This window comes from Porphyromonas uenonis 60-3 (assembly GCF_000174775.1).
GTDB lineage: Bacteria > Bacteroidota > Bacteroidia > Bacteroidales > Porphyromonadaceae > Porphyromonas > Porphyromonas uenonis_A.
Genome location: NZ_ACLR01000059.1, coordinates 1 through 57671, shown reverse-complemented (window position 1 = coordinate 57671; position 57671 = coordinate 1). Strand labels below are relative to the sequence as shown.

At 54.5% G+C, this 57671-nt stretch carries 49 protein-coding genes (1 of these 49 running past the window's edge); 6 read left to right on the top strand and 43 right to left on the bottom strand.

Annotated features, from left to right (window positions below; translation table 11 throughout):
* From rfbA to folB, 3 genes are all read left to right on the top strand, one after another.
* On the top strand, positions 1 to 92 hold the 3' portion of the coding sequence (gene rfbA, locus PORUE0001_RS01825) for a glucose-1-phosphate thymidylyltransferase RfbA (protein ID WP_007364757.1). It extends 781 nt beyond the left edge of the window; 92 of the gene's 873 nt are visible here — the last part of the coding sequence; the start codon falls outside the window, past its left edge; it ends in the stop codon at positions 90 to 92.
* A 611-nt stretch (positions 93 to 703) separates the two neighbouring features.
* Complete coding sequence (locus PORUE0001_RS01820; protein WP_039865297.1) at positions 704 to 1939, top strand: L-serine ammonia-lyase; 1236 nt, start codon at positions 704 to 706, stop codon at positions 1937 to 1939.
* Positions 1940 to 1964: 25 nt separating this feature from the next.
* Positions 1965 to 2339: a dihydroneopterin aldolase gene (gene folB, locus PORUE0001_RS01815; protein WP_007364716.1), complete on the top strand. Its 375-nt coding sequence runs from the start codon at positions 1965 to 1967 to the stop codon at positions 2337 to 2339.
* A 4-nt stretch (positions 2340 to 2343) separates the two neighbouring features.
* On the opposite strand, the gene uvrB is transcribed toward folB, so the two are convergent.
* From uvrB to PORUE0001_RS01660, 32 genes are all read right to left on the bottom strand, one after another.
* The gene (gene uvrB, locus PORUE0001_RS01810; protein ID WP_007364729.1) at positions 2344 to 4377 is read right to left on the bottom strand and encodes an excinuclease ABC subunit UvrB; all 2034 of its coding nucleotides are present in this window, start codon (positions 4375 to 4377) and stop codon (positions 2344 to 2346) included.
* 16 nt (positions 4378 to 4393) lie between these two features.
* Positions 4394 to 5143: a hypothetical protein gene (locus PORUE0001_RS01805; RefSeq protein ID WP_007364721.1), complete on the bottom strand. Its 750-nt coding sequence runs from the start codon at positions 5141 to 5143 to the stop codon at positions 4394 to 4396.
* 744 nt (positions 5144 to 5887) lie between these two features.
* Positions 5888 to 7099, bottom strand: coding sequence for a 4-phosphoerythronate dehydrogenase (locus PORUE0001_RS01800; RefSeq protein ID WP_007364767.1), 1212 nt, complete (start codon positions 7097 to 7099; stop codon positions 5888 to 5890).
* 143 nt (positions 7100 to 7242) lie between these two features.
* A complete protein-coding gene (kbl, locus tag PORUE0001_RS01795; RefSeq protein WP_007364764.1) occupies positions 7243 to 8433 on the bottom strand; it encodes a glycine C-acetyltransferase in 1191 nt (396 codons plus the stop codon).
* 62 nt (positions 8434 to 8495) lie between these two features.
* Positions 8496 to 8933 carry a DUF5606 domain-containing protein gene (locus PORUE0001_RS01790; RefSeq protein ID WP_007364730.1) on the bottom strand — a complete coding sequence of 146 codons (438 nt, stop codon included), beginning with the start codon at positions 8931 to 8933 and terminating at the stop codon, positions 8496 to 8498.
* Between the two features lie 474 nt (positions 8934 to 9407).
* Positions 9408 to 10442, bottom strand: coding sequence for a DUF4857 domain-containing protein (locus tag PORUE0001_RS01785; protein WP_007364722.1), 1035 nt, complete (start codon positions 10440 to 10442; stop codon positions 9408 to 9410).
* A gap of 6 nt (positions 10443 to 10448) precedes the next feature.
* Entirely contained in the window at positions 10449 to 11120 is a 672-nt protein-coding gene (locus PORUE0001_RS01780) for a hypothetical protein (RefSeq protein WP_007364768.1), read from the bottom strand.
* Positions 11121 to 11130: 10 nt separating this feature from the next.
* Positions 11131 to 12015: an ABC transporter ATP-binding protein gene (locus tag PORUE0001_RS01775; RefSeq protein WP_007364755.1), complete on the bottom strand. Its 885-nt coding sequence runs from the start codon at positions 12013 to 12015 to the stop codon at positions 11131 to 11133.
* Positions 12016 to 12051: 36 nt separating this feature from the next.
* A complete protein-coding gene (locus tag PORUE0001_RS01770) occupies positions 12052 to 12633 on the bottom strand; it encodes a PepSY-associated TM helix domain-containing protein (protein WP_007364719.1) in 582 nt (193 codons plus the stop codon).
* A gap of 26 nt (positions 12634 to 12659) precedes the next feature.
* Positions 12660 to 13253 (bottom strand): hypothetical protein, encoded by a 594-nt coding sequence (locus PORUE0001_RS01765; RefSeq protein WP_007364723.1) that lies wholly within the window; start codon positions 13251 to 13253, stop codon positions 12660 to 12662.
* Between the two features lie 121 nt (positions 13254 to 13374).
* The gene (locus PORUE0001_RS01760) at positions 13375 to 15816 is read right to left on the bottom strand and encodes a hypothetical protein (RefSeq protein ID WP_007364754.1); all 2442 of its coding nucleotides are present in this window, start codon (positions 15814 to 15816) and stop codon (positions 13375 to 13377) included.
* Between the two features lie 40 nt (positions 15817 to 15856).
* Positions 15857 to 17458: a DUF6850 family outer membrane beta-barrel protein gene (locus PORUE0001_RS01755; RefSeq protein ID WP_232501390.1), complete on the bottom strand. Its 1602-nt coding sequence runs from the start codon at positions 17456 to 17458 to the stop codon at positions 15857 to 15859.
* A 16-nt stretch (positions 17459 to 17474) separates the two neighbouring features.
* The gene (locus PORUE0001_RS01750) at positions 17475 to 18791 is read right to left on the bottom strand and encodes a DUF4876 domain-containing protein (RefSeq protein ID WP_007364751.1); all 1317 of its coding nucleotides are present in this window, start codon (positions 18789 to 18791) and stop codon (positions 17475 to 17477) included.
* Between the two features lie 290 nt (positions 18792 to 19081).
* The gene (locus tag PORUE0001_RS01745; RefSeq protein WP_007364739.1) at positions 19082 to 20392 is read right to left on the bottom strand and encodes a DUF4876 domain-containing protein; all 1311 of its coding nucleotides are present in this window, start codon (positions 20390 to 20392) and stop codon (positions 19082 to 19084) included.
* Positions 20393 to 20413: 21 nt separating this feature from the next.
* Positions 20414 to 23221, bottom strand: a complete 2808-nt coding sequence (locus tag PORUE0001_RS01740; protein ID WP_007364745.1) for a TonB-dependent receptor — start codon at positions 23219 to 23221, stop codon at positions 20414 to 20416.
* A 247-nt stretch (positions 23222 to 23468) separates the two neighbouring features.
* On the bottom strand, positions 23469 to 25025 hold the full coding sequence (locus PORUE0001_RS01735) for a ComEC/Rec2 family competence protein (protein ID WP_232501389.1): 1557 nt from the start codon (positions 25023 to 25025) through the stop codon (positions 23469 to 23471).
* Between the two features lie 6 nt (positions 25026 to 25031).
* Positions 25032 to 25679 carry a ribulose-phosphate 3-epimerase gene (gene rpe, locus PORUE0001_RS01730; protein ID WP_007364738.1) on the bottom strand — a complete coding sequence of 216 codons (648 nt, stop codon included), beginning with the start codon at positions 25677 to 25679 and terminating at the stop codon, positions 25032 to 25034.
* 36 nt (positions 25680 to 25715) lie between these two features.
* Positions 25716 to 26273 carry a hypothetical protein gene (locus PORUE0001_RS01725; protein WP_007364765.1) on the bottom strand — a complete coding sequence of 186 codons (558 nt, stop codon included), beginning with the start codon at positions 26271 to 26273 and terminating at the stop codon, positions 25716 to 25718.
* A complete protein-coding gene (gene rfbB, locus PORUE0001_RS01720) occupies positions 26270 to 27415 on the bottom strand; it encodes a dTDP-glucose 4,6-dehydratase (protein WP_039865293.1) in 1146 nt (381 codons plus the stop codon). Before rfbB ends, PORUE0001_RS01725 begins: the two co-directional genes overlap by 4 nt.
* An 11-nt stretch (positions 27416 to 27426) precedes the next feature.
* The gene (gene rfbC / locus PORUE0001_RS01715; protein WP_007364758.1) at positions 27427 to 27993 is read right to left on the bottom strand and encodes a dTDP-4-dehydrorhamnose 3,5-epimerase; all 567 of its coding nucleotides are present in this window, start codon (positions 27991 to 27993) and stop codon (positions 27427 to 27429) included.
* A gap of 20 nt (positions 27994 to 28013) precedes the next feature.
* Entirely contained in the window at positions 28014 to 28505 is a 492-nt protein-coding gene (locus PORUE0001_RS10820; RefSeq protein WP_232501391.1) for an OmpA family protein, read from the bottom strand.
* 943 nt (positions 28506 to 29448) lie between these two features.
* Entirely contained in the window at positions 29449 to 30012 is a 564-nt protein-coding gene (locus tag PORUE0001_RS10815) for a tetratricopeptide repeat protein (protein ID WP_232501388.1), read from the bottom strand.
* 14 nt (positions 30013 to 30026) lie between these two features.
* Positions 30027 to 30632, bottom strand: coding sequence for a 7-carboxy-7-deazaguanine synthase QueE (locus PORUE0001_RS01705; RefSeq protein WP_007364749.1), 606 nt, complete (start codon positions 30630 to 30632; stop codon positions 30027 to 30029).
* Between the two features lies 1 nt (position 30633).
* Positions 30634 to 31059, bottom strand: coding sequence for a 6-pyruvoyl trahydropterin synthase family protein (locus PORUE0001_RS01700; protein ID WP_007364760.1), 426 nt, complete (start codon positions 31057 to 31059; stop codon positions 30634 to 30636).
* Positions 31060 to 31429: 370 nt separating this feature from the next.
* Positions 31430 to 31819 carry a GntR family transcriptional regulator gene (locus PORUE0001_RS01695; RefSeq protein ID WP_007364728.1) on the bottom strand — a complete coding sequence of 130 codons (390 nt, stop codon included), beginning with the start codon at positions 31817 to 31819 and terminating at the stop codon, positions 31430 to 31432.
* Between the two features lie 19 nt (positions 31820 to 31838).
* Entirely contained in the window at positions 31839 to 32714 is an 876-nt protein-coding gene (locus PORUE0001_RS01690) for a hypothetical protein (RefSeq protein ID WP_007364740.1), read from the bottom strand.
* The gene (locus PORUE0001_RS01685) at positions 32711 to 33628 is read right to left on the bottom strand and encodes an ABC transporter ATP-binding protein (protein WP_007364752.1); all 918 of its coding nucleotides are present in this window, start codon (positions 33626 to 33628) and stop codon (positions 32711 to 32713) included. The genes PORUE0001_RS01690 and PORUE0001_RS01685 overlap by 4 nt, the downstream gene beginning before the upstream one ends.
* 172 nt (positions 33629 to 33800) lie before the next feature.
* Complete coding sequence (locus tag PORUE0001_RS01680; protein ID WP_007364756.1) at positions 33801 to 35153, bottom strand: TolC family protein; 1353 nt, start codon at positions 35151 to 35153, stop codon at positions 33801 to 33803.
* Between the two features lie 25 nt (positions 35154 to 35178).
* Positions 35179 to 36291, bottom strand: coding sequence for an efflux RND transporter periplasmic adaptor subunit (locus PORUE0001_RS01675; RefSeq protein ID WP_007364736.1), 1113 nt, complete (start codon positions 36289 to 36291; stop codon positions 35179 to 35181).
* A 45-nt stretch (positions 36292 to 36336) separates the two neighbouring features.
* Positions 36337 to 37596, bottom strand: a complete 1260-nt coding sequence (locus PORUE0001_RS01670; RefSeq protein ID WP_007364710.1) for an ABC transporter permease — start codon at positions 37594 to 37596, stop codon at positions 36337 to 36339.
* Between the two features lie 28 nt (positions 37597 to 37624).
* A complete protein-coding gene (locus PORUE0001_RS01665; protein ID WP_007364747.1) occupies positions 37625 to 38905 on the bottom strand; it encodes an ABC transporter permease in 1281 nt (426 codons plus the stop codon).
* A gap of 15 nt (positions 38906 to 38920) precedes the next feature.
* Positions 38921 to 39640 carry an ABC transporter ATP-binding protein gene (locus PORUE0001_RS01660; RefSeq protein ID WP_007364733.1) on the bottom strand — a complete coding sequence of 240 codons (720 nt, stop codon included), beginning with the start codon at positions 39638 to 39640 and terminating at the stop codon, positions 38921 to 38923.
* A gap of 631 nt (positions 39641 to 40271) precedes the next feature.
* Between PORUE0001_RS01660 and PORUE0001_RS01655 the strand changes: the two genes are divergently transcribed.
* The 3 genes from PORUE0001_RS01655 to PORUE0001_RS01645 all read left to right on the top strand — a co-directional run bounded on the left by PORUE0001_RS01655 (position 40272) and on the right by PORUE0001_RS01645 (position 44117).
* A complete protein-coding gene (locus PORUE0001_RS01655; RefSeq protein WP_007364743.1) occupies positions 40272 to 41369 on the top strand; it encodes a chorismate mutase in 1098 nt (365 codons plus the stop codon).
* 23 nt (positions 41370 to 41392) lie between these two features.
* Positions 41393 to 41773 (top strand): 2-amino-4-hydroxy-6-hydroxymethyldihydropteridine diphosphokinase, encoded by a 381-nt coding sequence (locus tag PORUE0001_RS01650; protein WP_007364762.1) that lies wholly within the window; start codon positions 41393 to 41395, stop codon positions 41771 to 41773.
* 145 nt (positions 41774 to 41918) lie between these two features.
* The gene (locus PORUE0001_RS01645; protein ID WP_007364718.1) at positions 41919 to 44117 is read left to right on the top strand and encodes a RelA/SpoT family protein; all 2199 of its coding nucleotides are present in this window, start codon (positions 41919 to 41921) and stop codon (positions 44115 to 44117) included.
* Positions 44118 to 44474: 357 nt separating this feature from the next.
* Here the strand turns inward: PORUE0001_RS01645 and rplI are convergent, their stop codons facing one another.
* The 11 genes from rplI to PORUE0001_RS01590 form a co-directional block, all read right to left on the bottom strand.
* Complete coding sequence (gene rplI, locus PORUE0001_RS01640) at positions 44475 to 45041, bottom strand: 50S ribosomal protein L9 (protein ID WP_007364727.1); 567 nt, start codon at positions 45039 to 45041, stop codon at positions 44475 to 44477.
* A 25-nt stretch (positions 45042 to 45066) separates the two neighbouring features.
* A complete protein-coding gene (rpsR, locus tag PORUE0001_RS01635; protein WP_007364735.1) occupies positions 45067 to 45333 on the bottom strand; it encodes a 30S ribosomal protein S18 in 267 nt (88 codons plus the stop codon).
* Positions 45334 to 45336: 3 nt separating this feature from the next.
* Positions 45337 to 45684 (bottom strand): 30S ribosomal protein S6, encoded by a 348-nt coding sequence (rpsF, locus tag PORUE0001_RS01630; RefSeq protein WP_007364715.1) that lies wholly within the window; start codon positions 45682 to 45684, stop codon positions 45337 to 45339.
* A 113-nt stretch (positions 45685 to 45797) separates the two neighbouring features.
* Positions 45798 to 49106: a UvrD-helicase domain-containing protein gene (locus PORUE0001_RS01625; protein WP_007364708.1), complete on the bottom strand. Its 3309-nt coding sequence runs from the start codon at positions 49104 to 49106 to the stop codon at positions 45798 to 45800.
* Between the two features lie 4 nt (positions 49107 to 49110).
* Entirely contained in the window at positions 49111 to 50076 is a 966-nt protein-coding gene (locus PORUE0001_RS01620) for a hypothetical protein (RefSeq protein WP_232501387.1), read from the bottom strand.
* A gap of 21 nt (positions 50077 to 50097) precedes the next feature.
* A complete protein-coding gene (gene pdxA / locus PORUE0001_RS01615) occupies positions 50098 to 51171 on the bottom strand; it encodes a 4-hydroxythreonine-4-phosphate dehydrogenase PdxA (RefSeq protein WP_039865289.1) in 1074 nt (357 codons plus the stop codon).
* Positions 51172 to 51178: 7 nt separating this feature from the next.
* Positions 51179 to 52231 carry a DUF4837 family protein gene (locus PORUE0001_RS01610; protein ID WP_007364746.1) on the bottom strand — a complete coding sequence of 351 codons (1053 nt, stop codon included), beginning with the start codon at positions 52229 to 52231 and terminating at the stop codon, positions 51179 to 51181.
* A 26-nt stretch (positions 52232 to 52257) separates the two neighbouring features.
* Positions 52258 to 53166 carry a DNA-binding protein gene (locus PORUE0001_RS01605; RefSeq protein WP_232501386.1) on the bottom strand — a complete coding sequence of 303 codons (909 nt, stop codon included), beginning with the start codon at positions 53164 to 53166 and terminating at the stop codon, positions 52258 to 52260.
* Positions 53167 to 53493: 327 nt separating this feature from the next.
* Complete coding sequence (locus PORUE0001_RS01600) at positions 53494 to 55038, bottom strand: lipopolysaccharide biosynthesis protein (RefSeq protein WP_007364726.1); 1545 nt, start codon at positions 55036 to 55038, stop codon at positions 53494 to 53496.
* Positions 55039 to 55071: 33 nt separating this feature from the next.
* Complete coding sequence (locus PORUE0001_RS01595; protein WP_007364712.1) at positions 55072 to 55983, bottom strand: ribonuclease Z; 912 nt, start codon at positions 55981 to 55983, stop codon at positions 55072 to 55074.
* A gap of 33 nt (positions 55984 to 56016) precedes the next feature.
* The gene (locus PORUE0001_RS01590) at positions 56017 to 56931 is read right to left on the bottom strand and encodes a 3-hydroxyacyl-CoA dehydrogenase family protein (RefSeq protein WP_050771548.1); all 915 of its coding nucleotides are present in this window, start codon (positions 56929 to 56931) and stop codon (positions 56017 to 56019) included.
* Positions 56932 to 57671: the final 740 nt, after the last annotated feature.

The following is a 57671-nucleotide window of genomic DNA, read 5'->3' as shown; positions in this document are numbered from 1 at the left end:
AGGGTTGGATCACGCTCGCACAGCTACAAGTCGCTGCCGATCAACAACGAGGTAGCACCTACGGCCAGTACCTCGCCAGCATTAAGGCGTAGCCGAATAGACTGTCATAAGAATGCAAACTGTCAGCACGCACGAAGCTTCGTAGCGTGCTGATTTTGTTATACATAGGGGTTGCGAAAAAAATCCACCTTGGAACTTCTCAGTTTCAAGGCGGGAACTCTTAGGTTCCAAGGCAGGAACTCCTCAGTTCCAAGGCAGGCACGATATGGATCCTGTGCTCTAAGCTGTCGAAAATTCGCAAAGATTTGGATCTCTACCGAGGAAATCGGAATCCACCACGGAGCAAACGAAAATTCTCCACGGAACCGGGATATAAAAGTTCGGAAGAATGAAATGAAACTTCGGAAGAAGCAAATCAAAGTTCCGAAGAATTTTTTTGTTCCTCCGTGAAGAATCAAAAAAACCTCCGAAGAAATTTTTGATTTCCTCGGAGGTGGAAGATTAGAGATTAGAGATTAGAGGTTAGAAATTAGAGGTTAGAGATTAGAGGGAGAAGAGATCGGAGCCATCAGAGTGATCGGAGCTATCGGAGTCCCCTCTAGCTTCTAATCTCTAACCTCTAGCTTCTAACCTCTAATCTCTAGCTTCTAACCTCTTTTTTGTACCTTTGACCGCTAAATAGATTACACACCTAACAACTATGATGGACTCTATCAAGCAAATATATAAGATCGGTCACGGACCGAGCAGTAGTCATACGATAGCTCCTATGAGAGCTTCGAAGATGTTTCTGACACAGATTAAGGAGTTGCCTGTGGATCGTATCGAGGTGACCCTCTACGGGAGCCTCGCTGCTACTGGCAAGGGGCACATGACCGACCAAGCGATACTATCTGTGCTCAACCCTGTTCACCCGACGACAATACTCTGGGAGCCTCGTGTGGAGCTCACCTTTCACCCCAATGGGATGAGGTTTGTCGCTTTTGACAAGGAGGGCAAGGAGCTTAAGGAATTTAAGGTTTACAGCATCGGTGGCGGTACGCTCGCCAACGAGAGCTTCAACGAGCAGGTCACCACGCCTGTCTACGAACTCTCCACGATGGCTGATATTATAGAGTACCTGGACCAGCGGGGGCTCTCGTACTGGGAGTATGTAGAGAGTTGCGAGGGACCCGACATATGGGACTACCTCGCAGAGGTCTGGGAGGTGATGAAGCAGAGTGTCCATGAGGGCTTGGCTGCTGAGGGTGTCCTGCCAGGTGGTCTGCGCTTGCGTCGTAAAGCAGCCGATACGTTGGTCAAGTCTCTGAGTTACAAGGATAGTGTCAAGACGCGTGGTATGGTCTACTCCTATGCCTTGGCGGTGAGTGAGCAAAACGCTGCTGGTGGACGGGTCGTCACGGCTCCTACGTGTGGTTCGTGTGGTGTGATGCCAGCAGTACTCCTTTACCTACAGGAGACACGCAGCTTCCGTGATGAACGTATCCTGCGTGCCTTGGCGACGGCAGGACTTTTTGCCAATGTGGTGCGTACGAACGCCTCAATCAGTGGTGCTGAGGTAGGTTGTCAGGGCGAGGTGGGTGTCGCCTGCGCTATGGCTGCAGCTGCGGCTAGTCAGCTCTTCGGCGGGACGCTCCATCAGATCGAGTATGCGGCCGAGATGGGCTTGGAGCATCACCTGGGGCTTACTTGTGATCCTGTCTGCGGACTGGTGCAGATCCCCTGTATCGAGCGCAATGCCTTTGCGGCTAGTCGTGCGCTGGATGCGAATACTTATGCTAACTTTACCGATGGTCGTCACCGTGTGAGCTTTGATCAGGTGGTCGCAGCGATGCACCAGACGGGCAAGGACCTGCCGAGCCTCTACAAGGAGACGGCTGAAGGTGGACTTGCACTCCTCCACGAGAAGTACGGTGGCAAGATCCTCATCGAGGACTAAGTCTTATTACCCATCTCATGCGCTTATGAAAGCAACCATTCGGATAGTCAATGCACACTTCTACTCCTACATAGGAGCGCTCCCCGAGGAGCAGGTGCTGGGCAATAGATATATTGTCAATCTCACGGCTACTTACGATGCCTCTCAGGCGGTTCAGAGCGACGATGTGGCCGATGCAGTGAGCTACGCGGACCTCTACAATGTGGTCGCAGACAAGATAGGCCACTCGCGAGACAACCTCCTTGAGTATGTCGCTGGACAGATACTAAAGGAGATCCTAACTAACTACAAACTGGTGGATAGTTGCGAGATAACCATCCAGAAAGCGATCCCACCCATCGCAGGTATCATCGAAGCTGCCAGCGTCACGCTCGCAGCTAGCCGTGAAGACAACAAGTAACGGGTTACTTCTTTTGATCCTCTAGGCGACTCTGCAGTGCGTACATCTCGTCACGTAGACGTGCAGCTTCGACGAAGTTGAGCTCCTTGGCGGCGGCATACATCTGCTTGCGCACCTGCTCAATCAGCTCTGGGAGCTTGTCCTGCGTGAGGTACTCAGCGACAGGCGAGGCGACAGCTATCTCTTCCTCGACATAAGCTTCGGCTTGTGCCGAGGATTTTGTTGTTACATAGCCCTCCTGCGAGAGCGCATTCGTTCGCTTGCTCACCACCTGCGTCGGGGTGATGTGATGCTCCTCATTGTAGGCTATCTGCTTAGCACGGCGGCGGTTGGTCTCGTCGATGGTCGCCTGCATACTGTCGGTGATGCTGTCCGCATAGAAGATGACCAGCCCGTGCACATTGCGGGCGGCACGCCCAGCCGTCTGGGTGAGCGAACGGTGCGAGCGGAGGAAGCCCTCCTTGTCCGCATCCAGTATAGCAACGAGCGAGACCTCGGGAAAGTCTAGCCCCTCACGTAAGAGATTGACTCCGACCAAAACATCGTAAGCGCCTTCACGCAGACTGTCCATAATCTGGATACGCTCCAGCGTGTCCACATCGCTGTGTATGTAGGCGCACTTGATGCCCGCTCGTATGAGGTAGTCGCTCAGCTCCTCCGCCATACGCTTCGTCAGGGTCGTGACGAGCGTCCGCTCGTTGCGCTCCGTGCGTATGACGATCTCCTCCATCAGATCGTCCACCTGATGCTCCGTGGGTCGTATCTCGATGGGCGGGTCCAGCAGTCCCGTAGGACGTATCACCTGCTCGACCACTACTCCCTCGCTCATGTTGAGCTCGTAGTCGGCCGGCGTGGCGCTGACGTAGATCACTTGGTTCGTCAGATTGACAAACTCGCTAAACTCCAGCGGTCTATTGTCCAAAGCCGCTGGCAGACGAAAGCCATACTCCACCAAAGTGGTCTTGCGCGCCCTGTCTCCGCCATACATCGCTCGTATCTGCGGTATTGACACGTGGCTCTCATCAATGACCAGTAGGTAGTCATCGGGGAAGTAGTCCATCAAGCAGAAGGGACGCTCGCCCGGCTTGCGACCATCGAAATAGCGCGAGTAGTTCTCAATGCCCGAGCAGTAGCCCACCGCCTTAATCATTTCCAAGTCATAGGAGACCCGCTCATAGAGTCGCTTCGCCTCAAAGAGATGACCCTCGCGCTCCAGCTCGGCCGTGCGGTCGCCCAGATCCTTTTTGATCTCCACGATAGCACGTTGCGTCTGCTCCTCGGTTGTTACAAAGAGGTTGGCGGGGTAGATGCGTAGATTGTCCAGCGTTCCCTGGCTCTCCGCCGAGATAGGGTCAATGATGGTGATCCGATCGATCTCCTCGTCCCACAGTTCGATGCGGTAAGCCACTCCCTCAAAGGACTCAATGGCGGGAAAGATATCGATCGTATCTCCCTTCACCCGAAAGGAACCACTCACGAAGTCCGCTTTATTGTTGACATAGTAAGACTCCGCCAGGCGTCGCATCAGCGCATCCCGCTCGATCTGCATGCCCACCTCCAGCTTGATGATCTTATTCTCAAAGTCATTCGGATTGGCCATACCGTAGATGCAGGAGACCGAGGCGACCACAATCACGTCGCGACGACCCGAGAGCAGCGAAGCGGTAGCACGTAGGCGCAGTTTGTCCAGCTCCGCATTGATCGCCATGTCCTTCTCTATATAGGTATCCGTATTGATCAGATAAGCCTCTGGCTGGTAGTAGTCGTAGTAGGAGACGAAGTATTCCACCGCATTGTTGGGAAAGAAGGCCTTGAACTCGCTGTACAGCTGAGCTGCCAACGTCTTGTTGTGGCTAATGACCAGCGTCGGTCGATCCACCTGCTGGATCACATTGGCGATGGTAAAGGTCTTGCCCGAGCCTGTCACACCGAGGAGCGTCTGATGAGGCAACCCATCACGTACCCCCTGCGAGAGCTGAGCAATAGCCTCTGGCTGGTCGCCCGTCGGCTTATACTTTGAGGTTAATTGGAAGGACATAGCACCCTACTTTGCTCTATTGCTGTCCGTGCTTCTGCTTGCTCTCTAGGTACTTACTGTCGAGAGCCCAAGTCAGCCGAGGCTCTAGGGATATAACCTTGCGATACCATGCCTCTGCCTGCGTCTGCTCGCCGACACCTACGTAGCACTCGGCAATCTGGATTAGGAGACTCAAGTAAAGCCACGACCCCTTGCTCTTGCCCTGCGAAACCATCGCACGCTCTGCTCGAAGAAAGTAGTCAATAGCACCCTTCTTCGCATCTCCCTTGAAGAAAGCTGGTGCGAAGTACTGCGCATTGCCTCGCTGGATCAGGCCGATGGCGTTTTGCTTGTCCATCTTGATCGAGCGATTCATCAGACTGATGCTCTTATTGCCCACGAGAGCTGCTCGGAGCCACGATATGCCGATGCGATAAGTGTAGTAAGCCGATAGATAGGCGGTCATCTCGGCGGTCTTGTAGTCGCACTCGATGAGATAGTCCACATGTGCTTTGTAGCGCTTGAGGTATTGCTCCGCCTCGCTATTTCTATCGCGCAGGATGCACTCGGCGATGTAGCCATACTCATACTCGACCAACTCAGCAATGCGTGCGTAGCTCTTATTTGGCTCAGCGTGCATACGGTCTATGACCCGCTTCCAGCTGTTGACGTCACGCTTCACATAAGCTTCGTAGACCTGCTTTTGGTCTACCGTCTGTGCCCAGCTACTCCCAGCTCCTAAGAGGAGTACGAAGAGCAAAAGTCCCAATATCTGTCTTTGTCTCATACGATTATTATCTGTCTAAGGATTAACGAAACGACCCGTGCTATGACTGCCACCTGCCAACGGAGACTGTTGCATAAAGGCGAATCGCTGTATTGCTTTAGGAATTCGGCTTCGGTTACATACGGAGGTATGCTCCCTTCAGACCTCACCCTCAGCGCCTTGCGCTTCATCCTTTCTGCAAAGTCAGGACAATCCTGCAAGCAAGATTGTGAGACTGTTGACTTTTGCAACAGTCTCAAACGGTCTCAGTCGCTTCCCGAGCCCTTACATCCCCAAAGATACAAAACCTTATGCGAAGCGACAACGCCCCGTATGAGACTGTTGCATAAAGGCGAATCGCTGTGTTGCTTTCGGGATTCGGCTTCGGTCACATACGGAGGTATGCTCCCTTCAGACCTCACCCTCAGCGCCTTGCGCTTCATCCTTTCTGCAAAGTCAAGACAATCTTGCAAGCAAGATTGTGAGACTGTTGACTTTTGCAACAGTCTCCGCATGCCTTGCTCGGTGTAGTCTAGTAGTTCGTAGGGGATAGGCTACTGAAAGAGTGAAATAGATGTTGTGACACTCTGGATCTCAAAAGACAGTGCAAAGGTAATATGGATGACAATGGAGGCTGCTCTCTAGTGTACTCAAGATGCGCCTATAGCCTAGACATAGTCTGACAGTACGCAAAGAGGAACAACACAACAATCTGTCCAAACTATAGAGCTGGTTGTTTCAGAGTGCCACGGCTCTGTCTATTAGTTAATTGTTGCTCACGACGAAGCCAAGCGTAGCGAGCGCAGGACGGACGGAGGCGGGGACGCCTCGCACGGTGTAGTCGCGTGGCTCGTAGGGGTGCTGGTAGTGAACGCGTTGCTGCTCGAAGGTGTCGGGCGTGGCGACCAGTCGGCGCATGATAGCTGGCAAGTCAAGCGTGTGAAGCATCGCACGCCAAGGCATCTGCCACGGCTCGCACCCCGAGAGATCTAGGGTTGGCTCCGCCAAGGGTCGAGGGTGTGCCAGCGCTATGCGCTCCTCACTGAGATCAAAGAAGTCGCACAGGTGACGCAAACTCTGCACAGCGCCTTGCGCCTTACCATGTACCGAGAAGCCTGCAATGTGTGGTGTGCCGATGAAGACACGGTCTAGTAGTGCCTGCGCTATGTGTGGCTCGCCCTCCCAGCAGTCGATCACGGCTCCTGAGACCGCCTTGTCGTCTATCGCTCGTACCAGTGCTGCGGTATCCACGACAGCTCCACGACAAGCGTTGATCAACCAAGGTCGTTGCTGAGCACTTCGCAAGAAAGCTTCGTTGACTAAGTGATAAGTTGGGTATGCGCCCCCCTTGGTCAGAGGCACGTGGCAGGTAATGATCGTAGCTGATGAGAGGAGCGTCTCTAGCTCTACGTAGCTACCTCGTAGAGCTGGCATAGCCTCCGCAAGGTAGGGGCGTGGGAGCCCTTTGCTGTCCAACTCCTCCAGATAGCTCTGCCAGTCAGGGTGCTCATCGTAAGCCGCCACGAGAGGCGGATCGTAGAGGAGCGTCCGCATGCCGAGCGCTTTGGCACGCTGATAGATCCGTCCGCCTGTATGTCCCGTACCGATGATGCCGAGCGTTATATCCTCAGGTGCCAAACCCTGCTCTAAGGCGATACGAGCGATCGCCGTCAGGACATATTGCGCTACGGAAGCAGCGTTGCACCCAGGAGCATTGTACCAACGAATGCCAGCCTCACGGCAGTAGTCGGTATCTATATGGTCAAAGCCCGCTGTCGCCGAGGTGATCAGACGAACAGCGCTACCCTCCAGTAGTGCTCGGTCACAGTGCGTCACGCTACGGATCATCAGCGCATCGGCATCGGCAACCGCTTCGGCCGTTATCTCGCCGCTCGGCAAGTAGTGCGCCTCGACTCCGAGGGGCATACCGTCGGCCATGTAGGGGATAGAACTATCTACAACTATTCGCAGGGACATATATAGGGTAGTTTAACAGCTTAATATAAAGAGGAAGGTGACTAGACCTGCACTCCCTATGTGATGGGATAGCGTCTAGTCACCTTCGTTGTTAGTTATGCTTTGCTAAGCGCTGCAATTACTTGAGACTTTTGCAACAGTCTCTACTTGATCACACCGAGCTCTTTGCCAATCTTGATAAAGGCAGCGATCGCCTTGTCAAGGTGCTCACGCTCGTGAGCTGCTGAGAGCTGTACACGGATACGAGCCTCGCCCTTCGGTACGACTGGATAGTAGAAGCCAGTCACATAGATACCCTCCTCGAGAAGACGAGCAGCGTAGCGCTGAGATAGGGGAGCGTCGTAGAGCATCACGGCACAGATAGCGCTCTGTGTAGGCTTGATATCAAAGCCCGCAGCGAGCATCTTATCACGGAAGTACTTGACATTCTCCATTAGCTTGGTGTGCAGCGAGTCATCCTCCTCCAGCATCTTGAAGACCTCAAGACCAGCACCGACGACTGCGGGGGGCAGTGAGTTAGAGAAGAGGTAAGGTCTAGAGCGCTGACGTAGCATCTCAATGATCTCCTTAGGACCAGCCGTAAAGCCACCGATAGCACCGCCGAAAGCCTTGCCCAGCGTACCCGTGTGGATGTCGATACGGTCGAAGCAGTCAAACGCCTCAGCGACACCACGACCCGTCTTGCCGACGACACCAGCCGAGTGGCACTCATCGACCATGACGAGCGCATCGTACTTGTCAGCGAGGTCGCAGATCTTGTCCATAGGAGCTACGTTGCCGTCCATACTGAAGACACCGTCCGTGACGATGATGCGGAAGCGCTGCTCCTGAGCCTCCTGAAGGCACTTCTCGAGCTCCTCCATATTGGCATTAGCGTAGCGATAGCGCTTAGCCTTGCAGAGGCGTACACCATCGATGATGGAAGCGTGGTTCAGCGAGTCGCTAATGATCGCATCCTCTGGGCCAAAGAGAGGCTCGAAGACACCGCCATTGGCATCAAAGCAAGCAGCGTAGAGGATCGCATCCTCCGTGTGGAAGTAGTGAGCGATAGCCTGCTCGAGCTGCTTGTGGATATCTTGCGTACCGCAGATGAAGCGTACGCTACTCATGCCGTATCCGTGCGAGTCCATCATATCCTTAGCAGCCTTGATGAGGCGAGGATTGTCAGATAGACCTAGATAGTTGTTAGCGCAGAAGTTCAAGACATCCTTACCCCCCTGTACCTTGATGGCAGCCGTCTGAGGGGTGATGATAATGCGCTCCTCCTTGTAGAGACCCGCATCCTTAGTGTCCTGGATCTCCTTGGTGAGGAAGTTCTTCAGTTCTTTGTACATGATATTATGTGGTAAAGTTATTAGACAAGAGTGGGTGAGCCAAGCGTGGCTCGATAGGTCTCTTACTCCTCAGCGGGCGTCTCGCTAGCCTCGCTAGTCTCCTCAGGCGCAGGCTCCGAGAAGTCGGTATGATCCGTCTCAACGAGGATATTGTACCAGCGGAAGATCTTCTTGATATCGTTGTCGTGGACACGCTGGCGGTCGTACTCAGGGAGCACCTCTGCAAAGAGGTCAAAGTAAGCCTCCTTGCCACTAAGGCTCTTGAGGTCTATGGGCTTGCCCTCGTACTTGTCAAGGAGTGTCTGCAGGATCACGCGCAGTGGCGTCTCCTCGGTCGTCGTGTAGATTGATATATCGCCTAGCGATACGACACGATCGGAGGCGTAAGCGGGGATACGACGCTTCGTCTCTAGATCCTCGACGATGATACTATTCTTGGTGTGGGTCAGGAGCTTAAAGAGTCCTGGCTTGCCTGAGATGGATAAGATTTCTTTGAGCATAAACTATACTATGTGGCGAAAGCCCCAAGGCTCTCATTATATCTATCTGCAAAGATACGAAATTAGAGATTAGAGGATAGAGGTTAGAAGTTAGAGGATAGAGGTTAGAAGTTAGAGATTAGAAGCTAGAGGCTAGAAGTTAGAGATCCTAGCTTCACTAGTGCCACTAGGAGCACTAGAGCCACTAGTGCTAACGGCCAACAGCCAACCGCTAACCGCCAAGCCACCACCCAGCTCCTCTACCGAGGAAATCGCAAATCTCCAGGGAGAAAACGAAAATTCTCCACGGAACCGGGAAATAAAAGTTCGGAAGAATGAAATGAAACTTCGGAAGAAAGAAATCAAAGTTCCGAAGAATTTTTTTATTCCTCCATGAAGATTCGCAGATCTCCACGGAGGAATTTCTTGATTTCCTTGATAGTGCCACTGATGAAGTCGTCCCGTCTCATCCTCCCGACGACCCCATAGCAGTGGTTAGTCTAGTCTCGGCTTCACCCAGCTGTCTAGGCGCGAGGTGAAGTGCAGCCCGGGGATGGTTCGCTCGGGGTGATCTACTTGTAGTGTGCTCAGTAGCGTGTAGTTCGTCGCGTCTAGTGCGTAGTAGCTTGTGACATCGGCTGTGGAGACCTTGAGCGTGTAGCTGTCTAGGTCGTTGCCGATGATGGTGAGATCCTCACGGAGCGGATCCCATGAGGGGATCTCTAGGCGACAGGAGCGATAGCCCTCACGCTCGATCAGATAGAGCTGATGATCTCGGGTTGAGATGAGACCGATGTGTCGGCGACTCGGTAGCTCCCAGACGAAGGCCTGGGCAGCCTCCACGCCTTCGGGCAGGTCAATAGCCCGCAGGTAGGGCTTTCCAGCCATTTGCTTGAGGTGAAAGAGTTTGCCACGCTGGTCAATGAGGAGGTAGCCGTTGTCATATTCCTTTTGCGCAGTGGCATTGCCTGCTACGCACTGGGCGGGGAAGGCGAAGCCTTTCTCCTGAAAGAGCTTCGTATAGAGAGCACTTTTCGCCTTGTCGGTCTGATTGCTCTTCATATCGACGAACTCGATCGCTTGCCCTGTGATGCGAAAGAGATCGGTGGGCATCTCCAGCTTGACCCTCCGTGAGGCGCTCTCAAGGAGTGGGTAGAGCGCCACGGCAGGCGCAGCGAGAGTGCGTGGCGAACAGCGGAAGGTGACTGCTCCCCGCTGTATAAGCTGCGGGGTCACAGCCTCTCCATAGAGCGTGTCGGGGAGGCGACCATCGGTCAGGAGCTGACGGTAGTAGAAGGTGGGGAGTAGGCTGTCGACCTCCTCACGACTATACTGCATACCCTGACCACTACGGTAGCTCATCGTACCCTCGTCGTGATCTGTGATGATGAAGTCGCCTAGGAGCTGACTGTAGATGGTGAATGGCTCACGGCTCGCATCGGCTCGGAGGTAGTTGTACCACCAGGGGATCTGCCAGATGATGAGTAGTGCGACGGTGATGTATAGGAGTATTGTGGCTATGCGCTTCATAGTAGTCTAGTCTTGTCGTCCCTCTTTGAAGCGGCTCACAGAGAGCCACACCAGTGTCGAGGAGAGGATGGTGTAGATAAGTAGCGTAGGCAGGAAGGGCGCGTAAGCTCCTGCTGTGGGGGAGATGAAGTTAATGCGTATCAAGAGTACAGCGACTAGGGTGTAGAGGATGCGTCTACGCCAAGTGGGCTCTAGGAGTATCCAACTCATCAGGAGGTAGCCGAGGAAGCCCGCCAAGATCCAGGGCAATGTGGCGGAGAGGACGTAGGCGAGGAGTTCGTAAGCTAAGAGCCCTTGCAGTCCGATGAAGAGGACACCTATATATAATAAGGTGTGCCATAGTAGTAGTGTCACCCCGCAGGCGAGCATCTGGTAGGTCGAGCGGAGTGGTGACTGAGGCAGGTGCAGGGTGAGCTTGAGACTACGACGAGAGAGCTCTGGCGCAAACTGAGCGATGGCGCAGAGCAAGCCTAAGATAAGGGGTACGTAGCGCATACTCTCTACGAAGACTACTCCCTTCTGTATCATCACGAGCCAGATATGGTCAGCGCCTTGTAGGGCGATGGCTCGATGTATGCGTATGACGCCGTAGAGCGGTACGGCTAGTGCGACGAGTGTCGATAGCAGTGCGTATAGTCGGAGCTTGAGCCACTCCTTATATATTATGGAGGTAAACATATAGATAGCGTTAATACTTACCAGTGAGTCCTATGAAGGCATCCTCGAGTGTCGTCTCGTGTGCCGTGAGGTCTTGGTAGGATACACCAGCCTGAGTGAGTCGCTCGGCGACCTCTGGCAAGGGAAGAAATGAGTAGCACTCTCCACTTCTATGGTGCGCCTCAAGGTGGTACAGTCCGTCAATCTCAGGGAGAGGACGATCGTCCGTGAGGGTGCATCTGTAGAGGCGCCCTTCGCTTAGGATCTCAGCGACTGGGCGCTGCAGGAGTATAGAGCCGTAGTCCATGATGATGCAGTCATCGATCAGGCGCTCCATATCCTGAATAATGTGGGAGGTGAGGAAGATCGTGGTGCCCTGCTCCTTGGCATAGTGATGCAGGTAGTCTACAAAAAGCCTTCGATAGCCGGGGTCTAGTCCCATGGAGAAGTCATCGAGGATGAGTAGCTTGGGGTTTTGCGCTAGGAGCAGTCCGAGAGCGACCTGCGAGCGCTGGCCACAAGACATACGACTGAGGTGCTGCCTCTCGGTGACCTTGAGTAGCTCCATCAACTCGTAGTAAGCCTCCCTACGCCACTTCGGATAGAAAGGTGCGTAGAAGCGCTCTATCTGCCGTATAGTCATAAAGCTATACTGAACGTGTCCCTCGATGAGTAGCCCGATGTCTTGTCTTAGTCGGTCAGGCATGCGGGTGATGTCTTCGCCTAGGATACGACAGACGCCCGACTTAGGGCGGAGGAAGCCACTGAGGATGTTGATTGTGGTGGTCTTGCCAGTACCGTTCTTGCCAAGCAGACCGAGGATGCGACCACGAGGCACGGCAAAGGATAGATCACGGTAGATCAGTCGCTTGCCGTAGTAGTGGGTCAGGTTGTGACACTCGATTAAGTTGTCCATGTTAGTTAAGTGGTATAAGGGGTTGGCCGACTACATTTATAGGAAGAGGAAGAGCAGTGGTACCGCCAGCCCGATCAGTAGGAGGATGCCACCACGTCCTATGAGTCCACGTCGCCCAGGCACGATGAGTAGTCCCGTGAGGGTGATGAGTATGAGCCCGATGGCTAGCACATCAGCGACGATCGTCCACCAGCGCCCTGGATTGTAGTGTAGGCGTGTCATAGAGCTGATGAGCGGGCGTCGCTCGATCGACTCGTAGACGGCTACCCCCGTTGAGGTGTCGATGAGTAGGGTGGCACGTCCCTTGAGGAATACTTTGAGCGTATGGTCGTCGGGGTAATAGTGCTTGGTATAGCTCCCCGACAGGTCTATATCGTCTAGGAGCTTACGGACGGCTGGCGCATCCAGGCGTCCAGTAGCTTGTAGCTCTTCTAGCGGGATCTGATACTCTCGCTGGGTGATGATGTAGTGTGGATTGATCGAGTCTCGGTGATTCATGTAGAGACCCGATAGGGCATAGATGAATATAAGCGTAGCAAGTAGGTAGGAGAGGTCACGGTGTAGTAATCTACTCCAGCGACGTACGCTCCTACCTACTTTCTTGAAGTTTACTCTCATAGAGTCTTGTCAGTTCCAGATGTGGGTTACTGCTGCTCTATCTTATAGCTTGTAGCATCGATATGGTAGAAGGAGAGGTATGCCTTGCCTTCCTTAGCTTCGCGCTCAGCGATCTGCTTGCGAAAGTCTGCGATGCGCGCCTCAGGCGTGTCGGCCGTTTCGCCACGAGCCTTCTTTTCATTGGCGCAGCCAGCCTTGCCCTCGCCATGCTCTTTGGCGGCTTGAGCTTTGAGTTGCTCCTCCCAGTTTTGCAGATAAGCCTCGTCGATACGATCCTCAACAAGCTGTCCTGTGACGGAGACTATACTGTTGATACACTCCTGGGCAAAGGCGCCCATCTCCTCACTAGCCTCAGCGCGGATCACCTTGGTGTCGTCGCTACCCATGAGGAAGGCTTTCTTAGCGCCATGCTTGCATAGGTGGGTGCAGATGCCCTGCACGGTAACCGTCTGACCAACGAGACTATCGGCAGAGGCGAGGAGCGCGTCCACATCCATATAGGTCGGAGCCTCCATCTCTGCGGCTGCGGTCTGATCTTGATCTTGTTTTTGCTTATTGCACCCGATGAGGGCGAGGGAGAGTAGTGCTGCGAGGAGCACGAGAGATAGTTTATTGTTCATACTGCTTGGGTGTGAAAACTATGCTTTGAGATAATAGTGTGTGAAGTGAGAGCTTCACAGATTTGCTTATAAAAGAGGATAGTCCCTCTCCTCCACATAGGGAGAAGAGGGACGAAACAGATTAGATGGCGGGGATGTAGACACGATAGGTCTCACGAGCCGTCTGGATGAAGTAGACACCGGCAGGTAGTGCGATCTCCATATCTCCAGAGAGTAGTTGCTGTGCGACCATCTCACCAGCTGATGTGTAGATAGCTACTGGACGAGCCACATCACTATGTACGTAGAGCGTACCAGCAACGGTAGCAATAGAGAGCTTGGTTGCTACAATCTCCTCAACAGCTGTATTGGTCTGACCAGATAGTGTGACAATCGTCTTGACATCGCCAGAGGTTAGGACGAGCTGAGCTGTCGCCTTGGCATTAGCTGCGATGGTCTTGTCAGGCGTGTAGGTTACCTTGAGGGTGGCAGGCTCATTGGAGATGGCGATCTCGCTCTTGTCCACAGAGTAGTACTTAGCACCCTCACCCTCGATCGTACAGGTGATAGCGCTCATGAGGTTCTTCTGAGTGACGGTCAGATCGACAGACTTATGCTCACCGACAGGTATCATCGAGAAGTTGATCTCGCTCTGAGATGCCTTGATGTACTGCTCTGTCTCAGTCATTGCGTAGAGGTAGACCTCGTAGCTGGCACCGCCAGAGGTGAGGGTTAGCTTGCCGATACGCTCTTCGGGCGTCTTGGTGACTGCCGTTTTGAACTGTATCTCGAGAGCTCCACCCGTAGCGGGTAGCTCCTTGAGTTGTGCCGTAAAGCCTTCGCCAGAGCATGTCACCTGGATCGGATCTTTAAGGTCAGACGCTAGGACCTGTAGGGTGCCCTTGCCCTCTGATAGGTGAAGCGCCTTGCAACTAGCCGAGACTGAGGGGAAGGGGAGCTTGTGAGCAACAAAGAGGCTAAACCAGCCCTTGTATGTCATCTCCTTATAGCCCTCGGTCGTAAGGAGCTTAGCACTATTGCGGCAACGTGATGTAGCTACATAGCTATTGGCGACTACATCGCCACCGAATGAGACAGAAGCCTTGCTTACCGTAGGATAGTCTTGTATAGAGCCCTCAGAGAAGTTGAGGTCCAGCACTCGGTAATAAGTCTGTCCGAATAGAGCGTAGGCATGCAGGATGACACGATCTCCTTGCGTGGAGATAGCCGTACAGTTGGAGATTCCCTTCTCTGGAAGTAGCGTATGCCACTTCGCATTGGGCTTTCCCGTAGCTTTGTCTAGCGCTAGAGCATAGCCTCTGTGCTGCTTGAGCTTCTGCTCGAGGATTACATTCCCCTCGGCATCAACGAGAGCTCCAGCACAGCGTCCTGCTATGTAGACCTTGTCCTTGCCGACAGCCACACCATCGACAAAGACCTTCGTCCAGCCGTGATCGGGTACAGCCTTGACGTCAATCTGAGAGATCCACGAGACCTTTAGATCTGTGTCTAGGCATAGGGTGACAAGGCTCTCCTTATCGCTGGGGATGAGTTGCTTGCCATCGATGGTGATGGGGGTCTTTTCCTTAGTTCCTGTAAAGCGACCCGTAGCATAGAGCTTACCATCTTGATACTTGATGACACAGAGCATAGAGCGTCCGATGGGGGCTCCCTGCTCGGTAAGCGTCTTGACGAGATTGCCCTTGTTGTCAAACTTGAGGATGAAGAAGTCTCCCATATCTTTTTGTGAATCTCCATTCCATCCGACATTGTTCTTTGCCTTGATAGTAGTCTCGCCGATGGTTATGGCCGTGCGGACGAAGCCACAGACATAGACATTGCCCTCGGGGTCTATAGTCGTACCCTTGAAGTCACAACCCGTAGGGGTCCCATAACTATAGTAAGTCGCATCAGGCATTGGTTTATGATCTACTTCAAAAGCCTTGTGATACTCAATCTGTCCCGTAGCACTAACCTTGACAAGGATAGGCATGACCTTGCGGTGCGTAGCCCCTGCAGAGGCATCTTCATTCGCTCCGACAAATCGAGACTTCATCTCTATGTTGTAGGGCTTGCCGTCAGCCTGAACAAGACGCAAGATGTCGACATCGGTCTTTGACTTGGACTTAGCATCGCGAACCATCAAGATGGTCACAAAGCCCCCGTCTGGAGTTGCTGTGATACAGTGGACATTGGAGTGAACATCTCCTCGGCTGTTGTAGATGTGCCAGAGAAGCTTGCCCTCTGGAGTCATCTTGTAGATGGAGATAGCGACATTGCCATTGGCAGCCTCTCCATCATCACCGAAGGAGACCGCCTTGTCTGCAACGTTGGGTGCATCATAGTTGAAGACTGAGCTAGAGTCAGCGCGCTCCTTACTGTAGAACATATTGCTCGCAAAGAGATTGCCGTCCATTGAGGCGACCACTTGCTGAGGTACTTGGATACGCTCTACACTATTGGCGACAAGACGGTACCAGAGGAAATTCTTTGCTACTCCCTCAGTTGGAGTCTGTGCTATCGTCACACTCGCCGTACAGAAGAGCGTGAGGAGCATAAGTAATACTGGTAGTTGTTTTCGCATACTGATGATATTTAGTTTGTTTGGTTATTTGGTTTTACAATTAGAATGAGATGCCACAACGTATAGCTCCGTAGTCGCTACCACACAGCTTGGTCTGCGTATGGAGGTAGTCTAGTGAGAGCCACAGCGCATAGCGACTGCTAAGCTGATAGCCGTGAGTCATAGAGAGCCCGTAGGTCATCTGCGTGGAACTAACTATCTGGAAGGCTCGCTCCAGTGTCTCAGCATAAGTAGGTATAGGCTGATGCTGAGATGCTAACTGTAGCGAAGGGTGTCCCGTCTGTGCCCAGATACTATAGGTAGGGGTCAGAGAGACAAAGTACTGCCCGCGATGAAAGCTAACATAAGGAGCCAATGTCCCGCCTAGATGGTAGAAGAGTCGCTCTGCTTGGGGCAGCAGATCCTCCTCATGTAGTCGATAGCCGAGCGAGGTGGATATGCCCCACGACCAAGGCGTGCGAGGAGTGTCCTGACTATCCCAAAAGCCTTTAGCTCCAAACTCTAAGGTCTGCCCATAGTATGACCGCTCGGTGGCTATGCGTGGGTAAAGATTCCCCTTAGGATCTCCGAAGAGGTGGACGGTCCCTCTACGTATGTCGCCTTGGGTGTAAAGCGCAACGCCCCAACGTCCCAGTCGTGCTGAGCGGGCGGTGTATCCCGCCTGCAGATCTAGCGTGTGCAGATGAAGTGTCGAGAGGGGCAGGTTGTTGAGCTCGCGTATGATTCGGTCGGTCGTCAGCAGATGCCACGCTGCCAGAGCATAGAAGCCTTGACGCGCTTGACCCGTAGGGGTTACGCCGAGCGAGAGTCCATACGATATCCCTTGATAAAAGAGGGACGTGTTATTGCCTCTAAAGCGATAGTAGTCTCCCCCGACACCAGTAAAATGATATTCACTAGCCACCCCGACCTCACTCAGGAAGTCTACCTGATTGTTTTGCTTGTAGCGACCTAGCGTACCTGCTAGGGCGAGCGCATAGTCGGCAAACTGATAGCCGACGCCTAGCTGCCCCTCTAGGAGCGTCGCCAGATTGCGAGGACGAGGGTCTTGCGTGCGGTAGGCAAAGGTGGCACGGTAGTCCGCTTTCAAAGAGAGAAGCCAATTGCCGAGGCGATGTACTGTACCCGCCCCAAAGGTGTAAAGATCTTGATGCAGACGAGCCGTGTATGCCGTGTCTCCCATAACGTAAGGAGCGAGGAGCTGGTAGTCGGTTGTCTCGTTGAAACGTATCCCCTCCGTAGCACGATAAGTGTAGGAGGCAGCACCCCAAGCGAAGTTGTTGCGCTGACGCAAAGCGCTCTCGATATGCACCGATCCATCTATGTCCTGCTTGCCTAGTTGTGGGACCATCGTCTCGCCCCCATCTCGACGCACAGCTCCGCCCAGCGAAATGTCTGTACGACTACCACGCTCTGAGAAGAAGTAGAGTGGCGACACCGCTGGTGATACCGAACAGTCATAACCTGGTCGTCTTTGCTCCAGTAGCGTGCGAAGCGTAGTGGATGTATCTGCAGAATCTGCAGGGATAGCCTGAGTCTCGACCTGCTGCCCATATAGGTTGCCGATGAAGAGACTCAACAGTGTCCAGGCTAGAGCCAGAGGACTGAAGTGTATGACCATAGGTCTAGTTGTTAGTAGCATAGAGTCCTCGGAATGTTTACTTAGCGACCATAGGTGTCACACCATCATAGGTCTTGGTCGTGCAGGGTGTGCCCTTGGCGTCAATAGCTGAGCCTTGCTCCTCTACGAGAGCTGGCGTGACCATCGGGTTAAAGTCTTCAGTTGAGTTGTTTGTATCCTGCAGGATTGGATTACCTAGCGCATCTAATCCGAGGAATTTGCGACGTACAGAGTGAAAGTACCGATCCTTCTGATGATCAGCCTTGCCACAGTTTGTATAGCCAGCGTCTATCGTCTCAGGTAGTATCGTCCACTGGATATTTGCCTCGACACTACAGTTGACACCATCGAGGATCCAGTCGTTGGGGATCTTATAGCAAGAGCCAGACATATCGTAGCTGACCCCAGCATGTGTCAAGACCCAAGTGAACTTGTAGACATAGTCCTTCAGGTAGCTCTCCTTATCAATATCAATAGGCACACGTGCTATAACATACGATCTGAAGCCTCTATTGTGAAGGACAAAGAAGGACTTCGTATAGCAAAACCACTTGTCTAGGTTAGGTACCAAAGGACTGTCAAAGTCTTGATGGGCAGGCACGGTAGAGACATCATACCACTCAAAGTTTGCCTTGGAGAGATCGAAAGAGTTTGGGTTGTTCGTCTTATGGTCTATCCCTGTATCACAGAGTATGAGCCTTCCGCCAGGAGGCACAGCGACATCTTTACCATTGCCAGGTACTACATAGACCGCCTGCACTGCCATAGCTTCATGGCGGATATCGGGCTTGTAGTCATACTTTCTCGTAGAGACAAAGCGACTCTCACAAAAGGCTATTCCATCAGCATACAGTACATGGTCTGTTCCGTTGTAAAGCACGACATAGTTGTCGCCATGATACTGCTTGCCTGCGGGAGTCAGTGTCCCTGTAAAGAAGATCTCCTGTATCACGAAGTCATCTACCTGTGGCACGACCCTAAGAGGCAAGAGAAGCTGCACAGCTCTATCGCCCTCTTGCTCCGTAATGCTCACATCAGCGAGTCGAGAGACGAGCCGTCCTCGCATCTGTATCCCGTGGAGCGTGAAGGTACACTCCACAGTATAGGATATATCGTACAGCCCGACGGTGACAGCAATGCTGTCTAGTGAGGTGTAGCGGGTGTCCACTCCCGTTGCTTTATTCGTCAAGTGCACCTCCTCGCCCAGTACAGAGAGATCTGTCAGTCCATCGGGGAGCTGCGTAGTGAAGGCGCACGAGACCGTAGGTAGCGGAGCCCGGCCATGCTCAGGGCGGCATGAGCTGACCGCTATCACGGCAGATATGATGAGGAGTAGTCGAAAGATCCGATTCATAAAGAGCTAGTTGGAGTGTGACTAAGGTTATATCTTGATGTGTAGCTCCATGCCACAGTAAGGTGTGGCAGCAAATCCTCCTGATGTAGTCTGGAACCCATGGCGAAGGCTGTACCCCAAAGCCAAGGCGCACGAAGAGTGCCCTGACTATCCCAAAAACCCTTAGCTCCAAAATCTAATGGCTGTCCATAGAGCGAACTGGTGAGCACACCTAGGAGGCAGAGTAAGAGCGCAAGAGATCTACTAAGACATACAGAAGGATGATGCACCATAATCTAATAGCAGAGACTTTACTTGTCAATAGGCACGACACCGTCATAGGTCTTAGTCGTGCAGGGCGTACCCTTAGCATCGATAGCAGAGCCTTGCTCCTCAATGAGTGAGGCCGTGACCATCGGGTTGAAGTCCTCGGTCGAGTTATTGGTATCCTGCAGGATCATCCGCCCCTCAGCATCCTTGCCTAGGTACTTACGGCGTACGCTGTGGAAGAAGCGATTTGGATCGCGATCCACCTTACCACAGTGAGTATAGCCCGCATCTATCCGCTCGGGCAGGATTGTCCACTTGTGCATAGCCTCGACGCTACAGTTCACACCATCGATAACCCAGTCTAGAGGGATGCGATAGGAAGACCTCTTGGCCTCATTGCCCGTACCAACGAAGACGTATGAATAGTCGTAGACATAGTCTTTGAGCCATGCCTCCTTAGTGACAGGCATACGAGCGATCACATAAGAAACCAGCCCTCGGTTATTGAGGATAAAGAAGGTTCTCGTGTAGCAGTACCACTTGTCTAGATTCGGCACCGTGGGACTGTCAAAGTCTTGGTGTGTGGGTACACTAGACTCGTCATACCACTCGAAGTTAGCCTTAGAGAGGTCAAAAGCGTTTGGATTGGTTGCCTTATGATCAATACCTATATCGCAGAGGATCAGTCGCTCGCCAGGCTTCACGGGATGTTCCTTACCACTGCCTGGGACTACATAGACGGCGTGTGGCACAAAGTCCGTCTGTCTCAGGTCTGGCTTATAATCCTGCTTGATAGCGGGGTTAAACTCTGACTCGCAAAAGGCGATCCCGTCAGCATAAAGGACCTTGTCTGTTCCGTTGTATAGGATGACATACGAAGTCCCAACGTAAGGCCTACCTGCCGTAGTCTGTGTGCCCGTAAAGAAGATCTCCTGGATGACGAAGTCCTGAACCGTAGGCACGATGCGTAGCTCTAGGCGTAGCTTGAGTGGATCGGTCGTTTGGTCAGTTACCTCCAGATTCTCAATCTGTGCGACCAGTCGTCCCTCCATTGAGACCCCTTTGAGCTTATAGCGACAGTTTGCTGTGTAGTTTAGGTTGTACAGCCCAGGAGCGAGCTTGACTTCTTCTAGCGTCTTATGCTCCACGTCTTGACCCGTGGTGATGTTGTGTAGCGTGAGTAGCTCCTCTTGTATTGTCAAGTCCGTGACATCCTCGGGCAGTGTGCGCTCGAAGAGACAAGTGATGGACTTTTGCTCCTTGGGGTTGTCTGGCGTGACAGGGTCTGGGCGACAAGAGGTCACAGCGACTAGGAGCGCGGGTAAGAGTAGTATGTAGAGTAATCGTTTCATAGAGATCTATTGTTGAGTTGATTATATCTTAATGCGAAGCTCCATACCAAAGTACGGTGTGGCAGTACGTCTGAGTGTAGCGGTACCCACCTTGTAGTCGGGTAGGTAGTCTATGACGTTGTTGGCAAAAAGAGATAGCGTAAAGAGCTTGCCCAGCTGCTTAGACACCTTGAGATTAACCCCAAGAGCTAGGGGTATGCGACTCGGCTTAAAGAGCGTATCGCTGTAGCGTATGAAGAGATGCTGCAGATAGGTATCTCGCTCCGACTCGTCCGTGTAGGGGTGTAGCTTACCATCGTGCACATCTAGGTAAGCTATCGGCCGACCATCTTGGGGAAGGCGACGACGAGAGACTAACCAAGTACTCTCTACGGCAGTCGTCAGGATAAGTCCCCACTGTGGAATCTGCGTGTCAAAGAGTAGGTTGGTCGAGAGAGACTGATTCTCCGAACCATCCTGCCAGTTGTAGAGCCCTAGGTACTGATCCGAGAGGATTACATTGCCATAGACTCCAGAGACTGCGTAGTAGAGCGGTACACTATTCGAGTAGGTAGAGCGAAACCATGCCCCCCCTAGGATCAGACTCGTATTGATTACTGGGATACGCTCCGTCATGATCTGTAGCTCCACGCCCTCCTTGCGAATCATGCTACCATTCTCTGGGCGACTTGTTGACTCGATACGAGCTGCTGGAGTGTAGGGGATGGTATTGATGTCGGGCTGTCCTGTCAACTTGCTATAGTCGATCGCCGAGGCATCATACTTATTATAGGCATATACCTGTGCCGTGGAGCGGTATCTAAAGCCCGTAGTCATCAGCTCATTGAAGTAGCTCACAGAGATCCTGTTGCGTCCCCACTCGGCAGAGAGACGTAGATCCAGCTTCTGGTTGCGCGTGGCGCGTAGCTTGTAGTTTGTCGCGTCCTCTATGTAAGTGCGGACGTAGTATAGGCTACGCTCATAGGGAGCGTTGATGTCGTAGTAAGCCAGCTGAGTTATGTCTACGTAGCGTGGGTCAGGGTAGAGATAGTTGAGCGTAGGCATACGTGTCGTCAGTCCCCAGCCCGCATCAAGCGATAGCTTGAGGTCTCGTGACCATAGCTCCCAGGCGGGCAAGCTCCAGCGCAGGTTGACACGAGGATCCAGGTAAGGCTTATAGCTCAGCGTGTACTGCGGAGCGAGGCCTAGGAGCATAGAGAGTCGTACGCCCGCCTCTAGCTGGAGCGTATGCGCTCCGAGAGGTTGCGTGTATAGGTCCTCCGCATAGAGTGCTAGCTGTTGCAGAGCTGGAATCTGGTAGTAAGGACGTGGACGAGTGTCCCATGCTTTGGGAAAGAGAGGGTAAGAGAGATCGTAGACCTGCCCGCGACCGAAGTTTTTGGATAGTTCGTAGTTAAAGCCTCCCTTCAACCTATGCGAAGCTTTTCCCCACTCTATATTATATAGGGTCTGCCCCTTGGCAAAAAGCGTCAGTGGCTTGCCATCACTCACATAGTCCGCCACGTACTCTCGTCCGATCAATGTAGCTGGATGCTCTCCCGCCTCGACACCGGTAGGAGTGATCGTCATACGGTCTGGAGCCACCAGTCGGCGTTGGTGTAGGTAGTCAAACTGCTGAGCCGCTGAGAGGGTCAGCTCCACTCGCTGCAAGCCTCCCGTACGCTCTGTCGGGGTATAGCTATATCGCGAGGTGAGAGCTATGCGATTGTAGTCTGAGAGGTACTCGTCAGTCCGTCCATAGGAGAGATCGGGGTCGATCTTGTTCTTGTCAAAGCTACCCGTATAGTCTCCGCTCACCTCCCATCTATGCGCCTGGTCACTACTCGTGCCGTGGTAACGTAGCGAACCCGTCAAGCGCCGATAAGTCTCAAAGGGGACACGCGGGTCAGGCTTGGCATCTAGATAGCTCACATCCCCATTGAGGATATGATGCTGGGAGGGTGTGAGGGCAAAGCCTTTCTCCACAGAGACCAACTTACTGTAGCCATCTACCTTAAAGCGACTCTGCACTGGCGAAGCTTGTCGCTTACGATGCACCAGTACTACGCCAGAGGTTATATTGCCATACTCTACGGAGGGGATACCACGGATGAACTCAACCCGCTCTATATTGTCCGTCTGCAGCGTACGCATATCCACACCACGATTCACATTGACCTTGCCAGCACCGAGGAGCGAGCCCGAGGAGGAAGCCGTGTACTGCATATCCGCATCCGTATTGAGCGGAGCCCCATCTACCATAAAGAGGGTCCCCAGCGAACTGATGGCGTAGTCTTGGTTGTTCGTCTTATTGCCCTGCACATTGATCGTGCCTGTCTCACGGAGCAAGAGGTTGTTGACCCCGCCCATATTAGGGATGCTACTTTTACCTCCAGGCAGTAGTGCCGTCAGGTCGGAGAAGCTACTTGGCTGCAGGTGATCAATGGCCGCCCGCTCAATCGTCGAGGAACTGGTCAGGTGCCGTCCCTCCTGTGCCGTCACAACCACCTCGCCTAGTACCTGCTCCAGCTTAAAGGGGATACGCAAGTATTGGTCTCGCTGCAATGTGATCGTCTGCTCCTTGCGCAGACCTGCGTAGCGCACCTGTAGACGGTATCGCCCTGCTAGTACCGACTGAAAGGCAAAGCGCCCATCATCGTCCGTGTAAGTCACGACATCTTTGTGCCCCTCAGCCGAGAGAGCCACCAGAGCGTAAGCTATCGGCTCACCCGAAGTCGCATCGCACACCACACCCGTGAGGGCATGACGAGCGCCCTGACCATAGAGCATCTGCGACAGTATGGGGAGCAGCAGGCAGAGCAAGAGTAGGCGAACGATAGACTTCTTCATAGTGTTTCTGTAAAGCGGTACTGCAAAGGTACAGCACTGCTTGCCTCTGTAAATACCCAAGAGTAGGTATTTATCAGTACCACTTGGGTGAAACTAAAGTTTCATGCGGGTGAAACTGGAGTTTCATACGGGAGAAACTGGAGTTTCATACGGGAGAAACTAAAGTTTCATGGGTGAGAAACTGGAGTGTCATACGAAGGGATTGTCCTCTTCCTGAAAGAGTATACCGATCGGAGAGGGCGGAAAGTTAGATGCGGACGGGGCGAGGACGGGCTAGGAGGTACTGCACCCAGGCGTAGAGGAGGAGGTAGTAAGCGACGCAGAGCCAGAGTGGCATGGCGATGGTGAGCTGAGCGGTGAAGTGCTGCTCGAGGAGTGCCATCGCACCGCTGGTGAGGTCGCTCACGCCGACGAGGAGCATTGGTAGGAGCGTCGTGGGGAGCCCGAGGGCGAGTAGTCCCATGGTGACTAGTCCCGTGATGATGAGTAGGGTAGCGAGGGGCGACAGGAGGAGGTTGGCGAGGAGTAGCCAGACGGCGGTGCTGCCGAAGCTTCGTGCGAGGATAGGCCAGACGAAGAGTTGTACGGCTAAGGTCGTGACGATGAGGTAGTAGAGGTAGCTGACGATGCGGGAGCTACTCGGTGTGATGCGTTGGTTGAGTGCGCCCCAGGTGACGAAGATGGCTAGCACCGCTCCGAAGCTGAGTTGCATGCCTACGTCAAAGAGTGCGTAGGGTGAGACAATGAGTAGAAGGACGGCTGCCTGCGCCCATACGTTGAGCCGATCGGTGGAGCGCCCCAAGAGCCGAGCCACGACAAAGATGGAGAACATGAGCGAGGCACGGAGTGTCGGGATGGAGAGTCCGCAGACGAAAGCGTAGAGCCATACGGCTACGAGGGTGAGGCTCCAGCGCAGGAGGTAAGCAGTACGGACGTTGTGGATGAGTCGGAGCGGGTAGCGTATGAGCCAGTAGATGAGTAGCAGGACGACCCCAACGTGAAAGCCACTGACCGACAGCAGGTGCGCAACGCCTACGGAGCGAAACTGTGCCTCTGCGACGGTTCCTTCGTAGCGATCGCCTAGGCAGATGGCACGGAGCGTCTCTCGCTGTAGTGGAGTGAGTCGGTCAATTTCGTCTAGGGTGCCACCGATGCGCTGCTGGAGGGTGTAGGCGCGGTAGCGTAATTGGTCACAGAGCGACCAGTGGGTAGTGCTTAGCGCATTGCAAGCTTCTGCTGTGGAAGCGGATAGCACGCCCGAAGCCTTTCGTGAGAGGAGGTAGTGCTGATAGCTTGACGAGGAGACTTGATCTAGAGGTGTGAGCCGTCCACGGACGAGGTAGTTAGTGCGAGGCGTGAGCTGCAGCGAGTCATTATATAGGTATAGCATGATGCGCTGACCACGCCAGCGAACGAGGGTTGCTCCGCTCGGGTCTGTCGCTTGCTCGATGATAGCCTCGGCACGAGAGCCCTGTTCGCGTGCTGTGGGCGGGCGGGAGATGGTGACGAGGTAGGTCGTTTCTTCGCTGGGCTGTGGAAGTTGTGCGACCCGTTCCCGTGGAATTGTTGCCAGACAAGCTCCCATGCAGAGGAGCACTAAGTACCAAGCGGAGCCAGCGAGGAGCGCTTTGTGCCAAAGCCTAGAGAGGACGAGGAGGAGCGTCGCCACGGCGATGCCGAGGAGGTACCACTGCGCTGCTAGTAGCCCGAGACTACCTAGATAAATGCCCAGCACTAGCGACAGGAGTGTCACCAATGCTGGGCGCATGATTGTGGCGTGTAGCCCTCGGACGAGGTAGTGCAAGATGGCTTACAAGGCGTGTAGCTGTGCAATCATCTCTTGAGGGCTGGGCGCCTTAAAGACGGCACTGCCTGCCACGAGCGAGTCGGCACCCGCCTCGACAAGCTGGCGACCCGTCTCAAGGTTGACCCCGCCATCGACCTGTATGAGGGTGGAGAGTCCCTGCTCTTGGATCATTTTGCGCAGGCGCTCGACCTTGCGGACAGAATGCTCGATAAACTTTTGCCCGCCATAACCAGGGTTGACACTCATGAGGAGCACCATGTCGGCTTCGCAGAGGATGTCGGTGAGGAGCTCCACGGGGGTGTGCGGATTGAGCGTGACGGCTGGACGCATGCCCGCCTCACGGATAGCCCGCAGCGTGCGGTGCAGGTGAGGGCACACCTCGTAGTGTACATTCATAATGTGGATGCCGAGCTTGGCAAACTGATCAATGAACTTCCACGGCTCGACGATCATCAGATGCACGTCGAGAGGCTTCTGACAGATGGGGCGTATCGCCTCAATGATGGGAAAGCCAAAGGAGAGGTTCGGAACGAAGACACCGTCCATCACGTCAATGTGGAGCCAGTCGCACTGACTCTCGTTGATCATCGTGATCTCATCGGCGAGATGCAGGAAATCGGCACTGAGGAGGGAGGGAGATACAATAGCCATAGTGAAGGGGTTTTTAGACGATTCGATATAGATGCTTTACTTGATGCGTAGTAGGGTAGTGGAGCGGAGCCTTTCGCCAGCCTGTAGCGTCAGGGAGAGCTGTTGCTCGGGGGCAATGGCGGGAGCCGCTGTTATGGGGATAGTGTTGAGTAGGAGTACGTCGCCCGTGTGAATGGTGAGGCACTCGGAGAGGAGCGAGAGCGCTTGGCAGACCGCCTCACGGGAGAGCGTCCAGCTCTGCTCGGAGAGGGTCAGCGTGTAGTGCTCTGCGAGCGCAGTGTCAAGGGGTTGCCAGTCGAGGGCTACGGCACTGCCGTCGTACACCTTAGCACGCTCCCAGGGAGCGCCCGCCTCACGTAGCTCAGCGAGTAGCGAGCGACAGGTGATGTCCCAACCAGCAGCGCACGACTCGATGTACCGCTCGGCAAAAGGTGGCGCCACGCACTTGCCTGTCCGTCCTATCTTGATGGCGAGCGAAGGAATGGCGCACCACTCCGCTTCGAGGTGTGGAACGAAGAAGGGATAGCCCGGGCGAAGAAGTGCTTCGCCTTTGTAAAAGAGTCGCGACTCGTCGTCTATGCCGTAGACCTTCATCGTCCGCTGTACATCTGCTGGTAGTAGTGCTGGTAGTCTTCGTCGGTGATGCTCTTGACCCAGTCAAAGTGGTCAAGGTACCAGTCGATCGTGTAGCCGATGCCCTCGGCAAAGGGGACCGAGGGTAGCCACCCTAGCTCCTGATGAATGAAGGTGGGGTCGATGCCGTAGCGGGCATCGTGGCCGAGACGGTCACGGACGAAGGTGATCAACTCTTCGTTGATTAGCTCGGGCTGAACCTGAGCGCCTAAGATCTCTGAGATGCGCTCGGCACGTGCTGGCTCTTTGCTCAGACGATCGTGTAGCTGGCTGATGATGATACGGACTATCTCTAGATTGGTATGTTCGTTGTGCCCGCCGATATTGTACGCTGTACCAGCTTTCCCTTGGGTCACCACGAGGTGGAGCGCACGACAATGGTCGGTGACATAGAGCCAGTCACGGACGTTTTCGCCCGTGCCGTAGATCGGTATCTCCTTGCCGAGGAGACACTGACGGATGACGAGCGGGATGAGCTTCTCGGGAAACTGGTAGGGGCCGTAGTTGTTCGAGCATCTGGTCCAAACGACTGGCGCATGGTGCGTGTGAACGGCTGCCTGGCAGAGGAGATCGGCCGAAGCTTTCGCAGCACTGTAGGGACTGCGTGGGTCGAGCGGTGTGCTCTCCACGAAGAAGCCTTCCCGGCCGAGCGAACCGTACACCTCGTCCGTAGAGACCTGAAGCATCATACGTCCCTCCTGCCATACGGGATAAGAGCCTCGCCCGCTGGTGGTAGACCAATGGTTGCGAATGGTGTCTAGCAAGGTCTGCACGCCGAGGATATTGGTGCGTACGAAGATGGCGGGGTCCTCGATGCTTCGATCGACATGGCTCTCGGCCGCAAGGTTGATCAGGTAGTGCGGAGCGTAGCGGGTGAAGAGAGCGTCCATCGCCTCGGCATCGCAGATATCAGCCTGGACGAAGACAATCCGTTCGTTGTCGATGAGCGGCTCGATGGAGCGGTAGTTGCCCGCATAGGTTAGTTTGTCGATCAGGACGATCCGCTCGTCAGGGGCGAGGGCTTCGCTCAGGTAGTAAGCGAGGTTAGTGCCGATGAAGCCAGCAGCTCCAGTCACGGCGTAGGTATGTCGGTATGAGGTCATAGCGTAAGGTGTCAAAAGCGTGATGCGGTGTAGTCGGCTAGGGAGATACCCCGTAGGTCTTTGTCCGAAAGGATCAGCTCCTCGGACGAGATGCCCCACGACTCCCAGGGGATCGCCAGTTGCGGGTCGTCATAGCGTATGCAGAGCTCGCTCTCGGGGGCGTAGCCGTTGTCCACTTTGTAGAGAAACTTCGCTTGCTCCGAGAGCACGAGGAAGCCGTGCGCAAACTCTCTCGGTATGTAGAGCTGCCGATGGTTTTGCTCCGAGAGATGATAGCTGCGCCACTGCCCGTAAGTGTCGCTGTCTCGTCGTAGGTCCACGATCAAGTCTATGATCTCGCCCACGACGCAGCGCACCAGCTTCGCTTGGCTCGCTTCGCCTCGCTGGAGATGCAGACCACGCAAGACACCACGGACGGAGGACGATTCGTTTTCCTGCACCCATGGTCTAGGCGCGACGGTCGCTGCAAAGTCTGCCGTGCGGTAAGTCTCGGCAAAGTAGCCACGCGCATCGCCGTAGCAGTCTGGCTCGATGAGGTAGACGCCCGCTAAGTCTGGGTCCGCTTGGTAATGTATCATTGCTTAGGTCACTCTATATATTATTGTATGACGGTAAACTCGGTGCGGCGGTTGAGCTGGTCGCAGACGACTTGCTGCTCTTCGGTCAGCGCGCCGACCCATTCGGCCGTTAGCTCCTGTCCCTCGGGCAACCAATCGAAGCGTGTCGCCATCCCTTTGGTCACTACGTAAGGACGCTCCTTGCCGTAGCCACGAGCCTCTAGTCGGTCGGCCGCAATCCCCTTGGCGATGAGATAGTTGACGACGCTCTGCGCACGACGCTGTGAGAGCCTCTTATTGTACCTCTGCGAACCCTTGCGGTCGGTGTTACTGCTCAGCTCTAGGCGCACGTCGGGGTTTTGCTCTAGGAGCGTGACGAGGTAGTCGAGACTCTTCTTCCCCTCGAGGCGTAGCGAAGCTCGGTCAAAGTCGTAGTAGATGTCGTGGATCTGCTCCGAGTGCAGGCGCGAAGCTAGGTAAAAGTCAACCAAGTAGTCGGTGCTCTCGGTGGCGCTGTCGGTCACGAGCGGCATGTATTGGTTGAGGTAGTCTGGGTGCGAGGCGTGTAGCACGTAGCGGTTTGACCCCGCAATCTCAAGGACAAAAGAACCGTCGTCACGTGTCGAAACAATGGGCGTGGCGAGCAAACCTTGCTCATCGGCAATGCGTACCGTCGCCTGCGGGATGCCGTACCCCTCACGGTCCATCACGAAGCCATCGATACGGATGATGGTGGCGGGCAATGAGAAGTGGTAGAGGTGTGGCCGTCCGCGCTGGTCGCCACGAGTCGAGGAGAGGTAACCCTCCTCCGCTAAGCCCGACTGCGGCTTCGGTGAGAAAGTGAGAGCGTAATCATCGGCGGGGGAGTTCATCGGAGCGCCCAGATGCGTCACCTGCCATCCGCCGAGCGAGTCCATCTGCGCCTTGTATAGGTCCAGCCCGCCCAGCCCCACACGTCCATCAGAGGAGAAGTACAGGGTACTGTCGCCCACCATCGTGGGGAAGAGTTCGTCGCCAGGCGTATTAATCTCGTTGCCGAGGTGCTCTGGCTTGCCCCAACCATGCTCGCTGAGGGCTATGCGGTAAAGGTCTTTGCCCCCTAGGCCAGCCCCCTCGCTCACGAAGTAAAGGTATCGTCCCGAAGCGTCAATGGCAGGATGCGCCGCCATGCGTAGCGAATCCTCCCAGATGGGTACGCGCTCGCCTTTGCCCCAGCCTCCTTGGCTAGACTTGGAGGCTTTGTAGATCTGCACGGTACGGTCGTAGGTGGAGCTTTGCTCAGCGTAGGAGTAGTAGAGCGTGTTGCCGTCTGACGAGATGGAGGGCGTACCCTCATCTTCGGGCGTATTGACACTGCCTGGCACGCTGTCGGGGCGAGACCACTTGCCCGCAGCGTCCTGCTTGATCATAAAGAGGTTGTTCGTCCCCAGCCCAGTCACTTCGCTCTCCTGTAGCATATCACGGAGAGGCACACGGCTACTGGTGAAGTAGAGTATCGTGCCGTCGGGCGCATAGCAAGGGGCAAACTCCGCATAGGGCGAGATCAAGAGACGATCCGTCTCGACCGTGTGTCCCGTGGGGTGGGCAAGGAGCGAATCGGCCTGACGCACACTCGCCAGTCCTATGCGTCCGAAGTAGTCGTGTGGGTAGTACTCTAAAAACTGCTTGTAAGCTTTTGCCCGCCTCCCGCCAGCGACCCAGCTGTTGTAGCTCCTGAGCAATGCGTAGGTGGAGGATCGAGTCGGGATAGTTGCCCGAGAGCGCTAGGTTGTAGCAGTTGAGCGCACGGGGTGTGTTGCCCAGTCGTCGGTAATTCTCCGCAGCTTTGAAGGCTAGGTAAGCCCGACGCTCAGGCTTCTTGCGAGAGGTGCGGCGGTAGAGCGTGTAGTAGCTATCGGCAGCGAGGGCATAGCGACCTGTATGGTCGTACAGCTCCGCCTTGCTCAGCGTCACACTCTTGCAGCCCATCAAGCTACAGAGCGCTATAGCGCACGAAAGTAGCACGAGCAACCAGCGAATATGTGACGACGAGACCTTCATAGCAAACCGTTTACTTAGCGAAACCCTAGCAACTTGTGTAGCTGTACGCTGAGCCGCCACTCGGGGTGGGCTAGGACGAAGTCCATACAGCGTGCCACTACTGCCGACATCTCCACGCCCGTCTCCTCTACGGGGCTGACGTAGTAACGCCGAGCCTGCACCAATTGCTCGATAGGTGGCGGTAGTGGAGCGCCTAGTTGTAGTGGCCAGCGCACCTCATCAATGCCGTCAGGGTAGTTATCTACAAAACGCTCCCGCAGGCCACTTATTGCTTCTGCCTTAGGCGAGCAAGTGACGTAGTCCAGTCCTCGAGGCACAGGGCGTGTGCCATTTGTCTCTATAGACTGACGATAGCCCTGCTCGTGAAAGAAAGCTATATGCTCCTCCCGCAGCGCTAAGGTCGGTTCGCCACCAGTCCAGAGGATGTCTCGGCAAGGGTAGCTCTCCAGCTTTGCCAAAATCTCTGCGACGGTCATGAGCCGATGCCCCGCAAAGTCCGTGTCGCAGTAGTCGCAGGCGAGATTGCACCCCGAGAGTCGCACGAAGAGCATCGCGCGTCCCATCTGTCCTCCCTCGCCTTGGAGACTGTAGAAGATTTCGTTGACTGGTAGCGACTGCATACTATATAGGTAGTGAGTAGGTAGCGCTGCATCGTGCCGTCTCCTCGACACGGCAGCTGACGAGCGTCACGCCCGTGCCGGCAAGTTGTGCGGGAGCAATCGTCTCGACGAGGTAATGTGCCATCGCCTCGGCCGTCGGGTTAAAGGGCACCACGACCAAGTCCTCTGGCACCAGCTCCCGTAGTGAGGGGAGCAGCGGGTCCTCATCGTAGATCATCATCTTGTGGTCCCAATGCTCTTCCAGCCACATGCAGAGGAGCTCCTTGATCACGCCAAAGTCTATCACCCGCCCCAGCTCATCAAGCTGTGCTGCGGAGCAGGTGAAGTGTATTCGGTAGTTGTGTCCGTGTAGGTGGCGGCACTTCGACTCGTGTCCCACGACACGATGTCCCATGCTTATATCGTGATATCTCTCTACTGTCGTCATAGTTAACTGTCACAAAGGTAAGGAAAATGCAAGAGCTAGTCAGTAGAACGATGTCAGCCATGGCTGCAAAAGGCGCTCTTCTCCGATTGTCAAGGATTTTCCTCCGCATGAAAATGGATTTTCTTCCGTATGAAAATGGATTTTCTCCCGTATGAAAATTGATTTTCTCCTAGGTGAAAATGGATTTTCATCTAGTTCGAAAACGGGTCTTCTCCACTTTGCGACCAAACTCACCCTCAGGAGAGCGCAGAACCCATGCTGGTGGGGTGGGGGCTAACCAAAGAAGAAGAGACTGCTGCACGGGGGCAACAGTCTCTTACAACTAACGCTATTTGGAAAAGTGATGATTGCGGATTAGTGCGGAGGCGGGCTAAGCGTCTGGGTCTCCCTGCTGCTTGACCCAGTCAGTGTGCCGTCTGACCACCTCTAGGATGTTCATGTTAAGCACCTTGAGCTGAGCAAAGAGCTCGGGGAGCTCCTCCTCGGTTAGCACACGATAAGCCTCATCACGTAGGAGCATCTCGGCCGTTTCGGAGACATAGAGGCCGAGCCCTTTCTTCGGATAGATGAGCCCCTCGTTCTGCAGGTTCTCATAAGCTCTGAAGATCGTATTGGCATTGGTCTCCAGCTCGGCAGCCAGCTGGCGCACGCTCGGGATCTGCGTCCCGGCGGGGTACTCGCCCGAGAGGATCTTCTCCTTGATGCGCTGCTCTATCTGAGCGTAGATGACTACTTGCGGATTAAAATGTGGTGTGATCATGATTACTAAGTTAGAGCGGTTACGCCTTGACCTGCTTGCGTCGTAGCGAGTGCAGGCCGAGCCAAACCATCGCAAAGGCGTAGAGGTAGAATGGTATCGTCATAGCGAGGAGCGAGATGCTGAGTTCATCGCCATTGTCCAAGTAGAAGACGAGATAGCGATTTGTCTCATCAGGGCTTATACTACCAATGTCTAGTAAATGCATCATCATACTCATGCCAAGCATCGATACGACAAAGATCCCAAAGCCGATCCCTAGGAAGCGCAGGACTGCACGTAGGGGTTTGCGCGCCGAGATGACACAGTAAAGGTAGGTGGCATAGCCCGCCAGCTGCATACCTATCATCAGGCTGACATTCCACCCATACTGTGGCGAGACACCATAGTAGCATAGCGGATCTGTGAGTATATCTGGATAGAGGGCGAGTACCTGACTACCATCCATCAGGGCCCATATAAGCATGTAGACAGTCCAGGCGATCGCCCCTAGAAGCGGCGTGATGATGTGCAGTGCCAGCGTCAGGAGGAGGAGCGAAACATACTTCTCCGTGGCTGAGGCGGGTATCTGTAGGTAGAGTGGCGAGAGCGGAGCATTGACACGCTGGTTGTAGCTGATCATCACACCGAGAGAGACCGCTAGAAGGCTACAGTATAGGCAGGCAAAGTATACGCTACGGGCGGAGAAGTCACTGCCACCCATTCCAAAGAGTAAGGTGGTTAGTACCGACACGACCACAGGTATAGAGGCTGCGAGGAAACCACCGATCAGGATCTGTATCCACTGTCTATGGTGAAAGGCGAAGTCCAGCCGCAGGAGCTGGCCGAGACGCTTGAAGCTAAAGGAGCTGTCACCTGTCTTAGGCGCAGCGGTCGTTAGATTAGCAGATTGGTTCATAGTGAGAGAGGGGCTTGTGGGGTGAGTGTATCGTTTACTGGTTGGGATAAGTGCTGTAGCACCGCTTGGGTGTTGTACATCAGAGCGTTGAAGAAGAGCTCCATCGAGAAGCCTCCCGTCTCGGCAGTCTCTGGCGTGCGGGGCGTCATCACGACCTCTCCCCATACGGAGGGCTCGCTATAGAGTGGCGCTACGTGAGGCGCCTCGGCGGCGGTGCCACAGTAGAAGGTGCTCTCGAGGCGAGCAATCGTCTCGTTGCAGATGATCTGGTTTTGGTGTAGCACGACCAGACGATCTATCATTTGCTCTAGGTCACGCACCTGGTGGGTGCTGATCAGCACGGTTTGTTCGTCAGAGATGTGCTGCACGAGGAGCTGGCGAAACTTGCTCTTCGACGGGATGTCCAGTCCATTGGTCGGTTCGTCGAGGAGAAGCAACGGCACCCGCAGAGAGAGCGCCAGCACGAGCGCCACCTTCTTCTTCTGTCCCATTGAGAGACGACGCAGGTTGTTGGTGGGTGGTACGTCAAAGTCTTTTAGCAGCTGACGAGCTAGTGTGGCATCATAGTTTGGGTAAAACTGACCTGCACCGTCGAGGTACTGGACGGCAGAGGTGGCGGGTAGCTGCACCTCCTCGGGAAGGTAGTAGAGCTCTCGGAGAAGTGGCACCGAGCGCTTTCTGCTGGAGTGCCCGAGCACGGTGAGCGAACCGCCCTTAGCAAGGAGCAGTCCTGAGATAAGCTTGAGGAGGGTCGTCTTGCCCTCGCCGTTTTTGCCTAGCAGCCCTGTGATAGAGCCTGCGGGCAGGGTAAAGCTTACACCCTTAAAGAGCGGGTGCCGGCCATAAGAGAAGCATACCTCCTGAGCCTGCACGAGAGGCTCTGCGGTGAGGTGGGTATCTGTGTTTGAATACATAACTGTTGCGAAGTTTAGGGGTCTTATTAGATTACAAGACGAATAACCCTTTGTAGGGACGCTCGATCTGAGCGTCCGTTGTGTCAAAGGTTACAGCATCGTGGTTTTAACGGGGACGGACGCACAGATCGTGCGTCCCTACAAATCGTTACTCGTAAGTGTTGTGAAGACATCACTTAGTCTCCTCTGCGGGAGAGATGTAGCTGTGCAGTACGAGCACACGGTAGAGGTAGTCATAGCGAGCGCGGAGCTCTTCGCTCTGAGCGACGAAGTGACGGTTTTGCGCCTCGGCCAGCTCGTACGAAGAGGCACGTCCCGCCTCGTAGCTGATCTGCGCATAGTGCAGCGCTGTCTCGGCCGACTCGGTCGCCCGCTGGGCAGCGTCTATCTGACTGTAAGCGGCACGGGCATTGATCTGAGCCGTGTAGAGCTGCTGCGTGAGCTCTTTGTCCACCTTGCGCAGAGCGATCTGCTGGTCGGAGTAGCGGAGACGAGCCTGCGCCACATTGTCTGCCGTGCGCATCGCATCGAAGATGGGTACAGAGAGCGAAAGCCCAATGAAGTAGCGTCCGTTGTTGCGCATCTGATCCCCAAAAGGCTGGTTAAACTGCCGTAACTTCTCATTCAGGATGTAGTAATAGCCGGTGTTGTAGCCCGCGCCAAAAGAAACCTTCGGTATGTAGCCCGTCTGCTCCAGTCCGATCTGCTGCTCCGCCACTTGTAGCTGTAGCCTTGCCTGCTCCATCTCGGGACGCATCGTGCGCGCTTGCTCGAGGAGCGCATCGTTAGCCAGTGCCAGCTCGGGAGCAGGCGTAGCGCTGAGGCTCTTGACATCGGGCAAGGTGATCTGCAGAGCCGTGTAGTCGGGCAACTCGATGATGAGCGCCAGCTGATGACGTGCCAACTCCGTATCGCTGCAGGCACGAAGGTAGTTGACGCTGTCCTTAGCGAGTTGTGCCTCCACCTCGGCGAGCTTGTCACGAGACCATTTGCCCGCACGGACCAGTGCCGCCGTCTTCGTGAGCGTCTCACGGGTTAGCTTGAGTTGCTCATCGGCTACATGGATTAGCTCTTGGCGGAAGAGCAGATTGTAGTACCCCTCAGCCACCTGTAGCCCGATCTGCTCCTTGGCATAGGAGAGTCCAGCGGTCGCAGCGTCTAGATTGAGACGAGCTATCTCCGTTGCCTTAGGACGAGCCATACCAGAGAAAACGTCCCACGAGAGATTTGCCCCAAAGGAGGTGCTGCTCGAGGATTGATCGCCGATGACGCCCGTCTTGTCAGCACTACGTCCGAGGCTGACGCTCTGGCTAGCACTCGCCGAGAGCGAGGGAAGGTAACTGTGCTGTGCGGTGGAGAGTTGCTGCTCACTCCCGGCTAAGCGTAGGCGCGCCTCCTCGACCGTGATGCTGTGGGCGACGGCGTGGTCGATGCACTGCTGCAACGTCCAGCTCTGCTGCGCTGCTAGGGTAAAGCTCCCCGCGACCAGTAGGGCTAAGGGGAAGATATGACGAAGTGTAAGCATAGGATTGTCTTGTCTAAATGATTAGTTAGGCAGCTATCGGAGTGCCCTTGACCTTTTCGCCCTCCTTGAGACCACTCTTGACCTCGATGAGGCTACCGTTGCTGATGCCGGTCTTGATCTCACGGCGCTCCGTCTGCAGATGCTTCGGATCAGCATCGGAGGTGACCACCTCGACATAGACCTTGTCACCTTCAAACTGAAGTGCGCCCTCGGGGATGGCTAGGACATTGGAAACTTGGTCGGTGATAAGCTCTGCATTGGCACTCATATCGGAGCGTATGCGGCTGTAGTCATCGATGGTGATGGCTGCCTTGAGCTCGTACTGCGTGCCTTGCTGCTGCTGGATTGTCTTGGGCGAGATGTACTCGACGACGCCCGAGAAGGCGGAACCCTCGATCGCGCCGATGCGCACCGTGACGGGTAGTCCCGTAGCGACACGAGCGATGTCTACCTCGTCCACCTTGCCGATGAAGATCATCTCCGTCATGTCGGCGATGGTGGCGATGGTAGTACCAGCGTTGAAGGAGTTGGCCTGAATGACCGAGTTACCCTCCTTGACTGGTATGTCGAGTATCGTCCCGTCTACCGTACTGCGCACGAGTGTCGTAGAGCCCTGAGCGTTGCGCTGGCTCATGCCGGTGAGAACGATGTTGTAAGCATCCTTAGCACTCGCAAGGCGCTCCTTAGCCTGTAGGTAGTTAGCCTTGGTTGTGGCATACTCCTCCTCGGCTACGATCCCTTGCTGGTGTAGCTCGGTCGCTATCTTGTACTTCTGCTGTGCCTCGTCGAGAGCTATCTTTGCTATCTCGACCTGCGACTCTGCTTGATTGACCGAACCCATCTCGGGCACCACCTTGATACGAGCGATGATGTCGCCCGCCTTGACGAGGTCACCGGGCTTCTTCATGATCTCGGCGATGATGCCGTTGAGCTGTGGCACGATCATCACCTCGTTGCGAGGAGCTATCTTGCCAGTGAGGATGATAGACCGTTGGATAGAGGGGACGCGGGTCACCGTCTCTACCGAGTAGATGGTCGCTTGGGGCTGTGCCTTCTTATAGAGGAAGACGAAGGTCATGACAACGAGCAGGCCGAAGATGACCCAAAGGGAAAGTTTGAAGATACGCTTAGCTTTCATAGTTCTTTATGTTGTGTTTGTTTTTACCTATAGTTGAATGTTGGTTTACTCCTCACGGATCGCTTCGATGGAGCGAATCTCGAGCGCTTTCTTGAGTGGCAGGAGACCGCCCACCACGCCACCAATGATGATGAAGAGGAGCGCGCCAATCGCTGTGCCAAAGGGGATCAGCGGATTGACCAACATCTCGCTTTCCATTGAGGCGGTGATCTGTGCGACGATAGACATGATCCCCACACCGAGGAGAAGGCCTACGAGCCCCGCGAGGAGACTCAGCATGCCGCTCTCTAGGAGGATGAGTCGTATGATGTCTTTGCGCTGCGCTCCGAGCGCACGGCGTATGCCAATCTCGCGGGTGCGCTCCTTGACGGAGACGAGCATGATATTGCTAATGCCGATGATGCCCGAGAGGAGCGTGCCGATACCGATGAACCAGACGAAGACATTGACACCCCACATCATAGAGTTTTGGGCGGTGAAGAACTCTGAGATGTTAAACTCACCTATGGCGCTCTCATCGTCTGGTGCTATGTCGTGGGTAGAGCGGATGTAAGCTTTGATGCGGTCGTTGATCGCTTTGCTATCCTTACCATCGCCATGGAGCGAGTAGAGGAAGTGGTAGACCTCATTGCTTTGGCCGAGTGATGCGCTAAGGATCGTATAGGGGATACGCACCTTTTGCTCTTCAGAGCCATTGATATTCATCCCTTTAGACTTCCCCTTGAGGACTCCCACGACGGTGTAGTAAGAGCCGTCGATATTGATAACCTTGCCCAAGGCCTCCTCGTGCGAAGCGAAGAGCTTCTGGCTCACCTCCTCACCGATGGTACAGTTGCGACGTCGCTGCTGCTCGTCGCTCTCGTTGAGCCGTCGTCCCGCCAAGATAGTCGAGTAGACGATCTGGTCATAAGAGGTCCAGGCGGAGTAGAGCGGTGCTGTCGTACTCTTGGTGCCGTAGCTGACGGGTGTGTTCCACGAGCCTTGCTGGATAGAAGCTATCGTCTCTATCTCGGGAAAACGCTTCTGAAGGTTGGCTATATCGCTCACTGAGAGCGACCACCAGCGATCGGTGGGGAACCCTTTGTACGGTTTACTGGTTGTGGAGCAGTAGAGCATCGTGGTATTGCTTGAGATGCCGCCTAGCTGCTTGCGCATACCGTTGGAGAAGCCTTGGCTCAGGCTCATCAAGATGACCAGCATCAGGATGCCCCAGAAGATGCCGAAGGCGGTTGCGATGGAACGCTTACGATTCGTTCGTAAGGAGTGAAAAGCTTCACCCCAGATGTCTCGATCAAATAGTCTCATAGTACAGTCTTTACGCTAGGGGGTGTCACTAATCTCTCATCGCTTCAATAGCCGAAATACGTATCGCTCTACGAGCTGGCGTGTAGCCCGCCACGATCCCCGCAATGATCATCACAACGAGGATGCCCAGCGCCATCTGTGGCGAGAGGACTGGCGTGTCGAAGAGATGGATCGTCTCGCCCATAATGGACATCTCGCCAATGTGGTAAGCGGTCACGAGGTAGTCGCCTAGAGCGACGAACCCCACGGCAATGACCAGACCGATAGCACCCGCCACCGCCGTGATGAAGAGGCTCTCGACCATAATCATCGCTAGGATGTCACGGGGCTTAGCGCCCAGTGCCTTGCGTATGCCGATCTCTTTGTATCGTTCCCGCACCGTGACCAGCATGATATTGCTCACGCCAACGATGCCGATGAGGAGCGTGCTCAGCCCGACGATCCAGAGGAAGAGGTAGAAGTAGTTGACTACCTTATTATACTGCTCGTTGTTGACATAGTTTGAGTAGCCCCACATCGCCTGATCATCATCGGGCGAGAAGGAGAGTATCGAGCTGAGCGCTTTGAGGAGCTCCTTGTTGAAAGCCTCGAAGTCTTTCCTGCTCCGTATCGTAGGCGCATAGATATAGCCACCATCAATACGCTGATCATTGGGATGGATCATGGTAAAGGTGCTACTCGGCATATAGGATGCCGATTGGTTTTGCGAAGCTTCGTAGACTCCCACCACGGTAAAGGAGACATTGTCGACAGAGACGCTCTTGCCGACCGCTTCACTGTACCGATCAGTGCCAAAGAGCTTCAGCGCATCGGAGGAGCTGATGAGGAGGGTCTTCTCCCTATTATATACATCGTTGCCATTGATGCCTCGTCCCGCCAGCATCTTGACACGGGTCTCGAAGTGCCCGAAGTAGTTGGCACCGATACCCTTTACCGCCCCCTCGACCACCTGTGATGCGTAGCTTATTTTATTCCAAGATCTAAGGCGGGGTGCGATGTCTTCAATAGCTGGTACCATCTCCTGCAGCTGTGCGAGCTGCGACTCGTCGAAATACAGCCACCGCCCTGCTGGGTAACCTTGGTAGGGAAGGTTGGTCATCCAGACTTCAAAGTATATGCCGTAGTTTGGCTCCGTGTCGCCCGCATTGGCACTCTTAGAGATACCACGGTTAAGTCCCACGCCGATGCTGAGGAGGATGACTAGAAAGATGATTCCCCACGCTACGGCAAAGCCTGTCAGGAAGGTGCGCAGGCGGTTGCGCTTGAGATTGTCTATGATCTCGGAGAAGTATTCGTGTCCTATACGCATAATGTGTGATCCTCTTTACCCAAACACTTCCTCGGGCAGACTGCTCGTCAGACCGCCGCCCTCGATCAGCCCATCCTTGATATGTATCGTGCGGTCACACATCTCGGCTACGCCAGGCTCGTGTGTCACGATGATCATCGTCAGGTGCGACTCGCGATTGATCTCTCGCAGCAGCTCCATCACCTCGATGGTGGTCTTGCTGTCCAAAGCTCCCGTCGGTTCATCGGCTAGGATGACTGAGGGCGTGGTGATGAGGGCTCGTGCGATTGCTATGCGCTGCTTCTGTCCTCCCGACATCTCGCTCGGCAGGTGCTCCGCCCAGTCGGATAGTCCCATGCGGGCGAGTAGCTCGGCAGCACGCTTGGTGCGCTCCTTGCGACCGACTCCCTGATAAAAGAGTGGCAGGGCAATGTTGTCCAGCGCATTCTTGAAGGGGATAAGGTTAAACGACTGAAAGACGAATCCTATTTGTCTAGAACGGATCTCGGCAGCGCGGTTCTCCGAGAGGCTATTGCTGAGTAGCTCCTCGCCTAGATGGTAGCTCCCCTCGTCGTAGCTGTCGAGGAGCCCGAGGATGTTGAGGAGCGTACTCTTGCCCGAGCCTGAAGCTCCCATGATAGCAACCATCTCGCCTGGGAAGATGTCGAGGTTGATCCCCTTGAGTACATGTAGTGGCTGCGCGCCCTGGTAGGTCTTGTGCAGATTGCGTAGCGATATGACCGGTTTAGCATTCATAAGTGTATTGGCTTAGCGTTTGTCTTAAGTAGTACACTGCAAAGGTAGTACAAATATTTGAATCTGCAATAGGAAAAACGCATCAGTGTATAACTTGAATCAAACAGTGTCGTTGAAGCGAGGCGTGTGTCTCTCCATTGGACTGTTCGTCCGACAGGTTCAACCAGCTTGACTCCTTCGATGCCCTCCGAGGCTCTTCGGAGACTCCGACACCATACCCTCGAGGAAATCAATCATTTCCTCGGTGAGGATTTTTGAATCTCCACGGAGGAACGAACCAATTCTTCGGAACTTTGATTTGCTTCTTCCGAAGTTTCATTTCATTCTTCCGAACTTTTATTTGGCCCCTCCGTGGGGAATTTTCGTTTTCCACGTGGAGATTCCCGATTTCCTCGGTAGACGTGTAACGGTTGTAGGGGCGCTCGGTCGAGCGTCCGTCCCCGTTAAAACCACGACGCTGTATCGCTTTGACACAACGGACGCCCTCCGACTCGATACTATCCGTGCGTCTCTACGGCGGGCTACTCGTCTCCTATGGCTATCCGATTTGCAAAGTTATCCGTCCCAAGTGTCTCTAGTCGGAATAGTTTTAATATCTTTGTAGCGTATAAACGAGTATACAACCTTAGATATGGATGATTCGTCCGCCCATAGTACCCTTGAGGAGCCTCCAGCGAGTCAGATGCTGGTAGCGGGTCCCTGCAGTGCAGAGAGTCGCGAGCAACTGCTTGAGGTCGCTCAAGGGCTAAAGGCGCAAGGCGTCACACATTTTCGGGCTGCCTTGTGGAAGCCACGTACCCGTCCGGGATCCTTCGAGGGTGTCGGAGTGGAGGGGCTTGCTTGGCTCCAAGAGGTGCAGGCCTCTACGGGACTCAAGGTGGGTACCGAGGTGTGTCTGCCCGAGCAGGTCGAGGCGGTACGCACTGCGGGCGTTGACTTCGTATGGATCGGCGCTCGCACGGTGAGCAATCCCTTTATGGTAGAGGCGATTGCCGAGCAACTGGAGGGAGCTACGCAGACCGTTTTGGTCAAGAATCCGATCAGTCCTGACGCTCCTCTATGGATGGGTGCCATAGAGCGTATCAAGAGCCGAGGAGTTGCCGAGGTGATGGCGATCCTAAGAGGTTGTACGCCTGTCTACACCAAGCAACTACGCAACAGCCCTCACTGGGAGATGATAGCCCAGCTGCGTGCGCTCTATCATAAGCGTTATGGAGCGGAGGAACACCTCCCTATCTTACTGGATCCAAGTCACATAGCGGGGCGAGCTGATCTCCTAGAGGCGGTCTGCCGTACGGGAATGCTCTATCCGATCGATGGCTTTATGATCGAGTGCCACTGCGACCCCGAGCATGCTTGGACAGATGCGCGTCAGCAGATCACGCCCGAGCAATTGCACCAGTTACTGAAGTCGCTGCAACATCCTAGCAGTGACCACGAGGCGATGCTCCGCCCGATGCGCTATCAGCTACGGGATCTAGACGCGGCACTCGTGGAGCTACTGGCGGAGCGCTGCAAGCTCACGCAGACTATAGGACGCTATAAGACGGCTAACCATCTAGGCCTTTATCAAGCTGATCAACGCGCAGCGGTAGAGGCTCACTATATAGAGCTGGCTACTCAGTATGGACTGGATCCGCACTGGGCGGCGCAGCTGTACAACTTGATCCACGACTACTCCCTGCGAGGACAAGAAGCCGTGGATACGAAAGATGCCAATAACTTTTAGAAGCTAGACTACTATAATAAGCAATGAAAAACAAAGCGATCATCAGCATAGGCAGTAATGAGCATCGCACGGCCAACGTAAAGGAGGTTATGGAGATACTCACGAAGCACTTCCCCACGATACGCTTTTCGACGCCCCAGCTCACGGAGCCTGTGGATATGCCCGAGGATGCCAAGGCTTTTCTCAATCTGATCGCACTCTTTGAGACCGATCTAGATAGAGAGACTCTAGAGGCTGAGCTAAAGAAGCTCGAGACTAAGCTGGGACGTGACCACGATGACGATGAGGAGGGTATCATACCGATGGATCTAGACATCATCGAGTGGAACGATGAGGTCTACAAGCCACAGGATATGGTCCGCCCCTATGTCGTCGCCGGACTAGACGAGCTAGACGAGCTGTAGAATTAGAGATTAGAGGTTAGAAGTTAGAGGTTAGAGTTTAGAAATTAGACCTTGGAGGTCCTAATCTTTCTAGCCTCACAAGCTTCTCACCCTTCTAACCTCTAATCTCTAACTTCTAACCTCTAATTTCTAATCTCTAATCTCCATGCCGACCCATCACAGAGATGATCACGAGCTCATGCGCTACCTCCTACGGACAGCAGATCAGTTGGGGGTGGCGAGCTACGTGACGCCTTATCGAGAGCTACTCGAGCGACTGATCCGTGAGGGACAGTATGGAGCTAACGAAGAGGAGGACGATCGGGAGACCTTTATGGAGCAAGCTGAGATGGCTCAGCTACTCTGCGATGAGATAGGGCTGGGAGTCGTCTCGATATCGGCGGTCCTACTGGAGCCTCCGTACATCCGAGGAGCTATCACAGCTCAAGAGGTTGAGGCGCTGTGCCCGCCTGGCACACTTCCTCTCATAGAGCGTCTGGCGCAGACGCATGAATTGTACCATCGCTACGACCTTCGTCAGGCCGATCAGGGAGAGGAGTTTCTCCTGACCATCGCCGAGGACATACGTGTCGTCTTGATACTCCTTGTGGAGTGTCTCAACAAACTCATCTATGCGAAGGAGCGCATGGACGAGAGTCGTAGGGTACTGCTAGCTCAGGTGGCGCAAGTACTCTTCGTACCGACAGCTCACCGCCTAGGACTTTACAAGATCAAGAGCCAGATGGAGGACTTGATCTTTAAGTACACAGACCCTAAGCATTACTACGAGATCAAAGAGCTGATGGGGCAGACCATCGTGGCAAGACAAGCTTATATGGATGCTTTTGTTGCTCCTATCCAGAAGCGTCTCGAAGAACTTCCCCTTCGCTGGCCCTACACGATCAAGTCTAGGAGCAAAACTTTTACCTCCATCATGAACAAGATGCGCAACAAAGGGGTCGCTTTCGATGAGATCCACGACCTCTCCGCCATGCGCATCATCATCGACGCGCCACCCGAGGAGGAGTACGAGGCGTGCTGGCTCGTCTATTCGATCGTGACGGATCTCTACACGCCCAATACGAAGCGTCTCCGCGACTGGATCTCGCAGCCTAAGGCAAACGGCTATGAGTCTCTACAGATTACGGTGCAGGGTCCCGAGGGCAAGAGCGTCGAGATACAGATCCGCACCACGCGTATGGATCGTATCGCCGAGAGTGGCATGGCTGCGCACTGGCGCTACAAGGGCGTCTCGGGAGAAGCTAGTCTAGACTCGCAACTCACCAGTATGCGTCAGGTGATCGAGGACTTGGCGGGTGATAAGGAGAAGGCGAATGCGCAGCTCTCCCTCCGAGTTGAGTCGAGAGATATCTTCGTCTTTACTCCGACGGGGCAGATGATTCGCCTGCCGAAGGGTGCCACGGTCCTGGACTTCGCCTTTGCCATACACTCCAATGTGGGGCTGATGGCGCAGAGTGCGCAGGTCAATGGCAAGCGTGCTAAGCTGAGAGATAAGCTGAAGAATGGCGATGTGGTCAACATTACCACGGCAAAGAACCAACGCCCCTCCATAGACTGGCTCCAGTCGGTCACTACCCGCAAGGCGAAGAACAAGATCCGCCAAGCGATACGTGACCAGCAAGAGAGCGGACTGCAAGCGGGCAAGGAGCTCCTCGAGAGACGCTTTAAGAATAGACACCTTGTCTACCAAGAGTCTATCTTCACCTCCCTCTTACGCAAGATGGGGTACAAGGGGAATATGGACTTCTTCATAGATCTCTCCGAGGAGCGGGTCAATGTGCCTAACTTCCTCGATCAGTACGCTGCACTTAGTGCTGAGGCGGAGGCTCGCGCTGCCGAGAGTAGGCGTGTAGCTTCCACACCGACAGCGATTAAATCGCCAGAAGCTTCCGACGGTCGTGAGATTGTAGTCTCCACGGCAGACTTCAAGGGGCTGGAGTACACGCTGGCCAATTGCTGCAACCCTAAGATGGGCGATGAGATCTTTGCCTATCCCTCTAAGTCGGGACTGAAGATACATACTCGTAGTTGCCCGAATGCCATTGACATCTTAGGCCGTCACGGAGATCGTGTCTTGCCAGCTCGCTGGCGGGGCATGGAGAGCTCTGCGGTGGTTGCGACGCTCTACGTGACGGCGCTTCACGATGCGGTCACAATAGGACGCGTCATCTCTACGCTCCATCAAGCGGACGAGTGTAGCTTGATCAATGAGGAACAACAGCTTGACGGGGGGCTTTGGCACGGCACCTTTACCTTTAGAGAGGGGGAGCGTCAAACGCTCTTTGCCCTGCAGGCACAGCTACAGAGCATCAAAGGGGTACAACAGGTGCGCCTCCAGCAGTAGCGCACTAAACGCTTTTAACATCGCAAGCATATAAGCAGAGACTGTTGCAAAAGTCAACAGTCTCACAATCTTGCAAGCAAGATTGTCTAGACTTTGTAGAAAGGATGAAGCGCAAGGCGCTGAGGGTGAGGTCTGAAGGGAGCATACCTCCGTATGTGACCGAAGCCGAATCCCGAAAGCAACACAGCGATTCGCCTTTATGCAACAGTCTCAAGCAGAGAGGGTCGCCACGTGGATGATACGTAGCGACCCTCTCTTAGATATTATTGAGACTTATGAGGTAGTCTCAGGAGAGCCTAGATGAATGACTGTGGTGCTAGCGTAAGCTACGCCACTAGGTCAGAGCTCTCTAATATATTACTCAGCAGCCTCAGCTGTCTCCTCAGCCTGAGCCTCGGGAGCCTCTGTCTGCGCCTCGGCAGCAGCCTCAGGAGCTGGAGCTGGTGCAGGAGCTGGTGTCTCAGACTCGATGACGGCGTGATTCTCCGAGATGACGGTGAAGGTGATAGGCACGATCACCTCACGGTGTAGACGTACCTGAGCATCGTAGTCGCCAACCTCCTTGACAGCCTTCTTGATCTGGATGATCTTGCGATCGATCTCGAAGCCCTTCTCAGCGAGTGCCTCAGCAAGCTGTATGTTCGTTACAGAGCCAAAGATGACACCATACTTAGATGTCTTAGCCTTGATCTCTAGGTGCATGCCATCGATCTTCTGACCGAGAGCCTGAGCCTCCTGCTTGATAGCCTCGAGCTTGTGAGCTCTCTGGCGCAGCTCCTCAGCGAGCATCTTCTTAGCGCTCTCGCTAGCGATGATAGCCTTCTTCTGAGGGATTAGGTAGTTGCGTCCGTAGCCATCCTTGACAGTTACGATATCATCCTTAAAGCCTAGGTTGATAATGTCTTCTTTCAGTATTACTTCCATTGTCTTATCGGTCTCTAGGTGATGATTACTTCATAAGGTCCGTTACGAAGGGTAGCAGAGCTAGGTGACGAGCACGCTTGACAGCCTGAGCTACACGACGCTGGAACTTGAGGCTATTGCCTGTGATGCGACGAGGGAGGATCTTACCCTGATCATTGAGGAACTTCTTGAGGAACTCGGGGTCCTTGTAGTCCACAAACTTGATGCGCGCCTTCTTAAAGCGGCAGTACTTCTTCTGCTGTACCTCTCCGGGGAGTGGTCTGCTATAGCGACCTCTTCTTGTTCTTGCCATGGTTTACTTCTCTGCTACAGGGTTACTTTTCAGTGCGCGACGCTTCTCAGCATACGCATGATGGAACTTGTCCTGAGCGATTGTGATGTAGCGCAGGACCGTCTCGTCACGTCTCATGAGTGTCTCAAAGGGCTTGATCACTGAGGGCTCAGCGTCAAACTCTATGAAGTGATAGAATCCGGTAGACTTCTTCTCGATGGGATAGGCGAGCTTCTTGAGCCCCCAGTGCTCATCGTTCACAATCGTAGCACCTGCAGAGGTGAGATGTGATGTGAACTTATCTACCGCTTCCTTCATCTGAGCATCAGACAAAACGGGAGTTAAAATGAAAACGGTTTCGTAGTGGTTCATATATAGTTAGTAAAAATGCTATTGCCTGCAAAGGTACACATATTTATTGAATAAACAAGCGCATCGCATCTCGCAGTCCTTTGTGGGGAGACTGGTGGAGGGGCAATAGAGGGTCAGTCTACCTCGACGACTAGGTGCCCGTCGTCGGAGAGGTAGAGGAGGTAGGCACGGACGGTCGTGAAGCCACTGGCTAGGAGCGCCTTGCGGTAGTTGCGTAGCTGGCGCTTGTGACGAGCGGTCTGATGCTGTGCCTCATCGCCACTCTTGTAGTCTATGATGACGGCTTGCTGCGCCTCCTCATCATACATGATGCGGTCGGGACGCTCTATGCGGGCTGTGCGTGTCTCGCTACTGGTGTCTTGTGTGAAGCGAACGACGCTCCGCTCGTTGACCACCTGCCACTTGCTACTCGGCTGGTAGTACTCGGCTATCGCAGGGTCTGCGAGTGCGCCCTCGAGTTGCTTGGTGAGGGGGGCTAGCTGCTCCTTGGGGAGGAGCCCCTGGTGGCACTTGGCCTGGAGTATATCTTGTAGTTCGTCGTGCTCTAGGTAGTCGATCTCACTTAGCAAGGCATGGAGGAATAGTCCTCTGCGTACGGCATCTTGCTCCTGATAGGAGACGCTCTGGAAGCGCCGCACGCGTAGCTGGGCTAGGTCGCTGGTCTGCTCTCTGCCAGAGATCCTGCGGGGCGCTGAGGCGGTGCTGGACTCTGCCGTAGGCTGAGTTTGAGGAGCTGTGGAGGGGTCTGTCTGAGTGTAAAAGGTGCACTGCAGGACTTCTCCAACTTTTGCCGAAGAAGTTGTGGCTTTGGAGCAGTGGAGGGGGATTTCTTTGGATCCGCAAAAGTCTGCACTGGAGGCGGTTTTATGGATCTCTTTGACTAGCTCGGAGATGACACTCTCGAAGTTGACACTCTTACCCGACGTCTCCTTCTTCTCACTGAGGATCAGGTGCATCTCGCTCTTGGCTCGTGTCATCGCTACGTAGAGCGTGTTGATACGGTCTAGGAGGGCTGCGCCCTCTTCGGCTGCGATCCTGTGGCGGAAGGAGGTGCTCAGAGTCTCTTTGGTAGAGGAGATGGGGAGTAGGGGAGGAATCTCCACATCCGTACCTAGTAGCTCGCGAAGCTCGTCCATCACCTCCTTGTCATCGCACCAGATGATGTCGTTGTGGTCTAGGAGCCTCCACTGGTACTCCAGAAGGCAGACGACGGGGAAGCCTAGCCCCTTGGCCGAGTGTATGGTGAGGAGCTGCAGTGCATCTTGCGTCTCTAGGCATAGTCTAGGGGTGTGGGTCTCTAGCCACTCAAGGAAGCCCTGCAGATCCACGTAGTTGTCCTGGCTATAGTCCTGTACGGTGTCTAGGAGTGCATCTATGTAGGGTTGGTCGGCGGAGGTGATGAGGGGGCTCACGGCCTTGACGATCAGTAGTGTGAGTTCGTAGAGCGAGGCGCCCTGCCCCTCGCTGTAGCAGCGGGTGAGATCTAGGGCGGGTAGGTCATGGATGCTACGCGCTAGCACGGCATAGTGCGCTGTGGCTAGTCGGTGCTCGAAGCTCTTGCTGTAGAGCTCCTCAGCGGCACCTGCATTGACTAGCACGCTGTGCATGATCTCTACGATGAGTCGGTAGAGCGGGTTGGCATCTAGCGAGAGCATCTCACGAGATACGAAGGCGAGGGGCTCCTGTTCAGATTTGTGCTCTTGGTTGTACTGAATGATGGACTGAGCGATGCGCTGGAGGGTATCGTTCTTTGGCGTCAGGATGGCGATGTCGGAGAGCTTGTAGCCACGCTCTCGGAGGGAGGGGATGACGTGCTCGAGGAGGTAGTCGATCTTTGCCTGGAGCTGATCCTGTGGGCTAGCCTCCTGCCACTGATGGATGAAGACCCCGCCTACCTTGTTGAGGTGCTTATCGGGAACTTCTTGATGGACCTCTGAGGCGGCGTAGATGTTCTCGATAAGCTTGTAGCTTTCGGAAGATTTATCCAGCTTGAGCTGGGAGGCGCCGGGTAGGAGAGAGAAGAAGCGGTTGTTGAAAGAGACAATCGCTGGAGCGCTACGCCAGTTGAACTCTAGGTTGTGTGTCTTCTCGTAGTTGGAGAAGTCCTTGCTCAGGCTCTCCTGCAGGAGCATCGGGTCGCTATTGCGAAAGCGGTAGATGCTCTGCTTGACATCTCCGACGATGAAGCTAGAGCCATCAGCAGCTAGAGCCTCATTGAGGAGTGGCTTGAAGTTTTCGTACTGAAAGCGACTGGTGTCCTGAAACTCATCGATCATGTGATGCTTGAGCTTGGTACCGATCCGCTCATAGATAAAAGCTGTGCTATGCTCCCTACCCACGAGGGTGCGAATGAGTTGCTTGGCGTTGTCTAGGAGCGTGATGTTTAGCTCCTCCGAGACCTTGCTGACATTGCTTTGTATCTCTCCGAGGAGCTGGAGGTCGTACCCCTTTCTGATGGCGGTCTGCAGGGTAAAGAGCTTTGTGTGGAGGGGCAGTATCTTGTAGAAGGCGCTAAGCAGGGGAGAACCCTCAAAGCCCTTTGTGTAGCGCTCATCAAGGGCCTCCTCAACGTTGAAGTGCCTCAGATACTTATCCCACGTGGTGGCGGTTATATAGGATTTTGTGGCACCGATGGTCGGCTGATCCTTCGTCGTGTCAGTCAGTCTAGCGAGAGGGGATTGCTGTCCGCCAGGGAACTTAGTGCCTGGGATGACTTGAGCTCGGAATGCGTCTACCTGATTGCGGATCTCCTCCCGCACGATATCGATCTGCGCCTTGACCGCTTTCAAAAAGAGGGGATAGGTCTTGGGGTTGAGCAACTGTTTATTCTTGAAGGCTAGCTCCTGTATCTGCTCATTGTAGAGCTGCTTGGCGAAGAGGGTCAGGCTGTTCTTGAGAGCGTAGATCGACTTGTCGGCTTGGTCGGTCAGAAAGCGCTTGATCGCCTCCTGGGCTTCTGGGGATGGCTCGTCAAAGAGTCGCTCCACGGCTAGTCCTAGTATCTGATCGGTGGAGAGCTCGATGCGTGTCGTGGGGCGCTGCTTGAGCTCGATGGCTAGTGCATGGATGATGTCTTGGAAGAAGGAGTCGATCGTCTTGACTCGTAGTCCGTCATAGTCAAAGAGTATGGACTGGAGCGCCGTGCGTGCTCTTGTGGATAGCTGCTTATCACTGTAATGCTTATTAAAGGTGCCGTAGAAAGGCGACTCTTGAGGCGCTACCGCCAGTGTGGAGAGCTCCTTGAAGAAACGCTCCTTGAGCTCTCGGGTAGCTAGGTTGGTAAAGGTGACCGCCTGGACTTCCTGGTAGCTACTTTCGGGGTACTGCAGGACATGGCGCAGGAAAGCTTCCGTCATGGTGTGGGTCTTGCCCGCTCCTGCCGAAGCTTTGTAGATATGGAGTCGCTTGTTGCTCGTACTCATAGCACTATTGCGGAGACTCAGGCTGCTCCTTTCGCTGTATGTTGTCGCTGAGACCCTGGTAAAGCTTGCGGTACTCAGACTCTAGGTAGAGATGCACGCCTAGGGTGATCAGCGAGAGGACGACACCTGTCACGACTAGGTACCAAAGTTCCCATCGGAAGGCCAAAGTGAGGACGAGGAGCACCCAGCGGTTGTAGTTGCTGAGCAGACCTAGCGTGACGTCGACACCACGCTTGTACTGAGGCATCTGCTGGACAAACTGCGCTGGCACGCCTTCCTGATGCGCATGCCGATAGAGTAGCGACTGTAGCCGGTAGTGCCACGGGAGAAGAACTTCCCAGAGTGTGAGTAAGCGATAGAGCGCACGTCTAGACCATTTGCCCTCGGGCTCTTTAGGACTGGTCGCCTGATAGCCTCGTTGGTATCGGTAGGCAAAGAGTGGAGCGTAGTGATGAGCCTCTAGCTGTGCAGACATACTGCGCTGGGAGTACCTGACGAAGTACTCGATGAGTAGCTGATAGAGGTAGAGGAGTATGACGATAAGCGCTGGGGCAACGTACCACCAGTCCGAGATGCCCGTAGCGCCTGCCTCCTCTGGCGGGTAGGTGCTGATGCGTATCGGCAAGGAGACGAGGAGCGCCAGCTGTATGACGATCGGCGTGGCTGTGAACCAGACGACAACCTGCTTGCTAAGCGCTGGAACCGTCTGTCTCGTGACGCGCTGTCGCTCTACTGAGTAGGCTGTTTCGTTGAGTATCAGAGCCAGCAGTATGACTACCGTGCCAACGATACTGCTCCACAGAGAGATCGGGTCAAGCAGTGTGAAGGCTGCGACGACGCCCATGAGCATCGCCAGCATAGACATGTAGTGAGCCTCGGCAAAGTCTGTACGCACCAGCACTTCGCGGGCTATGCGATCAGTCATGGGTCTTATCCCTTTGCGAGCTATGAGTCCATTGATGCGCTCCATATCCTTTGTCGCTCTTTGCATTTACTCGTTATCTCCTCGTTTGTTCTTGTAGAGCTTAGGTAGCACATTGCTACGCGCCTCATCGTCTGCCATGCGATGGCGGTAAAGGTCTATAGCCATGTAGATAGACTCCATAAGCGCCTGCTCGTTGGCGATGCCTTGCATCACGATATCGTAGCCCGTGCCGTGGTCAGGCGAGGTACGTATGATAGGTAGTCCAGCCGTCACGTTAACCCCATCGTGTAGGTGTAGTAGCTTGAAGGGGGCTAAGCCCTGATCGTGATACATAGCCAAGACCGCATCGTACTGCTGATAAGCTCCCGAGCCCCAGAAACCATCGGTCGAGAAAGGTCCAAAAGCATAGATCCCCATCTCCCGCTGCGCAATGGCGATAGACGGAGCGATGACCTCTAGCTCCTCGGAGCCGATCAGTCCGTTGTCCCCAGCGTGTGGGTTGAGCCCGAGGACCGCTATGCGAGGCGAAGAGATCAGGAAGTCACGTCGCAGCGCTTCGTCTAGGATCTCCAAAGTCTTGAGGACTCGTCTCTGAGTGATGACCTTGGGCACTTGGCTAATGGGATCGTGCGTTGATACCAGTGCAACCCGCAGACCCGAAGGCGCTGCGAGGATCATCAGGGGTTCCTTGCCCTGTCCGCAAGCCACGCCTAGGTAGGCGGTGTGTCCTTTGTAGGGGAAGCGGTCTTGTGGCATGGCCGACTTATTGATCGGACAGGTGACCAAGACATCTATCGCACCACGGTTAATGTCGCTCGTGGCTCTCTCTAAGGCAGCTAGGGCAGCTAAGCCCGCAGGCTCCGTCACCTTGCCAGGTGTCACGTCAATCTCGTCACCCACCACGTCAATCACGTTGACCACGTCGGGCTCCGCCTCCTCCGCGTCAGTGATCAGATGCCACGACGCACGCTCCATCTGTAGTGCCTTACTGTAGTACGCAGCGATACGTGGAGATCCGTATATAATAGGTGTAAAGAGGTCGGTCACGCCATTGCGGTTGAAGAGCTTGAGCAGTAGCTCGTAGCTCGTTCCGTTGATGTCGCCGTGAGTTATCCCGACCACAATTCTTCTGTCAGTCATAAATCGTTCAATAGGTTGTGTAAGCCGTCCAGCGTGCCTGTGCTACTTGCTCAGCGTCCCACAGCTCGACGGAGTCAGCTCTTACGGAGAAGAGCGCCGCCTCGACCTGTTGCATCACATCTCGCTTAGCTTCATTGGGATGGTAGACAAAAGCCTCAGCAACGACCAGCTCGTTACCCTGAGGAGTGACGAATGCGTGCTGTACGAATGGCCCGCCCATAGATCCTCCGCCACGTAGCTCCCAGAGTCCACGTAGCTCAGTGCGTAAGGGCTGTCCCTCGATGGAGACCTGTCTTGTCATCAAGATGTGAGGTGCCGTGACCGCATGACTTCCCTCGACAGGTCCAGGCACATTGACCGCCAGGACCGAGTCGCGTAGAGCCACGAGGTAAGGCGCCGTCAAAGCTTCACCATGGTAAGGCACTTTGTAGAGGAGCATGTCGGTGCGCCGACGCATCGCATTGTTGGAGAGCCAGAGACAATTCTTGCCCACCTTGTAGGAGACGATGTCTTCGGGAGCGTTGATATGGTAGCCGAGATGCTTTACCGCTAGTTCGTCAGCCTTGTGGCTAAAGTTCTTCACCAAGTTGCTCGCTTGTACCGCCAGCTCGTGGCGTACGAATAGGTTGAGCACAGCACGCCCACGATCCGCCATCAAGTAGCAGACCGAGTCTGGCGAGGGGCTCTGTATCGTCACTACAATCTGTCCATGCGCCCACTGGTCGTAAGCGAACTTGACGCTGTTCTGCGTATAGCGTCCCGCATCGATGTCTACGATCAAGATGTTGCGCACATAGCGGAGGAAGGTGTCAAAGTCTTTGGGGTCCACCGTCGTCACGTCCATCTGCTCCTCGATCTGAGGCATCGCGGGTACATAGCTTCGCAACATCGCCTTGACAGCCGTGCCGACAGAGTCCGCTAGGTAGTCACGATCCATGACGAGCATCACCTCGTTTGGCTTACCACTAGCCTGAGTGAAGGTGTTCCCGCCACCATCCGAGCAACTACACACAGCCAGCAGTGCCACGAGGAGCGACGCAATCTGATATAAAGGTCTCATAAGTCTATCGCTTTATAGCGGGTAAATCACTCAGCACCGCCTTTGCGCTTGCTGTAGCTCTCTTGCCGCTCCTTGACCTCCTGATACTTGTCCTCAATACTCTTATTGTCGGGGTACTGCTCCCGCATCGTCTCTAGGAGGGGTAGCACGATCGGGAAGTTGTAGTATCTCGTCTTCAGGATATAATCCACGAGGAGTAGCAGACGATGGATGGTGCCTGGCGAAGCAATGCCACTAGCGGTGAAGCCCTTCTCGTTTGATCCTTTGCAAAAGACCACCTCGTCCGTCACGCTGAGATCTTCGTCGGTCAGCGCATTAAAGGGGAACCAGTAGTTTGTCTTCTCCTCATCAAAGGCCTCGATAAAGCCGTACTTCTTCATATTCTCCCGCATCTTGATCGTACCCGCAGGGCGCACTATCTGTAGATCTTCCTCGGGAATAGTTGCTCTGTCCTCGCTCGCCTCTATTTCGTCTAGGATCTCGCTGAGGGTAGGCTTGTCGGCAGAGTTGCGAGGGTATCGGTTGGGACCCGCCTTTTGTTGCTTGACAGCGTGTGACTTGATCTGATTCTTGTCCGGGAGTGGAATACGGTCGCCTGGCTTGTATATGTAGGTTTTGTCCTTGTCTATAGAACCCTCTAGAGGTGAGAGCAGGCTCTCTATCGCCTCTTCATCGGATAGCTTCTTCACGTCACGCTCCTCAGAGAGCTCCTCCTCTTCGAGTGAGTCTCTTAGCGAGCTAGCGGATCGCTCTCTCTTGTGATACACCGTAAAGGACTCAATCAGCTCCTCACGGATGAAATGCTGGTCACCACGACGACTCTCGAGGACTATGTAGTCGCCACAAACAGCCTGGAAGGTGCCTCGGAAGGTCCTATCCTTCGATACTATAAGAACACTCTGACCTGGTGTCAGCCAACTTGCGAAATCATTCATCATAATCGATATGTTTATTAGTCTGTAATCTGTATGCCACGGGTACGTCAGTCTAGCTCGTACTCTCTCGTACTAGACCGCCCGTGTCAATACACAAAGATAGTGAATTCTTTGACTCCTTGGCAACGTTGCGCCACATTCTCTCCAATTCTCGTAAATCTCACGAATAGCCCTTGTAGGGACGCACGGATAGTGTTGAGTCGGAGGGCGTCCGTTGTAGAACGATCTTGACGATGTTGCTTTTGACGGGAACGGACGCACAGAGCGTGCGTCCCTACAAGTCGCTACACGTCAGTACGTTGAGCCGACCCGTTGCTCAGGCTAGCTTTACGAAGCTTTGTGGCGCAGGCGTCGCAGGAGCGGGGCAAAGGCTTTGCCCAGTTGCTCGCGCCAAGCGACATACCCCGTGAGCGCAACAAAGACCACGGTGCTGAGTAAGAGACGCATCCACATCGCTGGCATCGTGCCATAGATCCACAAGACGAGCCCCACGGCGATGGCGCCCACTGCGAGATAGCCCGCTGTCGCCCCTAGTCGGTACGGTACGGGGTAGTACTTGCGCCCGAGGAAGTAGGAGATGAGTACTAGCAGGAGGTTGCTCACCACCGAGGCGTAGGCACACGCCATGAAGCCCCAGTGCGGTGCTCCCCACACGATGATCGCCACCGTGAGCAGACAGCCCAGCGTGGAGATGATGCCACCCCAGTAGGTGCGGTCGGTCAGCTTGTACCAGAGCGATAGATTGTAGTAAATGCCGAAGAGCACCTCCCCGAGCATCACATAGGGTACGACCCGTAGCCCGTCATAGTAGGCGGGACTGATCAGCACCTTGAGCAGGTCAAGGTAGCACATCACCGCTACGTAGATAAAGATCGCCGAGAGCAGGTAGTAGTGCATCGCCTTAGCATAGGTGATGCGACGCTCGCGCTCCGCTGCCGCCTCCTCGTCTGCCGAGAGCTCGCCCTCCTTGCCTCGCTGGAAGATAAATGGCTCGTAAGCAAAGCGGAAGGCTTGCGTAAACATGACGATCACGACCGCTATCTTGTACCCAGCGCTGTAGATGCCGAGCTGCGTATTGGCAAAGGTTTGATCTGCAAAGAGCAAGGGAAAGATGATCTTGTCCGCCATCTTGTTGAAGTTGCCCGCTATGCCGAGCAAGACCATCGGCAGCGAGTAGTGGAGCATGCGACGAAGGAGCCCCCAGTCGAAGCGCCCGCCGCCACGCGCCTCTTTCATGTAGGGTATCAAGACCAGCAGGAGGATGATGTTGGCGATCATGTTCGAGAGGAAGATATACTCGACCCCGAGCCCTGGCTCGTACCACCAGTCGACCGCCCCTGGAGCGACCCTCTGGAGCCAAGGACAGACCAGTAGGAAGAAGAGATTGAGCGCCACCGTCAGGAGTACGTAGCCTATCTTGATCAAGCCATAGCGCAAGGCTTGATTGGTGTAGCGCAGATAGGCAAAGGGGATACTGGTGAAAGCATCGATCGCCACGATCACAATGAGCATCGCCACAGGGCGCAGCATATCCGCATAGCCGAGAGCCGCACCGATTGGCTTGACAAAGAGCAAGCCCAAGATGAGGAAGAGGAGCGAACTGGTGCCTAGCGTACGCAAACTATTAGCGTACACCTTACGCCCGTCACCCTCACGGCTAAAGCGGAAGAAGCCCGTCTCCATCCCATACGTTAGGAGGATCAGGAGCAGTGCCACCCAGGCATACAGATTGGTCACGATACCGTAGTCCGCTGGCGAGGGAAGCTGATACACATAGAGCGGGAAGAGCGCCCAGCCGAGGAAGCGACTGAGCATAGTTGTCGCTCCGTAGATGACGGTGTCCTTAAAGAGACTCTTGATACGGCTACTCATAAGATTTCTATAAACGGTTTTTCGAGTAAAGCATTACACTTCGTACAGATCCCCCTCTTGTGCTGCAAAGCTATTGGGAAAGACCTCTTGCGCCTCCTTCAGTAGCACCGACACATCGTCATAGCGTCCTGAGTAGTGGCCCAAGAGCAGTTGACCTACCTCGGCAGCCTTAGCCACCTCTGCCGCTTGCCGTGCCGTCGAGTGCCCGTAAGTCTCCGCACGGTCGAGAAACTCTTCACTGTAGGTGCTCTCGTGGTAGAGGAGGTTCACCCCACGAATCTGCTCCACCAGATGCCACGCAGGGAGCGTATCTGAGAGATAAGCGTAGGAGCGGGGCGGGCGACCAGGCTTCGTCAGCTCACGGTTCGGGATGATGCGCCCGCCACCTTGAGGGACATAGTCTAGCCCCATTTGCAGAGCTGGCATAGCGCTGTAAGGGATTTGGTAAAAGTTCGTAGCCACAGGATCGATCCTCCTCGGCATACAGTGCTCACGGCAGAGGAAGCCGACGGCACTCGTACGGTGACGCAGGGGCAGCGTGTCGACCGTGATCCACTCGTCGGTGTAGATGGACGGGCTAACCTCGTCACTCGGCGCGATCGTCACAGAGAGCGCGTAGGAACTCTCCTCCACATGATGCGCCTCTATGTAACGTATGAAGTCGGCCACCTCGGCAGTCGTCACGATCGTGAGCGGCTTCGTGCGCCCTACGTGTGCCATCGAGGTAAGCAGACCAGGTAGTCCGAAGCAGTGATCCCCGTGAGCATGAGAGATAAAGAGCGCCTCCAGCTGTGTCATCTTATAGCCCGCCATAATGAGCGAGTGCTGCACCCCCTCGCCAGCATCTATCAGGTAGTGATGCCCAGCGACGGTCAGCACTTGCGCTGACGGTAGATGATGCCGTGTGGGACGCGCAGAGCCACAACCGAGGATCTTGACTTGCATCTCAAGCGTGTTGCTATAAAAACGGAGCTACGGCTAAGACTCTTCCTCCTCCTCTGGCGTATAGCGGTAAAAGCCTACGCCCACCTTGCGACCGAGTTGACCGGCACGTACCTTACGACGTAGCAGTGGGTGCGGACGATACTTGCTATCCATAAACTCCGCAAAGAGCCCCTCCAAGATCTCCAGACAGGTGTCTAGTCCGATCCAGTCTGCCAGCTCTAGCGGTCCCATCGGGTGACTAGCCCCAATGCGCATCGCACGGTCTATATCTTCGATAGAGCCGATGCCCTGCGCCAGCTCGGTGATCGCCTCGTTGATCATCGGTATGAGCATACGATTGACGATGTAGCCTGGCGAGTCCTCGACGTAGACAGTCTCCTTGCCCATCGCATCGCACAGCTCCTGGATCTGCTCGAGCGTCTCCTGAGAGGTGTGCTGTGACGAAACAATCTCGACGAGATCAATGAGTGGCACCGGATTGAAAAAGTGCATCCCCGCCACAAGCGACGGACGCTGCGTAGCGTTGCCCAGCTCCGTGATGCTAATTGACGAAGTGATCGAAGCGATGATCGTCTCCTCGCTCAGGACAGCATCGAGGTCTCGGTAGAGCTCCTTGTGCTCCTCGAGGGAGCCACTAGACGCCTCTATGACTAGGTTGGCGGAGACAATGTCAGCATTGTCCACGGTCACCTTGATGCGACTGAGGAGCTCCTGTCGCTCCGCATCGCTCCAGCCGAAGAGTTCGCCGCACTCCACCAGCGACTGCTCGAGGAGTGGGATGGCTCGCTTCTGACGGTCTAGTGAGCGCGCCTGTATGACGGTAGGTATATGGTGCATAGCCAGACAGATGGCTATGCTACGACCCATAGAACCAGCGCCCACGATAGCCACCTTCTTGTCGTAGTGGGTCGTAGCGGTACTGCTCTGGGTAGAAGTCTCTCTTGTCATTGTTTTGTAGTCTCTCTTGCGGATCAAAGGTACAAAAAAGCGCTCACCCGTCTAGCGTGACGTGTAACGGCTGTAGTAACGCACGATCGAGCGTCCGTTGTATCAAGGCGGGACGTATAACGGTTGTAGGGACGCTCGGTCGAGCGTCCGTTGTGTCAAAGCGAGACGTGTAACCCGTGTAGGGACGCACGATCTGTGCGTCCGTCCCCGTTAAAACTACAACGCTGTAACCTCTGACACAACGGACGCACGACCGTGCGTCCCTACAGCCGTTACTCGTCTCTGTGCGTCCGTCCCCGTTAAAACCACAATGTAAAGGACGAAATTGCAATATCCGCCTCAATCCTCGGCTAAGTTATACGAGGAGTGTTAGTTAGCAGTGCCTAGAGCTACCAACCTCTCGACATAAACATCTGGCCCTCGAAGAATTCACCAAATAGCTCCCGAGGAAATGCAAATCCTCCACGGAGGCAATGAGAAATTCATCGGAAGATCGAAATAAAAGTTCGGAAGAATGAAATGAAACTTCGGAAGAATGAAATGAAAGTTCGGAGGAATTTGCCGTTTTCCCCGTGGCGGATTTGCATTTCCTCGGGAGAAAATCCATTTAGTCGGAAAGTGTCCGAAATATGAGACTGTTGCAAAAGGATGAAGCGCAAGGCGCTGAGGGTGAGGTCTGAAGGGAGCATACCTCCGTATGTGACCGAAGCCGAATCCCGAAAGCAACACAGCGATTCGCC

Bases quoted from the DNA above. Each gene is read 5' to 3' on its own strand.
- PORUE0001_RS01610 (WP_007364746.1), bottom strand. From the start codon at position 52,231: ATGAGACCTTTATATCAGATTGCGTCGCTCCTCGTGGCACTGCTGGCT.
- PORUE0001_RS01765 (WP_007364723.1), bottom strand. From the start codon at position 13,253: ATGAACAATAAACTATCTCTCGTGCTCCTCGCAGCACTACTCTCCCTC.
- PORUE0001_RS01800 (WP_007364767.1), bottom strand. From the start codon at position 7,099: ATGTCCCTGCGAATAGTTGTAGATAGTTCTATCCCCTACATGGCCGAC.
- rfbC (WP_007364758.1), bottom strand. From the start codon at position 27,993: ATGATACATTACCAAGCGGACCCAGACTTAGCGGGCGTCTACCTCATC.
- PORUE0001_RS01675 (WP_007364736.1), bottom strand. From the start codon at position 36,291: ATGAAAGCTAAGCGTATCTTCAAACTTTCCCTTTGGGTCATCTTCGGC.
- pdxA (WP_039865289.1), bottom strand. From the start codon at position 51,171: ATGACTGACAGAAGAATTGTGGTCGGGATAACTCACGGCGACATCAAC.
- kbl (WP_007364764.1), bottom strand. From the start codon at position 8,433: ATGTACAAAGAACTGAAGAACTTCCTCACCAAGGAGATCCAGGACACT.
- PORUE0001_RS01590 (WP_050771548.1), bottom strand. From the start codon at position 56,931: ATGACAAGAGAGACTTCTACCCAGAGCAGTACCGCTACGACCCACTAC.
- rfbB (WP_039865293.1), bottom strand. From the start codon at position 27,415: ATGACCTCATACCGACATACCTACGCCGTGACTGGAGCTGCTGGCTTC.
- PORUE0001_RS01755 (WP_232501390.1), bottom strand. From the start codon at position 17,458: ATGCTACTAACAACTAGACCTATGGTCATACACTTCAGTCCTCTGGCT.
- PORUE0001_RS01600 (WP_007364726.1), bottom strand. From the start codon at position 55,038: ATGAGTAGCCGTATCAAGAGTCTCTTTAAGGACACCGTCATCTACGGA.
- rpe (WP_007364738.1), bottom strand. From the start codon at position 25,679: ATGGCTATTGTATCTCCCTCCCTCCTCAGTGCCGATTTCCTGCATCTC.
- PORUE0001_RS01725 (WP_007364765.1), bottom strand. From the start codon at position 26,273: ATGAAGGTCTACGGCATAGACGACGAGTCGCGACTCTTTTACAAAGGC.
- PORUE0001_RS01690 (WP_007364740.1), bottom strand. From the start codon at position 32,714: ATGAACCAATCTGCTAATCTAACGACCGCTGCGCCTAAGACAGGTGAC.
- PORUE0001_RS01655 (WP_007364743.1), top strand. From the start codon at position 40,272: ATGGATGATTCGTCCGCCCATAGTACCCTTGAGGAGCCTCCAGCGAGT.
- PORUE0001_RS01775 (WP_007364755.1), bottom strand. From the start codon at position 12,015: ATGGACAACTTAATCGAGTGTCACAACCTGACCCACTACTACGGCAAG.
- PORUE0001_RS01760 (WP_007364754.1), bottom strand. From the start codon at position 15,816: ATGCGAAAACAACTACCAGTATTACTTATGCTCCTCACGCTCTTCTGT.
- PORUE0001_RS01650 (WP_007364762.1), top strand. From the start codon at position 41,393: ATGAAAAACAAAGCGATCATCAGCATAGGCAGTAATGAGCATCGCACG.
- PORUE0001_RS01700 (WP_007364760.1), bottom strand. From the start codon at position 31,059: ATGACGACAGTAGAGAGATATCACGATATAAGCATGGGACATCGTGTC.
- PORUE0001_RS01705 (WP_007364749.1), bottom strand. From the start codon at position 30,632: ATGCAGTCGCTACCAGTCAACGAAATCTTCTACAGTCTCCAAGGCGAG.
- PORUE0001_RS01595 (WP_007364712.1), bottom strand. From the start codon at position 55,983: ATGCAAGTCAAGATCCTCGGTTGTGGCTCTGCGCGTCCCACACGGCAT.
- folB (WP_007364716.1), top strand. From the start codon at position 1,965: ATGAAAGCAACCATTCGGATAGTCAATGCACACTTCTACTCCTACATA.
- PORUE0001_RS01785 (WP_007364722.1), bottom strand. From the start codon at position 10,442: ATGAAGCGCATAGCCACAATACTCCTATACATCACCGTCGCACTACTC.
- PORUE0001_RS01605 (WP_232501386.1), bottom strand. From the start codon at position 53,166: ATGAATGATTTCGCAAGTTGGCTGACACCAGGTCAGAGTGTTCTTATA.
- PORUE0001_RS01665 (WP_007364747.1), bottom strand. From the start codon at position 38,905: ATGCGTATAGGACACGAATACTTCTCCGAGATCATAGACAATCTCAAG.
- PORUE0001_RS01750 (WP_007364751.1), bottom strand. From the start codon at position 18,791: ATGAATCGGATCTTTCGACTACTCCTCATCATATCTGCCGTGATAGCG.
- PORUE0001_RS01680 (WP_007364756.1), bottom strand. From the start codon at position 35,153: ATGCTTACACTTCGTCATATCTTCCCCTTAGCCCTACTGGTCGCGGGG.
- PORUE0001_RS01780 (WP_007364768.1), bottom strand. From the start codon at position 11,120: ATGTTTACCTCCATAATATATAAGGAGTGGCTCAAGCTCCGACTATAC.
- PORUE0001_RS10815 (WP_232501388.1), bottom strand. From the start codon at position 30,012: ATGAAGGTCTCGTCGTCACATATTCGCTGGTTGCTCGTGCTACTTTCG.
- PORUE0001_RS01670 (WP_007364710.1), bottom strand. From the start codon at position 37,596: ATGAGACTATTTGATCGAGACATCTGGGGTGAAGCTTTTCACTCCTTA.
- PORUE0001_RS01790 (WP_007364730.1), bottom strand. From the start codon at position 8,933: ATGCTCAAAGAAATCTTATCCATCTCAGGCAAGCCAGGACTCTTTAAG.
- PORUE0001_RS01695 (WP_007364728.1), bottom strand. From the start codon at position 31,819: ATGATCACACCACATTTTAATCCGCAAGTAGTCATCTACGCTCAGATA.
- PORUE0001_RS01805 (WP_007364721.1), bottom strand. From the start codon at position 5,143: ATGAGACAAAGACAGATATTGGGACTTTTGCTCTTCGTACTCCTCTTA.
- rplI (WP_007364727.1), bottom strand. From the start codon at position 45,041: ATGGAAGTAATACTGAAAGAAGACATTATCAACCTAGGCTTTAAGGAT.
- PORUE0001_RS01645 (WP_007364718.1), top strand. From the start codon at position 41,919: ATGCCGACCCATCACAGAGATGATCACGAGCTCATGCGCTACCTCCTA.
- PORUE0001_RS01745 (WP_007364739.1), bottom strand. From the start codon at position 20,392: ATGAAACGATTACTCTACATACTACTCTTACCCGCGCTCCTAGTCGCT.
- PORUE0001_RS01620 (WP_232501387.1), bottom strand. From the start codon at position 50,076: ATGGAGCGCATCAATGGACTCATAGCTCGCAAAGGGATAAGACCCATG.
- PORUE0001_RS01625 (WP_007364708.1), bottom strand. From the start codon at position 49,106: ATGAGTACGAGCAACAAGCGACTCCATATCTACAAAGCTTCGGCAGGA.
- PORUE0001_RS01770 (WP_007364719.1), bottom strand. From the start codon at position 12,633: ATGAGAGTAAACTTCAAGAAAGTAGGTAGGAGCGTACGTCGCTGGAGT.
- PORUE0001_RS01740 (WP_007364745.1), bottom strand. From the start codon at position 23,221: ATGAAGAAGTCTATCGTTCGCCTACTCTTGCTCTGCCTGCTGCTCCCC.
- rpsF (WP_007364715.1), bottom strand. From the start codon at position 45,684: ATGAACCACTACGAAACCGTTTTCATTTTAACTCCCGTTTTGTCTGAT.
- PORUE0001_RS01820 (WP_039865297.1), top strand. From the start codon at position 704: ATGGACTCTATCAAGCAAATATATAAGATCGGTCACGGACCGAGCAGT.
- PORUE0001_RS01685 (WP_007364752.1), bottom strand. From the start codon at position 33,628: ATGTATTCAAACACAGATACCCACCTCACCGCAGAGCCTCTCGTGCAG.
- uvrB (WP_007364729.1), bottom strand. From the start codon at position 4,377: ATGTCCTTCCAATTAACCTCAAAGTATAAGCCGACGGGCGACCAGCCA.
- PORUE0001_RS01660 (WP_007364733.1), bottom strand. From the start codon at position 39,640: ATGAATGCTAAACCGGTCATATCGCTACGCAATCTGCACAAGACCTAC.
- rpsR (WP_007364735.1), bottom strand. From the start codon at position 45,333: ATGGCAAGAACAAGAAGAGGTCGCTATAGCAGACCACTCCCCGGAGAG.
- PORUE0001_RS10820 (WP_232501391.1), bottom strand. From the start codon at position 28,505: ATGCCGCTCGTGACCGACAGCGCCACCGAGAGCACCGACTACTTGGTT.